At 68.5% G+C, this 56,911-nt stretch carries 45 protein-coding genes and 14 pseudogenes; 30 read left to right on the plus strand and 29 right to left on the minus strand.

Annotated elements, in window-relative coordinates:
* Nucleotides 1-5: 5 nt before the first annotated feature.
* Nucleotides 6-2,249, minus strand: a complete 2,244-nt coding sequence (locus ACFZDL_RS27430; RefSeq protein ID WP_353597307.1) for a tetratricopeptide repeat protein — start codon at nt 2,247-2,249, stop codon at nt 6-8.
* A gap of 92 nt (nt 2,250-2,341) precedes the next feature.
* On the opposite strand from ACFZDL_RS27430, the gene ACFZDL_RS27435 reads away from it, so the two are divergent.
* Entirely contained in the window at nt 2,342-3,508 is a 1,167-nt protein-coding gene (locus tag ACFZDL_RS27435) for an IS4 family transposase (protein ID WP_391192631.1), read from the plus strand.
* Nucleotides 3,509-4,050: 542 nt separating this feature from the next.
* A pseudogene (locus tag ACFZDL_RS27440) lies at nt 4,051-4,914 on the plus strand (IS5 family transposase).
* A 15-nt stretch (nt 4,915-4,929) separates the two neighbouring features.
* Here ACFZDL_RS27440 and ACFZDL_RS27445 read toward each other — a convergent pair.
* Complete coding sequence (locus ACFZDL_RS27445; protein WP_353596923.1) at nt 4,930-5,544, minus strand: hypothetical protein; 615 nt, start codon at nt 5,542-5,544, stop codon at nt 4,930-4,932.
* 141 nt (nt 5,545-5,685) lie between these two features.
* Nucleotides 5,686-6,060, minus strand: a complete 375-nt coding sequence (locus ACFZDL_RS27450; protein WP_353596924.1) for an ATP-binding protein — start codon at nt 6,058-6,060, stop codon at nt 5,686-5,688.
* Between the two features lie 664 nt (nt 6,061-6,724).
* Between ACFZDL_RS27450 and ACFZDL_RS27455 the strand changes: the two genes are divergently transcribed.
* Nucleotides 6,725-8,137, plus strand: a complete 1,413-nt coding sequence (locus ACFZDL_RS27455; protein ID WP_353596925.1) for an amidase — start codon at nt 6,725-6,727, stop codon at nt 8,135-8,137.
* A gap of 143 nt (nt 8,138-8,280) precedes the next feature.
* Here ACFZDL_RS27455 and ACFZDL_RS27460 read toward each other — a convergent pair whose 3' ends face one another.
* The 3 genes from ACFZDL_RS27460 to ACFZDL_RS27470 all read right to left on the minus strand — a co-directional run bounded on the left by ACFZDL_RS27460 (nt 8,281) and on the right by ACFZDL_RS27470 (nt 10,142).
* Nucleotides 8,281-8,523, minus strand: a complete 243-nt coding sequence (locus ACFZDL_RS27460) for a hypothetical protein (protein ID WP_353596926.1) — start codon at nt 8,521-8,523, stop codon at nt 8,281-8,283.
* Between the two features lie 17 nt (nt 8,524-8,540).
* The gene (locus ACFZDL_RS27465) at nt 8,541-8,681 is read right to left on the minus strand and encodes a hypothetical protein (protein WP_353596927.1); all 141 of its coding nucleotides are present in this window, start codon (nt 8,679-8,681) and stop codon (nt 8,541-8,543) included.
* Nucleotides 8,682-9,512: 831 nt separating this feature from the next.
* Nucleotides 9,513-10,142, minus strand: coding sequence for a TetR family transcriptional regulator (locus ACFZDL_RS27470; RefSeq protein ID WP_353596928.1), 630 nt, complete (start codon nt 10,140-10,142; stop codon nt 9,513-9,515).
* Between the two features lie 126 nt (nt 10,143-10,268).
* On the opposite strand from ACFZDL_RS27470, the gene ACFZDL_RS27475 reads away from it, so the two are divergent.
* Together ACFZDL_RS27475 and ACFZDL_RS27480 are read left to right on the plus strand one after the other, a co-directional pair.
* Entirely contained in the window at nt 10,269-11,261 is a 993-nt protein-coding gene (locus ACFZDL_RS27475) for an aldo/keto reductase (protein WP_353596929.1), read from the plus strand.
* A 165-nt stretch (nt 11,262-11,426) separates the two neighbouring features.
* Nucleotides 11,427-11,789, plus strand: coding sequence for an ATP-binding protein (locus ACFZDL_RS27480; protein ID WP_353596930.1), 363 nt, complete (start codon nt 11,427-11,429; stop codon nt 11,787-11,789).
* Here ACFZDL_RS27480 and ACFZDL_RS27485 read toward each other — a convergent pair.
* The 6 genes and pseudogenes from ACFZDL_RS27485 to ACFZDL_RS27510 all read right to left on the minus strand — a co-directional run bounded on the left by ACFZDL_RS27485 (nt 11,711) and on the right by ACFZDL_RS27510 (nt 18,519).
* On the minus strand, nt 11,711-12,676 hold the full coding sequence (locus ACFZDL_RS27485) for an acetylxylan esterase (protein ID WP_353596931.1): 966 nt from the start codon (nt 12,674-12,676) through the stop codon (nt 11,711-11,713). The genes ACFZDL_RS27480 and ACFZDL_RS27485 overlap by 79 nt on opposite strands.
* A 147-nt stretch (nt 12,677-12,823) precedes the next feature.
* Nucleotides 12,824-13,291 (minus strand): annotated as a pseudogene (locus ACFZDL_RS27490) (UbiA family prenyltransferase); the annotation flags it as partial.
* Nucleotides 13,292-13,568: 277 nt separating this feature from the next.
* Nucleotides 13,569-15,626 carry an alpha-L-fucosidase gene (locus ACFZDL_RS27495; protein WP_353596932.1) on the minus strand — a complete coding sequence of 686 codons (2,058 nt, stop codon included), beginning with the start codon at nt 15,624-15,626 and terminating at the stop codon, nt 13,569-13,571.
* 579 nt (nt 15,627-16,205) lie between these two features.
* Nucleotides 16,206-16,607, minus strand: a pseudogene (locus ACFZDL_RS27500) (transposase); the annotation flags it as partial.
* Nucleotides 16,608-16,628: 21 nt separating this feature from the next.
* Nucleotides 16,629-17,099 (minus strand): hypothetical protein, encoded by a 471-nt coding sequence (locus ACFZDL_RS27505; protein WP_353596933.1) that lies wholly within the window; start codon nt 17,097-17,099, stop codon nt 16,629-16,631.
* A gap of 457 nt (nt 17,100-17,556) precedes the next feature.
* Entirely contained in the window at nt 17,557-18,519 is a 963-nt protein-coding gene (locus tag ACFZDL_RS27510) for a DUF4158 domain-containing protein (protein WP_353596934.1), read from the minus strand.
* A 135-nt stretch (nt 18,520-18,654) separates the two neighbouring features.
* Here ACFZDL_RS27510 and ACFZDL_RS27515 point away from each other — a divergent pair.
* The 5 genes and pseudogenes from ACFZDL_RS27515 to ACFZDL_RS27535 form a co-directional block, all read left to right on the plus strand.
* Nucleotides 18,655-18,975, plus strand: a pseudogene (locus tag ACFZDL_RS27515) (restriction endonuclease); the annotation flags it as partial.
* Between the two features lie 43 nt (nt 18,976-19,018).
* Entirely contained in the window at nt 19,019-19,732 is a 714-nt protein-coding gene (locus ACFZDL_RS27520) for a restriction endonuclease (protein WP_353596935.1), read from the plus strand.
* 1,413 nt (nt 19,733-21,145) lie between these two features.
* Nucleotides 21,146-21,334 (plus strand): hypothetical protein, encoded by a 189-nt coding sequence (locus ACFZDL_RS27525; protein ID WP_353596936.1) that lies wholly within the window; start codon nt 21,146-21,148, stop codon nt 21,332-21,334.
* Nucleotides 21,331-21,501, plus strand: coding sequence for a hypothetical protein (locus ACFZDL_RS27530; protein WP_353596952.1), 171 nt, complete (start codon nt 21,331-21,333; stop codon nt 21,499-21,501). The genes ACFZDL_RS27525 and ACFZDL_RS27530 overlap by 4 nt, the downstream gene beginning before the upstream one ends.
* Nucleotides 21,462-21,692: an IS3 family transposase gene (locus tag ACFZDL_RS27535; protein WP_353596937.1), complete on the plus strand. Its 231-nt coding sequence runs from the start codon at nt 21,462-21,464 to the stop codon at nt 21,690-21,692. The genes ACFZDL_RS27530 and ACFZDL_RS27535 overlap by 40 nt, the downstream gene beginning before the upstream one ends.
* A gap of 229 nt (nt 21,693-21,921) precedes the next feature.
* Here the strand turns inward: ACFZDL_RS27535 and ACFZDL_RS27540 are convergent, their stop codons facing one another.
* Nucleotides 21,922-25,665: a tetratricopeptide repeat protein gene (locus ACFZDL_RS27540; RefSeq protein WP_353596938.1), complete on the minus strand. Its 3,744-nt coding sequence runs from the start codon at nt 25,663-25,665 to the stop codon at nt 21,922-21,924.
* 467 nt (nt 25,666-26,132) lie between these two features.
* Between ACFZDL_RS27540 and ACFZDL_RS27545 the strand changes: the two are divergent.
* Nucleotides 26,133-27,033 (plus strand): annotated as a pseudogene (locus ACFZDL_RS27545) (IS5 family transposase).
* Here ACFZDL_RS27545 and ACFZDL_RS27550 read toward each other — a convergent pair.
* Entirely contained in the window at nt 27,030-27,623 is a 594-nt protein-coding gene (locus ACFZDL_RS27550) for a dihydrofolate reductase family protein (protein ID WP_353596939.1), read from the minus strand. The pseudogene ACFZDL_RS27545 and the gene ACFZDL_RS27550 overlap by 4 nt on opposite strands.
* Before the next feature lie 60 nt (nt 27,624-27,683).
* On the opposite strand from ACFZDL_RS27550, the gene ACFZDL_RS27555 reads away from it, so the two are divergent.
* Together ACFZDL_RS27555 and ACFZDL_RS27560 are read left to right on the plus strand one after the other, a co-directional pair.
* Nucleotides 27,684-28,271, plus strand: coding sequence for a TetR family transcriptional regulator (locus ACFZDL_RS27555; protein ID WP_353596940.1), 588 nt, complete (start codon nt 27,684-27,686; stop codon nt 28,269-28,271).
* A 165-nt stretch (nt 28,272-28,436) separates the two neighbouring features.
* Nucleotides 28,437-28,748, plus strand: a pseudogene (locus tag ACFZDL_RS27560) (PIG-L family deacetylase); the annotation flags it as partial.
* Between the two features lie 271 nt (nt 28,749-29,019).
* Here ACFZDL_RS27560 and ACFZDL_RS27565 read toward each other — a convergent pair.
* Nucleotides 29,020-30,270: an FAD-dependent monooxygenase gene (locus ACFZDL_RS27565; RefSeq protein ID WP_353596941.1), complete on the minus strand. Its 1,251-nt coding sequence runs from the start codon at nt 30,268-30,270 to the stop codon at nt 29,020-29,022.
* Nucleotides 30,271-30,341: 71 nt separating this feature from the next.
* Here ACFZDL_RS27565 and ACFZDL_RS27570 point away from each other — a divergent pair, with 71 nt between their 5' ends.
* From ACFZDL_RS27570 to ACFZDL_RS27580, 3 genes are all read left to right on the plus strand, one after another.
* Nucleotides 30,342-30,911, plus strand: coding sequence for a TetR/AcrR family transcriptional regulator C-terminal domain-containing protein (locus tag ACFZDL_RS27570; protein WP_353596942.1), 570 nt, complete (start codon nt 30,342-30,344; stop codon nt 30,909-30,911).
* Between the two features lie 201 nt (nt 30,912-31,112).
* Entirely contained in the window at nt 31,113-31,592 is a 480-nt protein-coding gene (locus ACFZDL_RS27575; RefSeq protein ID WP_353596943.1) for a diadenosine tetraphosphate hydrolase, read from the plus strand.
* Nucleotides 31,593-32,511: 919 nt separating this feature from the next.
* Nucleotides 32,512-32,880: a VOC family protein gene (locus ACFZDL_RS27580; RefSeq protein WP_353596944.1), complete on the plus strand. Its 369-nt coding sequence runs from the start codon at nt 32,512-32,514 to the stop codon at nt 32,878-32,880.
* Between the two features lie 47 nt (nt 32,881-32,927).
* Here ACFZDL_RS27580 and ACFZDL_RS27585 read toward each other — a convergent pair whose 3' ends face one another.
* From ACFZDL_RS27585 to ACFZDL_RS27610, 6 genes and pseudogenes are all read right to left on the minus strand, one after another.
* Nucleotides 32,928-33,293, minus strand: coding sequence for a transposase family protein (locus ACFZDL_RS27585; RefSeq protein ID WP_353596945.1), 366 nt, complete (start codon nt 33,291-33,293; stop codon nt 32,928-32,930).
* Between the two features lie 5 nt (nt 33,294-33,298).
* Nucleotides 33,299-33,421: pseudogene (locus tag ACFZDL_RS27590) on the minus strand (IS5/IS1182 family transposase); the annotation flags it as partial.
* An 810-nt stretch (nt 33,422-34,231) separates the two neighbouring features.
* Nucleotides 34,232-35,494, minus strand: coding sequence for a DUF6596 domain-containing protein (locus ACFZDL_RS27595; protein ID WP_353596946.1), 1,263 nt, complete (start codon nt 35,492-35,494; stop codon nt 34,232-34,234).
* Nucleotides 35,491-35,853, minus strand: a complete 363-nt coding sequence (locus ACFZDL_RS27600; RefSeq protein ID WP_353596947.1) for a YciI family protein — start codon at nt 35,851-35,853, stop codon at nt 35,491-35,493. The genes ACFZDL_RS27595 and ACFZDL_RS27600 overlap by 4 nt, the downstream gene beginning before the upstream one ends.
* Before the next feature lie 213 nt (nt 35,854-36,066).
* Nucleotides 36,067-36,414: pseudogene (locus tag ACFZDL_RS27605) on the minus strand (Tn3 family transposase); the annotation flags it as partial.
* 267 nt (nt 36,415-36,681) lie between these two features.
* Nucleotides 36,682-37,593 carry an LLM class flavin-dependent oxidoreductase gene (locus ACFZDL_RS27610; protein ID WP_353596948.1) on the minus strand — a complete coding sequence of 304 codons (912 nt, stop codon included), beginning with the start codon at nt 37,591-37,593 and terminating at the stop codon, nt 36,682-36,684.
* A gap of 61 nt (nt 37,594-37,654) precedes the next feature.
* Here ACFZDL_RS27610 and ACFZDL_RS27615 point away from each other — a divergent pair, with 61 nt between their 5' ends.
* A complete protein-coding gene (locus ACFZDL_RS27615; RefSeq protein ID WP_353596949.1) occupies nt 37,655-38,116 on the plus strand; it encodes a MarR family winged helix-turn-helix transcriptional regulator in 462 nt (153 codons plus the stop codon).
* Nucleotides 38,117-38,123: 7 nt separating this feature from the next.
* Here the strand turns inward: ACFZDL_RS27615 and ACFZDL_RS27620 are convergent, their stop codons facing one another.
* Nucleotides 38,124-38,267 carry a hypothetical protein gene (locus ACFZDL_RS27620; protein ID WP_353596950.1) on the minus strand — a complete coding sequence of 48 codons (144 nt, stop codon included), beginning with the start codon at nt 38,265-38,267 and terminating at the stop codon, nt 38,124-38,126.
* Between the two features lie 26 nt (nt 38,268-38,293).
* On the opposite strand from ACFZDL_RS27620, the gene ACFZDL_RS27625 reads away from it, so the two are divergent.
* Together ACFZDL_RS27625 and ACFZDL_RS27630 are read left to right on the plus strand one after the other, a co-directional pair.
* Complete coding sequence (locus tag ACFZDL_RS27625) at nt 38,294-38,509, plus strand: hypothetical protein (RefSeq protein WP_353596951.1); 216 nt, start codon at nt 38,294-38,296, stop codon at nt 38,507-38,509.
* Between the two features lie 459 nt (nt 38,510-38,968).
* Nucleotides 38,969-41,011 carry a hypothetical protein gene (locus tag ACFZDL_RS27630; protein WP_391192651.1) on the plus strand — a complete coding sequence of 681 codons (2,043 nt, stop codon included), beginning with the start codon at nt 38,969-38,971 and terminating at the stop codon, nt 41,009-41,011.
* Nucleotides 41,012-41,364: 353 nt separating this feature from the next.
* On the opposite strand, the gene ACFZDL_RS27635 is transcribed toward ACFZDL_RS27630, so the two are convergent.
* Nucleotides 41,365-41,589, minus strand: coding sequence for a hypothetical protein (locus tag ACFZDL_RS27635; RefSeq protein WP_353597336.1), 225 nt, complete (start codon nt 41,587-41,589; stop codon nt 41,365-41,367).
* A gap of 102 nt (nt 41,590-41,691) precedes the next feature.
* Here ACFZDL_RS27635 and ACFZDL_RS27640 point away from each other — a divergent pair, with 102 nt between their 5' ends.
* The gene (locus ACFZDL_RS27640; RefSeq protein ID WP_353597335.1) at nt 41,692-41,949 is read left to right on the plus strand and encodes a type II toxin-antitoxin system Phd/YefM family antitoxin; all 258 of its coding nucleotides are present in this window, start codon (nt 41,692-41,694) and stop codon (nt 41,947-41,949) included.
* Between the two features lie 120 nt (nt 41,950-42,069).
* Here the strand turns inward: ACFZDL_RS27640 and ACFZDL_RS27645 are convergent.
* Together ACFZDL_RS27645 and ACFZDL_RS27650 are read right to left on the minus strand one after the other, a co-directional pair.
* Nucleotides 42,070-42,417 (minus strand): annotated as a pseudogene (locus ACFZDL_RS27645) (transposase); the annotation flags it as partial.
* A gap of 76 nt (nt 42,418-42,493) precedes the next feature.
* Nucleotides 42,494-43,132, minus strand: a complete 639-nt coding sequence (locus ACFZDL_RS27650) for a flavin reductase (protein ID WP_391192629.1) — start codon at nt 43,130-43,132, stop codon at nt 42,494-42,496.
* 237 nt (nt 43,133-43,369) lie between these two features.
* Here ACFZDL_RS27650 and ACFZDL_RS27655 point away from each other — a divergent pair, with 237 nt between their 5' ends.
* Nucleotides 43,370-43,561 (plus strand): hypothetical protein, encoded by a 192-nt coding sequence (locus ACFZDL_RS27655; protein WP_353596613.1) that lies wholly within the window; start codon nt 43,370-43,372, stop codon nt 43,559-43,561.
* Nucleotides 43,562-43,563: 2 nt separating this feature from the next.
* Here ACFZDL_RS27655 and ACFZDL_RS27660 read toward each other — a convergent pair whose 3' ends face one another.
* Nucleotides 43,564-43,809 (minus strand): hypothetical protein, encoded by a 246-nt coding sequence (locus tag ACFZDL_RS27660; RefSeq protein WP_353596612.1) that lies wholly within the window; start codon nt 43,807-43,809, stop codon nt 43,564-43,566.
* Between the two features lie 69 nt (nt 43,810-43,878).
* Between ACFZDL_RS27660 and ACFZDL_RS27665 the strand changes: the two are divergent.
* A pseudogene (locus ACFZDL_RS27665) lies at nt 43,879-44,040 on the plus strand (type I-E CRISPR-associated protein Cas5/CasD); the annotation flags it as partial.
* Nucleotides 44,041-44,273: 233 nt separating this feature from the next.
* Nucleotides 44,274-45,479: an IS110 family transposase gene (locus tag ACFZDL_RS27670; RefSeq protein WP_391192657.1), complete on the plus strand. Its 1,206-nt coding sequence runs from the start codon at nt 44,274-44,276 to the stop codon at nt 45,477-45,479.
* Here ACFZDL_RS27670 and ACFZDL_RS27675 read toward each other — a convergent pair.
* Nucleotides 45,472-45,618: a hypothetical protein gene (locus ACFZDL_RS27675; RefSeq protein ID WP_353596617.1), complete on the minus strand. Its 147-nt coding sequence runs from the start codon at nt 45,616-45,618 to the stop codon at nt 45,472-45,474. The genes ACFZDL_RS27670 and ACFZDL_RS27675 overlap by 8 nt on opposite strands.
* A 237-nt stretch (nt 45,619-45,855) precedes the next feature.
* Here ACFZDL_RS27675 and ACFZDL_RS27680 point away from each other — a divergent pair, with 237 nt between their 5' ends.
* The gene (locus tag ACFZDL_RS27680; RefSeq protein WP_353596611.1) at nt 45,856-46,785 is read left to right on the plus strand and encodes an NAD(P)H-binding protein; all 930 of its coding nucleotides are present in this window, start codon (nt 45,856-45,858) and stop codon (nt 46,783-46,785) included.
* 167 nt (nt 46,786-46,952) lie between these two features.
* Here ACFZDL_RS27680 and ACFZDL_RS27685 read toward each other — a convergent pair.
* A pseudogene (locus ACFZDL_RS27685) lies at nt 46,953-47,294 on the minus strand (hypothetical protein); the annotation flags it as partial.
* Nucleotides 47,295-47,310: 16 nt separating this feature from the next.
* On the opposite strand from ACFZDL_RS27685, the pseudogene ACFZDL_RS27690 reads away from it, so the two are divergent.
* The 3 genes and pseudogenes from ACFZDL_RS27690 to ACFZDL_RS27700 form a co-directional block, all read left to right on the plus strand.
* A pseudogene (locus ACFZDL_RS27690) lies at nt 47,311-47,892 on the plus strand (transposase); the annotation flags it as partial.
* Between the two features lie 217 nt (nt 47,893-48,109).
* Nucleotides 48,110-48,424, plus strand: coding sequence for a trypco2 family protein (locus tag ACFZDL_RS27695; RefSeq protein ID WP_353596610.1), 315 nt, complete (start codon nt 48,110-48,112; stop codon nt 48,422-48,424).
* Between the two features lie 8 nt (nt 48,425-48,432).
* The gene (locus tag ACFZDL_RS27700) at nt 48,433-52,611 is read left to right on the plus strand and encodes a trypsin-like peptidase domain-containing protein (RefSeq protein ID WP_353596609.1); all 4,179 of its coding nucleotides are present in this window, start codon (nt 48,433-48,435) and stop codon (nt 52,609-52,611) included.
* Here the strand turns inward: ACFZDL_RS27700 and ACFZDL_RS27705 are convergent.
* Nucleotides 52,568-52,858: pseudogene (locus tag ACFZDL_RS27705) on the minus strand (gamma-glutamyl-gamma-aminobutyrate hydrolase family protein); the annotation flags it as partial. The gene ACFZDL_RS27700 and the pseudogene ACFZDL_RS27705 overlap by 44 nt on opposite strands.
* A 300-nt stretch (nt 52,859-53,158) precedes the next feature.
* Here ACFZDL_RS27705 and murF point away from each other — a divergent pair.
* From murF to ACFZDL_RS27720, 3 genes and pseudogenes are all read left to right on the plus strand, one after another.
* Complete coding sequence (gene murF / locus ACFZDL_RS27710; protein WP_353596615.1) at nt 53,159-54,565, plus strand: UDP-N-acetylmuramoyl-tripeptide--D-alanyl-D-alanine ligase; 1,407 nt, start codon at nt 53,159-53,161, stop codon at nt 54,563-54,565.
* Between the two features lie 63 nt (nt 54,566-54,628).
* Nucleotides 54,629-55,251, plus strand: a pseudogene (locus ACFZDL_RS27715) (IS982 family transposase); the annotation flags it as partial.
* Nucleotides 55,252-55,390: 139 nt separating this feature from the next.
* On the plus strand, nt 55,391-56,671 hold the full coding sequence (locus ACFZDL_RS27720; RefSeq protein ID WP_353596608.1) for an IS701 family transposase: 1,281 nt from the start codon (nt 55,391-55,393) through the stop codon (nt 56,669-56,671).
* Nucleotides 56,672-56,911: the final 240 nt, after the last annotated feature.

Consider the following 56,911-nt stretch of genomic DNA (forward strand, 5'->3'; position numbering starts at 1 on the left):
CGCTCCTAGCTCAGAGACCGGGGAGTAGGGGTGCCGGTAGGTTCCAGTGATCCTCGCCTGGGTGGTGCGACTGTCCAGGCGCGGGCGATGCCGTCGTCCGGCTCCACGCCGTAGGTGCGAAGTCGCTTCGCCTCGGGATCGCGCCCTAGCCGTTGAAGCAGTTCGGCCATGATCCAGAGAGCCTTCTCGTTTCCGGACCTCAGCTCTTGCCGAAGCCAGCCGATCGCCTCGTCCGGACGATCTGCCTGCTCCAGGAGTTTGACGGCCTGGCGCATCGCGTAGGTGCTCTCGTCGGAGAACGACTGATAGTGGCGGATGGCTTCGTCGATCCGGCCCTCGTGGACCAGTGGGTCACCTATCCAGAATATGAACGGGTTGGGACCGCTCATCCTGCTCCCGATGTGAAGCTCGTCGTCGTCCCAGTAACCGACTGCGTCCGGCTCGTCGATGGCGTACGCGAGCCGGTCGCCGAGCTCCCGCAGCTCGGTTTCGTCGTCCACCCCGTAGTGGTGCTTCAACACGGCGTTCAACTCATCACGTCGGTCCTCCAGGAGGTAGGCAAGGGCTTCGAGTGCGGCCTCGGTGGCTGCCGTGTCGGTCTCGGCGTTGGAGTCGATGTGCCGGCGCAGCCAACGGATGCTCTCCTCCTCGTTGACGTCGTGCCAATAGGTCAGGCAGGCCACCCTGGCGTAGGCATCCTTGTCAGATCCGGATTCGGCGCACCTTCGGTACCAGTCGATGGCCTCGGGGATCCGGCCGCTGCGCTCCAGCATGCTGGCCAGCGACCATGCTGCCCTCTGGTGACCCTCCCGGACAGTCGCCATGTAACAGAGCGAGGCTTCGCGAAACAGGCCACGGGCCTGTGCTGCATCCCCGAGCCGCGCGAGACCGTCGGCATCGGCATGGCGCCGGAATACCTCCCAGAGAGGATGAGAGGGGACGACTAAGGCACGAGACCGGCGCCCCTCCTGCTCGATGATGTCGGAGAGGCGATGGTGCGGCTGACCGGGTCGAGTGGGCACCAACGCGCCGGGGACGCCACGGCATGGCGCGCTGGTGTAGTCAAGCGCCTCAGTGATCCACATGGGTCGGAGACTGCTACGGGTGCGCTCGTCGAGCAGCTCGTAGGCGGCCTCTTCCAAGAGAGTGCTCGCAATGTCCGGCCCGTGGCCGAGCCTGCGGATGTCGATCGCTGCGTCCAGCACGGCCCGGGCGATGGCGGGGGCCAGTTCGTACCGTCGGAGCAGCTCGGGCACGCCCGCCAGGAACTGCGTGACGCACCCGCCTGACGCCTGGGCGGCGAGCGCCAGCCTGGGGTCGTCAACCGCAGCCGCCTGATCTATTTCTGCCGTGGAGAATGCCTCGGGCACTCGGAGGACGTGGACGTTGTCGAGCAGCCTACGGGCCTCGTGATGCGGATCGTCCCGCGCCGAAGGCGTCCTGGTCAGCAGGTCGAAATGTTCGCGCCAGAAGGTGCCGAGCACCAGCACCGGACCGCGCTTGGGATCATGCAAGAGTTCGCTCAGGGCCACCGCGACCTGCTCGCCGCGCGCGGAATCAAGGTAGTGCTGGGTCTCGTTCAGCCACACGACGGTCCGCGGCTCGATCGTTTTCTCGGTCAAACCGTCCAACAGGGCCTGCGGACGCGTCGGCATACCGGGGTGCCACAGCAGCCAGCTCTCCGGCAGTTTCTGGATCGCTTCCCACAAGGCCCGGGTCTTGCCCGTCGACGAATCGCCGACCAGCACGGCCATCGCGCTCCTCGACCCGGCCGAGGCGACGATCTCCGCTAATTCTGCGTCGTGGTCACGCTGCACGTACGGGGGCAAGGGTGAAGTTCGCTCGTCGCCGATGCCGATCGCCGCATGAACACCCAATGCGAAGGGATCATCGCCGAGCGGCTGTCCGAGCTGAGACGGTGTCGCCGAATTCTTCGGCGCCGCACGCGCGGCTTTCCAATGACGCAACCACGCACTCTCGTCGAGCAGTTCGGACTGCGGTACACCGTTCCGGTGGGCGAGATCGATTAGGTGTCGGATGACTGGGCCAAGCTCCTCCCGGGACTGCGGCACACTCTCCCCGCGCTTCCAGTCGCTGATCCGCTTTCCGCTGATCCGTTTGTCGGTGGTCGGCCGTGCTGTGGCGTCCCGGCGGCGCATCGCGTTCTCGGCGACGCTGTCGAGGGTCGGTTCCCCCGCGAGACCGAGCAGCCTGGTGAATCGCGTCGCGAACTCTTCCCGTGCACCCACGTGACAGAGCCTAGACGCAATGCCGTTGTTTTAGGCCTTGGGCATGGGTTCTTGGGTAGTGGTACCAGGGGGTGGTTCGGGTGTCTGCGCGTGTGTCTGAGTTATCGGGTCTGGGACTGTTGACCTGGGTCTATCCGCCGGGGTTGGTGGATCGGGTAGTCGCGGCTTGCGGGTGCGCGGAGCAACGCAGACGGCTGCTTCCCGCGCGGCTGGTGGTGTACTTCGTGCTGGGGCTGGCGTTGTTCTCTCCGGCTCCGTATCTGGAAGTGATGCGGCACCTGGTGGAGGGTCTGCGGGGCCAGGGGCTGCTGGGCGACTGGCATGTGCCGGCGAAGTCCTCGCTGTTCCGCGCCCGGCAGCGGCTGGGCTGTGAGCCGTTGCGGGTGCTGTTCGCCACGACCGCTGGGCCGATGGCCACCGAGGCGACACCCGGCGCGTTCTGGCGGGGCTTGCGGCTGCTGGCGGTGGACGGGACCTGCTGGGACGTCGCGGACAGCGAAGCCAACGAGGCCGCGTTCGGACGTCCGGGCAACGGCCGCGGGCCGGGCAGGAGCGCGTTCCCGCAGGTGCGGATGGCTGCGTTGGTGGAGGTGGGCAGCCATGCGGTGCTGGACGCGGAACTCGCCGGCTGCCGCACCGGGGAAGTCACCCTGGTCGGCCGCCTGCCACGGTCACTCGGCCCGGGCCAGCTCGTCCTGGCCGACCGTGAGTTCCTTGGTGTCCCGTTGTGGCAGGCCTTCACCGCCACCGGCGCCGATCTGCTGTGGCGAGTGCCCGCCAACCGCGTCCTGCCGGTCCTCAAGCAGTTCCGGGACGGGTCATGGCTGTCACAGATCCGGGCGAGCAGCGGCTGTGTCCGGCATGAGCCGGTCACCGTCCGGGTTCTGGCCTACCAGCTCAAGGGCCAGGTCGGGGAGGGCGCGGCCGGTGGTTATCGCCTGGTCACCACCCTGTTGGACGCCCGACGGTATCCGGCCCGGCATCTGGCCGCGCTCTACCGCGAACGCTGGGAGGTCGAATCTGTCTTCGCCGAGATCAAGACCCATCAGCGCGGCGCCCGCGTCGTGCTCAGCAGTAAAACCCCCGATGGTGTCCGTCAGCAGATCTGGGCGCATCTGCTGGTTCACCACGCCCTGCGTGAACTCATGCTGAGAACGGCTGCCACCCGTGGTCTGGACCCTGACCGGGTCTCCTTCACCGAGACCCTGCGCTCTGCCCGGCGCAGCGTGACCGTTACGCCGGGCAGTTTTTCCCCCTGACCTGCTGGTCAGGGCCTTGGTGATGCTTGAGCAGGACCTTTTGGAACGACTCCTGCCCGCCAGACGACTGCGCAGCCAGCCCCGAGCCGTGAAACGCAAGATGTCCAATTACCAGCTCAAGCGAGCTGAACACTGTCTCTGGCCGCAACCGACCCGCACCGGCACCCAAGCCATCCTCATCACAAGACCCCAACCTGCAGGCCCGTAATGCAACGGCATTGAGCCTAGACGGTGTCCTCTTCCGGACCGGACACATCCGGAGAACACGTCAACTGTGGCCTGAACTGGCCCGATGTCAATGGCGGCCCGACACGGAATGGTGCTCAGGACACTGACAGCGAACCCTCGGAGACATGGACCTTCATCTCCTCACCGAAGCGATCCAGCTGATCGCGGCACTCATCGCACTGGCCCGCGCTGTCCGTCCTTCGAGTTCCCGGCGTGAACGGCCGGACGACGAGTAGCCCCAGCGTGCTGTGTCCTCGACCGTGGGGCTACCCACCTAACCGTGTCTCTCTGACGGGCTGGTCAGTTGATCGGATGTGTCTGTCCGATTAGTGATCACCGATGCGATGTGGGACCGGATCGAGCCGTTGATGCCGGCCGATCCGGTCCGCGGGCGGCGGTGGGCCGATCACCGTCGCACTCTTGAGGCCATCGCGTGGAAGTACCGCACCAACGCGCCCTGGCGGGACCTTCCCGACGAGCTCGGCTCATTCCAGACCGCTCACAAGCGGCTGATCAGATGGGCCGTCGACGGCACCTGGGAGAGGATCCTGGCCGGACTCCTGGCGGCGGCGGACGCTGACGACGACATCGACTGGACTGTGTCGGTGGACTCCACGGTCGTCCGGGCGCACCAGCACGCTGCCGGAGCACTCAAAAAGGGGCTGCTCACCGCGGCGAGCCCGCGGATCACGCGCTCGGACGCTCCCGCGGCGGGCTGAGCACCAAGGTCCACCTGGCCGCAGACGGCCGTGCACGGCCCCTCGCCTTCACCATCACCGCAGGTCAAGCAGGTGAGTGATGCACCCGCTTTCGAGACGGTGATGTCCCGCATCCGCGTGCCCCGGACCGGCCCGGGCAGGCCCCGGACCCGGCCCCTGGCCGTTCTGGCCGACCGCGCGTATTCCTCACGCGCCATCCGCAGCCACCTGCAGCGCCGGGGCATCCCTGCGGTCATCCCGCAGCCGTCCGACCAAGTCTGCCACCGCCTGCGGCGAGGCCGACCCGGTGGCTGTCCGCCCGGCTTCGACAGCGAGGCATACAAACAGCGCCACACTGTCGAGCGGTGCGTCAACCGCCTCAAGCAGTGGCGCGGCTTGGCCACACGAACCGACAAGCTCGCGATCGCCTACCAGGCCGCACTCCACCTCGCGGGCATCCTAATCTGGACCCGACGCTGACCAAAGCGATACAACCTAGATCGCTGCGGCAGTGACGTTGCCGTCCGGCAGCCGCACCTCAATGATGTGGCCGAGCAGGTCGGCGTACGAGGTGAAGACCGGGGCCAGTGATTCCCGCAGGGGGCGGCCTGTGATGTCGTCGTCGATCAGGTCTTCCCTCGCGAATTCGAAGATCCGGCGGTCATTCGGGTTTTCGAGGTCGATGGCCAGGCAGGACCGGTCGGTGCTGAACCACTGGCCGATCAGATAGACGTGCGCCTGATTGAAGAGGAGTTCCCGGGTCTCCTGGTTAATATATCCGGGGCTGATCGCGTAGTACTCCTCGCCCGGCGTCTCGCGCGGTGAGCCGTTGAACCGGAAGGCGTCGATCCGAAGACGTGAGTGGGGCTCGATGGCGGCGAGGGTCGATCGCGACACGCGGAACCAGGTCGGCAGCGTGACCTGATCGGTCGCTTCGTAGTGGTCCAACAGGGCGTCTTCCTCCCGGGTAAACCGTAGCGAGGGAAACCGGCTGACGAACTGCCGCAGCGCTGCCTTGTCTTCGTGGGGCAACTCGGAGTCCTCAATCCAGGAGGTGGCAGCGGCGGCGTCACCAGTGATGCGGTGCTGTTCCTCGTCGAGATCGATCACCCTGATTTCCTGTCAGATGGATGACGCGGACGGTTTGCCGAACGGTTGCACCTGCTGTACCTGACTCAGCGGTCGGCCGCGTCGTCGTCGGGCCCCGAAGTATCGACTCCACCACTTCAACGGCAAGGTCCAGGTCAGGGATTACTTCCGTATCGATCGATCGCTTTCTCGGCCACGCTGGCGGATGGTCGGCGTGTCGGCAGCCGGTGCGGTAGCAGGTCGTGGAGTGTCGCTGCCGCGTTCGGCTTCGGTGGCCTGGAACCGGTGGGACTCGGTGCCGGTCTGGATCAGGGTGCAGCGGAAGGTGATGGGGCCGGCGATGGCCGCGCAGGGCCTGGGCTCGGTGGAGATCGTGTCCCACTCGTTGAACGGGGAGTTCGTGGCAACCGCTGTCGCTTTGCGTTCCTCGTGTTCGGTGAAGATCTGGAACAGCAGTTTGGCGCCCTTCTTGTCCAGGTCGAGGTCGCCGAACTCGTCCAGGCACAGAAGGCCGACCTTGCTGTAGCGGGCGATCACGGAGGACAGTCGCTTGGCGGTGGCGGTGGCGGTGGCGGTGGCGGCCGCGGCCAGGGCTGGCGGGTCAGGCCGTGCCGTCGCGCTGCTGTGGCGCGGCCTGTATGCCGCCGGGGGGCCGGGTGGCTGCCTGAGTACTGCCCGCTCGCGGTGACCTGTTCGGGCTGAGCAGGTGCGATCGCGTTGTCGTGCAGCTTCGCCGCGGCCACGATCACGGTGACGTTCAGGCCGGTCACGTCGGTGGCGGTACCTGTTTCCCGGCCCGGGCGCCGCTTGCCCGGTCCGTGACCGTCCTCATGGCCCGCCGCCTCGTTCGGTCTCTACGATCACCCCGCACCACCTGTCGCCCCCTCGAACGCGGGACGGCTGGCGCCTCCGCGTCCGTGTGCAGCCGGATACGGCCCCGCGCCGGCGTCTGCACCCGTTGCTCGGAACCGGCCCCCGCCGGCTGGCGGTTGGCCGGGTCGTGCGGCGAAGGTGATGGGCTTGCTTCACCCGTCCCGTAGTAATGCGCTTGCATCGATTCCTGCCATAGGTTGTGATGCAAGCGTATCGAAACGAATGGCGGCCGACGCCCTGACGGAACGCAGAGCGTCACGGCGCGGCGAGAGGAAGGGGGCAGGGGCGTGCGCTCCTCAAAAGAGCGGAGCGACGGCCCGGCGATGCGATGGACACTGAACTGTGGAAGCTGAACGCGACCGAGCTGGGCGCGGCCGTCGCCCGGGGCGAGGTCTCGGCCACCGAGGTGGTGGAGAGTCATTTGGCGCGTATCGCGGCGGTGAACCCGGCCGTGAACGCCGTCACGCAGCTCATGGCGGACAGCGCCCTTGAAGCCGCGCACGCGACCGACCGGCGCCGCGCCGCGGGGAAACGGCTCGGCCCGCTGGCCGGAGTGCCCTTCACCGTCAAGGAGAACATCCACGTGGCGGGGTGGGCGACCACCCACGGCGTACCGAAGCTGCGCGATCATGTGGCCGAGGCCGACGCGCCGCCGGTGCGCCGGCTCCGCGCCGCGGGAGCGATCCCGGTCGGTCACGCCAACATGCCCGACCTGGCGATCTCCTCGGACCCTGCGAGCCAGCTCTACGGCAGGACGTACAACCCCTGGGATCGGTCGAAGACCCCAGGCGGGAGCAGCAGCGGCGACGGGGTCGCGGTGGCGGTCGGCATGGCGGCGCTCGGCCTCGGCAACGACTCGGGCGGCTCGGTGCGCATGCCGGCGGCCTTCAACGGAGTGGCAGGACTGGCGCCGAGCCATGGCCGCTTCGCCGCCGACCACCGCGTCCGGGGCCAGGAGCCGATGCTGGCCTCCCAGCTGATCCCTGCCGACGGCCCGCTCGCGCGCTCGGTCGCCGACCTGCGCGCGGCCTACGAGGCACTGGCGGGCGCGGACGTGGAGGACCCGCGGGCGGTCCCGGTGCCCACGTACGGGCCCGCCCCCACCGGCCCCCTCAAGGTCGGTGTCGTGGCCGACCCGGCCGGGACCGGTGTGCACCCCCAGATCCGTGCCGCCGTCGACAAGGCGGCCACCGCACTGGAGCAGGCGGGTTACGCGGTGGAGGAGGTACAGGTCCCCCGGCTGACCGAGACCCTGGAGTGCTACGGCAAGCTCATCATGACCGAGTTCGCCGTCAAGTGGGCCCGTACCAGGCAGTTGCTCACCGAGGAGGGCGCCCGGCACATCGATCTGTTCATGGAGCGCACCCCGCACACTGATCTCGCCGAGTTCCTCCGGCAGACCGGCATCCGGCTCAGCATCCAGCGCGACTGGGCCAAGCTCCTGGACACCTGTCCGCTGCTCCTCGGGCCCACCTGCACCCAGCCCGTCCCCGGCGCCGACCTGCTGCCTGCGGACACCGACGCCGACAGCCACGCCCAGATGATGCTGGCGGGCGCCCTGTGCACCGTGACCTCCCTGGTCGGCGTGCCCGCCGTCAGCGTACCCACCGGGTTCGCGGACGGGATGCCGCAGGGCGTCCAGCTCATCGGTCAGGCATACCGGGAGGACCGGTGCCTGGAGGCCGCCGAGGTGATCGAGCGCCACTTCGGCGTGCACACGCCCATCGACCCCCGTCCGTGAAACCACGCGCGCACCGGTGTCCGCCCCGGACCCGTCGCCAGGGCGGACACCACTACGCCGGCCCAGGTGAGGAACCCGACCCGGATCATCACGCCGTTTCCCCGGGACCAGGCAGGAGGTGGCCACCCGCCGGCACCTCCGCGTCACCAAGGCGTTTCGCTGGAGGGACGGAACGTACCCGCGAGGGAGCAGCCGGCGGCGGCCGCGCCGCACGGTGCGGTCGAGACGAACGCGGTGGCGGGGGAGGTGAGGTGGACCAGCGTTCCGGCGAGTGCCGAGCTGCCGGCGTTGCCCGCGCCGAAGGAGGTGATCATCCAGGCGTGGGCCTCGGTGAGCGTTCCTCGCGGTGCCGGCCGGGCGACGAGGGCGGATGCGGAGGCCGGCACGGCGGGCAGGGCGAGCCTCAGGCCGGCGCGAGCGCGGCCATCCCGGGGACGGCGGGGGTGAGGACCAGGGGCAGATAGCCGGCCGTCAGCAGGACCAGCAGGAGGAGCAGACGGCGGTCTTTCCCGTCGTGCCACCGGCACGGCGGCGTAAAGGACACCGCCGAGCAGCGCTCCGACCGCGTTGAGCGCGATCAGCCGGCTCGCCGCGCCCAGGCTGCCCTCCGTGTCCGCGTAGCCGGTCGCGGGCCACAGTGAATGTGCCGATCGCTGCCCTGGCGTAGCAGTGCGGGGCGAGAAGCCGCACCAGGCGCCGGTTGTACAGCGGGCCCGCCCAGCGCCGGCGGCCCGTACGTGCGGGCCGCCGGCGGCGGGCCGGGGAGGCCGTGGCGGACGTGACGGTCCCGGCCAGGCCGATCACAGCGGCAGCGGTCAGGCCGCCCGGGGGGCCGAGCAGCGCGGTGGCGCCGAACACCAGCAACGGGCCGCACACGAAGACGAGTTCCCTTAAGTGGCGGCGTCCAGCGCGAACGCGGCGACGGCGGCGGTGGCCGGGGAGCCGGCCGGGTCCAGCAGCGTGAGTGCCGCGAGCGCGGCACCGCAGACGGTGGCGCCGATCAGCAGGACGGGAGGCTGGCGGGTGCGGTCGATGAGCCGCCCCAGGAACGGTCCGCCTGTGAGTTGCCGGTACTTCGCTGGGGAGTTGAGAGGGTTCTGGCCTGTGACTCCGGAACTTCGACTGGATGAGGGTGGGTTGGTCTGATGGCGCCGTTGAGCTGGTGAGACTTCGTAGCGCTGTGCTTTGGCTGAGGTTCCTGTTCCTTCGCGCGGCCTGCAGCCCTGTGGCGAAACCGCTCATCTCTGCGAGTACGAACCTCGGGACTCTCCCGCGCGATCAGGACGGGCAGGACCGGGTGGCCGGAGGCTTGGCATCCTGAACCCCGATCCCGGTCGCCTACCCCCGTTGCGTGCAGGTCCTCGCCCGGTGAGGCTCAGACTGCTCGGGGGAAGAGCTGCTGAACTGCGGTCACCACGGCGGCGCGGCGGGCCGCCGTGGTGGGCTCTGCGGCGTGTTCGGCTGCGGCGTCGGTGAGTGCGGGTTGGTCGGCCCAGGTGGTGGCGATCTGGTTGACCAGGGCGAGGATGTCGACCGGGTCCCAGGCAGGATCAAGGTGCCCGGAATGCTGGGCCTGGCGGAGCTGGTCGAGCTTGCGGGTGATGGCCGCCCGAGTGGGATCGGGTTCGGTGGCTGCGGTGGCAGCCAGTTCGAGGCGACCCCAGGCGATCAGGCGGTGATGGTCCGGGCGGGCGGTGTAGTAGTCGAACAGGCGGCCCGCGTAGCCGGGGAGGTCGGACGGGTCTATCTGGGTGGCTTCGGCGATGACGGAGAGCTCCCGCGCGGCCACGCCGGCGTAGAGCGCTTCCTTGCTGCGGAAATAGGCGTAGACCCGCTCCTTGCTGGTCCGGGCCAGTTTGGCGATGCGGTCCACGCGGGCTCCGGCGATGCCGTGGCGGGCGAACTCCTCCATGCCTGCGGCGAGGATCCGTTCACGCGTGGTGTCGCTGCTGTCGGAAGCGGCTGCGGGCGCCGAGGTCTGGCCGGAGTCGGGGGAGTGGGACATAGTCCCAGGATAAGACACCGAACGGTTCGGTTTGGCGTTGCAGGGCTCCTGCCCGTACGGTTAAAACCGAACAGTTCGGTTCGACCCGTTCGGGGTGGGGCCGGCACGCACTGAGGAAGTGAACTCATGCAGCACCGCAACCTGGGCTCGCAGGGCCTGCGTGTCTCGGCGCTCGGCCTCGGCGTCATGGGCATGTCCATGGCCTACGGCGCATCGAACGACGACGAGGGCACCGCAACGATCCACCGCGCCCACGAACTCGGGATCGACTTCTTCGACACCGCCGAGTTGTACGGCGCCGGTACCGGCAGCAACGAAATCCTGCTGGGCAAAGCGGTCCGGGCCTTCCGTGACGAGGTGGTCCTGGCCACCAAGTTCGGCTTCGACATGACCTCCCAGCCGATCGGTGCCGGCTTCAACAGCCGCCCCGAGAACATCCGCAAGGTCGCCGAGAACAGCCTGCGCTACCTGCAGAGCGACTACATCGACCTCTTTTACCAGCACATCTCTGACCCTGACGTCCCCGCCGAGGAGGTCGCGGGCGCAGTTGGCGAATTGATCGCCGAGGGCAAGGTCAAGTACTTCGGCCTGAGCAACGTCGGACCCCAGTACATCCGCCGCGCCCATGCCGTCACCCCGGTCTCCGCCCTCCAGTACGAGTACTCCCTCTTCGAGCGCGAGGTCGAGGAGAAGATCCTCCCCGTTCTGCGGGAACTCGGCATCGGCCTGGTGCCCTACTCCCCGCTCGGCCGAGGCTTCCTGACCGGCGCGGTCAAGCCCGCGAGCGAGTACCCCGCGGACGACATGCGCAGCTGGGACGAGCGCTGGCAGGGCGACAACTACACCTACAACCTCCGCGCCACCGAACGGCTCAAGGAACTGGCCGCGGCCAAGGGCATCACCACCGCCCAACTCGCACTGGCCTGGCTCCTCGCCCAGGGCCAGGACGTCGTACCCATCCCCGGCACCCGCAGTGCAGTACGTCTCGAGGAGAACGCCGGCGCGGACGGGGTCCGGCTCACAGACGCCGACCTGACCCGCATCACCGAGATCCTCCCCCACGGCTCGGCAGGCAGCCGCTACCCGGCCGCACGACTGTCCAGCTTCACCACCGACTGATCCTGTCCGAGTGACCGAGCGGATGTCACCTCGGCCGTGGCCGTCTCAGGCGGCCTGGCCGAGGCCAGCGGCGGTCGGGAGTGTGGATCAGGCTCTGGTCCGTAGTCGGTGGTAGCCGTGAGTGACGGTGGCTATGGGAGCAGGATGCGGTGGCGGAGGAGCGGGATGACGAACGCCCTGAACCATCTGCGCAGCCTCGGCCCGGTACGGGACCGGCGAATCGGCCTCACATTCCACGGGCTGCCGGACGGGGTCGTGATCGAGGTCGACGACGCGAGCGACCACCGCCCCACCCCCGCGGACCCGGCGGCCACCGACCTCCCCGAAGGCGGCCGCGGCCTGCTCATCGTGGACGCGCTGACCGCCCACCACTGGGGTGTGGCCCCCCGCCCGGACGGCCCCGGCACCGGCTTCCGCGGGGCGGGCGGGCCGCCCGCCCCGCGGAAGCCTCACACCCGTCCCCCCAGCCACCGCAGCTTCGCCGCCTCCTGGACCGACCCGCCACCCTCGTGGCCGTTGAAGTCGTAGACCTCGATGTCCTTGTCCTCGTGCGGCCAGGCGTTGAAGGCGGCGAAGACCGTGGACGGGGGGCAGGTCGCGTCCTCCAGGGCGGCGGAGAAGAGGGCGGGGGCGCGGCCGCGGGCGGCGAAGTGGACGCCGTCGAAGTAGGAGAGGGTGCGCAGGACGTGGTCGGTGCGGCCGCGGTGGGTCCTGAGGTAGTCGCCGATCTCCCGGTACGGGTGGCTGTCGGTCATGGTGACCGCGCGGGGGAAGTCGCACAGGAAGGGCACGTCGGGGGCGACCGCGGCGAGGTCGGGGACGAGGCCGCCGACCGCTATGGCGATGCCGCCGCCCTGGCTGCCGCCGATCGCGGCGGTGCGGGCCGGGTCGGTCAGCGGGTGGGAGCGGGCCGCCTCCACCGCGCGGACCGCGTCGGTGAACACCCGCCGGTAGTAGTAGTCCTGCGGGTCGTCGATGCCGCGGGTCATGAAGCCGGGGTACGCGGGCCCGCTGCCGACCGGGTCCGGGGTGTCGCCCGCGTCCCAGCCGCTGCCCTGGCCCCGGGTGTCCATCAGGAAGTGCGCGCGGCCGGAGGACGGCCACAGCAGGTTCTGGTGCGGCAGGCCGCGCCCGCCGCCGTATCCGAGGAACTCCACCACCAGCGGCAGCGGTTCGCTCGCCCCGGCGGGCAGCCGGAGCCAGCCCCTGACCGGGTGGCCGCCGAACCCAGCGAACGTCACGTCGTACACCTCGACCGTGGTCAGCCCGGTCTCCACCGGCTCGAACCGCGCGCCCAGCTCGTAACCGCGGGCCTCCTGCAGGGTCTTGCCCCAGAAGTCGTCGAAGTCCGCTGGCTCCGGGGCGCCGCTGCGGTACTCCCGCAGTTCGGGCAAGGGCATGTCGAACAGGGCCATGAGGTACCGCCTCGGGTCGTCACATCGGGTGTCTGCAGAGCAGTAGACAATCGAAGCGCTTCGAATGGAAGCCCCTTTTTTCCCTGCCCCGGCTCCCGCCCCCGGTCCCGGCTCCTCGCCCCCGGACCGGGCCGGGTCGGATACGGCCTACGCCCCCAGTCCCCGCGCGATCAGGTCGAACAGTGCGAAGACGAAGAGGGTTATGCCGATGACCCCGTTGACCGTGAAGAACGCCCGGTTCAGACGCGACAGGTCGTGCGGCTTGACGATCGAGTGCTCGTAGAGGAACGCCCCGATCACCACCGCCAGTCCCACCCACCACAAGGCGCCGGCGTCGGTGGCGGCGCCGTACCACACGAGCAGGCCGGTGGTCACAGCGTGGCAGCCGCAGGCCCCGTGGAGCGCGGCGGGGATGCCGAAGCGGGCCGGGACGGACTTGACGCCGTGGGCGCGGTCGGCGGCGACGTCCTGGCAGCCGAAGATGAGGTCGAAGCCGCCGATCCAGATGCCGACCGCGAGGCCGAGCAGGACCGCGTCCCACGACCAGGAGTCGGTGACCGCGAGCCACGCGCCGATCGGGCCCATCGACTGGGCGAGCCCCAGGATGGCGTGCGGGTGTGGAAGCCGTGCACCTTCTCCGTCGGCGTCCCGCAGGCTGGGCACGGTATCGGGCCGCCCCGCGTCCGCGCGGACACCAGGATCACCTCACCGCCGTCCGTCACGTCCCTCTACCACCAGCGCGGACAATCCCGAAAACACGGTCCCGACATACCGTCACTCACGGCTACCACCGACTACGGGCCAGAGCCGTTGATTAGACACTCCCCTTCCCACCCGGTCGTGTGCCGCAGCCCCGACCGGGTGGGTAGGTGGGCCACCGGGGTGGTGCCGGTCAGGCGACCGGGCTGAACGTCCACAGCAGGTTGGTGCTCTGCTGCCACGTCCACTGCTTGGTCACGGATCCTGAGGCGACTCTTCCGCCGCTGTCGAGGACGAGCCCCGTGCTGCGGTTGGCGATCGAGTACTGGCCCTGGCCGCGGTGGGTGATCCGCCACTGCTGCGTGTCGCTGCCGTCCCAGGCCTTCTGCCGGGCCGGGTCACCGTTGGTAGTGGAGCCCCAGCCGTCGGCGACCATGCCGTTGGTGCGGTTGACGAGCTTGTAGTAGCCGTCGTCGAGTTCGGTTGCCTGCCACTGGAGATTGGAGTTGCTTATCGGCTGCCACTGCTTCAGGTTCGAGCCGCTGGCGACATTGCCGCCGCTGTCCAGCGCCAGGCGGCTGGTGACATTGGTCAGGCGGAAGTACTTGTCGGGCCTGAACGTCACCTTCAGTGATCTGATCGCGTCATTGTTGCCGGTCGCCACGAGGTCGGGTGTGTTCGCTGTGAACGTCCAGGCGGTGCCGGTGAAGTTGTCGCCGGAGTAGCCCGTCACCTGGTAGCCGTCTGGTACCAGGAGGGAGGAGGCCATGGCCGGCCCCAGGCCGGCGGCGGACAGCTGGGAGGAGGTGTAGCTCCCCAGCGGCAGAACGGCGCTGCTGCCTTGGTAGTTGACGTTCTGGAACACCGCCGCGGAAACCCTGATGGGCATGCCCTGGACCTCGACGCACACCACGGAGACGTTGGCGTCCGGCGTGGTGGCCGGCACGGTGACGTTGATGGTGCCGCCGCTGACGGTGTACGAAAGCGAGGCCGAGGGGTTGTTCAGCAGATAGACGCGGCGGATCGTGTTGTCGGGCGCCGGGATCCGCAGCTGGCCGTTCGTGGGCCAGGTGAAGACATGGGCGAAGAGCTTGCCGTTCTTCTTGGTGACCTTCCCCCAGGAGGGTTCGGTGGCGAACGGGCTGCCGCTGGTGCCGTGGATGCTGTCGCTGTACGTCGACATCCATGAGGCCAGGCCGTTGAGGACGGTCTCCGTTCCTGCGGTGACCAAGCCCTCGCCCGTGGGGCCGATGTTCAACAGATAGTTGCCGTCCCGGGAGACCACCGTGACGAGTTCCCGGACGATGTCCTTCAAGGGCCTGTAGCTGGTCTCACGCCCCGCGTTGTAACCCCAGGAGCCGTTCATGGTGGCGCACTTCTCCCACTGCCGGTCCATCGGCGCGCTGGGTATCCCGAACTCCGCGACCGCGTAGTCGCCGAGACCGAGGTCCCGCTTGACCCGTTCGTTGATGATCAGACCGGGCTTGCGGGCAATCAGCCAGTTGTAGAGGTCGACGCCGTCCGATTTCAGCCACCAGTCCTGCAGAGTGGGACTGGAAGGCTCGCCGGACCAGTCGCCGTCGAACCACAGCAGTGCCGGGTCGTAGCGGTCCAGCAGTTCCTGAAGCTGCGCCTTCATGTCGGCGATGTAGGCGGTGCGTGCGGCCTGCGAGGACATCGTGGTGAAACCGCCCTGGTAGCGGTCGGTCTGTGACGGATGGTTCCAGTCGAGGATCGAGTAGTACAGGCAGAACTTGATCCCGCGGCTCTCGCACTCCCTCTTGAGGTCCCCGAGCAGGTCGGTCTGGAAGCCGCTGTAGTCGTGCAGGTTGTACAGCTTGGTGCCGGTGGTGTCGGTGAAGCTCGCCACGTCGGAGTCCCACATCGCGAAGCCCTCGTGATGCTTGGCGGTGATCACGAGGTACTTCATGCCGGCGTTCTTGGCCAGTTCGGCGACGGCGGCGGCGTTGAACTGGCTCGGGTCGAACTTCTGGCTGACCTGGGTCTGGTAACTCGCCTTGCTCCACCGCTCCTGGTCCATCGCCCACTCGCCGTGGCCGAGATACGAGTAGGACCCGAAGTGGATGAACATCCCGAACCGGGCCTGGTACCACCAGTCCATCTTCGAGGGGACGGAATACGCCTCCGCGGTAGAGGGCCACAGCGCCTGCGGCAGCCCGAAGGCCGCCACTCCCCCGGCGAGGGCGGCGGCCTTCATCAGAGAGCGTCTGCTGAAGGAAGCAGAGGACATGGTGCGGCTCCATGTGTTGGGGGAGGGAGGGCAGGGCGCTAGGAGCGGAACACCGGCGTGGCGGTCGTGTTCCGCTTCACCCTCTAGAGGACATCGGATGGATTTATAGGGGAACAGTGAGGGCTGTGTCTACAGTTGAGGCGATACCAGTCCAAGCCGAGAGGGAAAGGGGATGTTTCAGGCGGTATGTTAGACCCTGAAAGATCACCCCTTCGGCGAGCGGAGGACTATACATCGGATCTGTAGCGCCGCTATGCACCTACCTATTGTTCTTGGTTGTGGCCTGCTGCTCCACGGCGGGAAGCCGGCGGGCATGGCCCGCCACTTGGCTGGCCGCAGCAGCCGGGCCGCGTCGATGATGTCGGCCCGCAGAACGCGGCCGGGTGCGCATGGCTGTGCCGTCTGGTGCCCGCCGCGCAGGTACGCGGCCCTTCTGGTGCCGTCTTTCCGATCGCCGTCCCGGAGCCGCTTGACGTTGCCGTGGGGTCGGCGGAGGGCCACGCCGCCGAGCTGCACCGCGCCAGCATCGGGCACGTGCTCGGCTACGAGACCGAGGTCCCGCATCCGGCGCGTGGGTCGGTCCCGGTGCCCCTCGACGGTGACCGCCACCGGCATGTAGACAGGCCGGTTGGCGACCTGTCCGTCCCTGACCTTCACGTTCACACAGTCGATGAAGTCGACCGGGTAAACCGCGTCCAGCGGACAGTTCTGCCATTTGGTCATGCCGGCCATCACGCTGTCGGTGATCGTGGAGATCGTGGACTTGGAGATCTCCGCGCCGTACACCTCGGCCAGATGCGCGGAGATCTCCCCATGCGTGAGCCCTTTTGCCGACAGCGACAGCACCATCTCGTCCACTCCGCCCAGCCGCCGCCGGCGCTTCTTGACCAGCTGCGGCTCGAAGGACCCGGCCCTGTCCCGTGGCACCTCGATCTCCATCGGCCCCGACTCGGTGATCACCGTCTTCGGGTCGTTGCCCGAGGGCGGCCCGAAGCGGCGCCACTACTCCACCCAGTACGCGGTACGTGCCACGATCCCCATCAGCGTGCGCTCCGGCATCCGGGCCTTGACCTCCTGCTCCAGCCGCTTCGCCGAGGGCCGCTGCCCTTCGGAACGGTGCGGCTTCAGCGACGGGATGCCGGTCTCCGGGTCGATGACCAGGCCCTCGTTGTCCGGGTACCCGGCATCGGCCGCCGCAGCGGCGCCGCGCGGCTTGTCCTCCAGCTGCCGGCGGAAGGACACCGCGTTGAAGGAAACGGCCTCGCCCTCCTCGCACAGCCCGACCTCCACCAGGTAGTCGGCCAGCTGTTCCTGGATGTCCTCCCACGCGAGCAGCTGCTCGGACCAGTCGGCGTACTCCTCCGAGCCGACCACCGCGACGTCCCCGGTGCGCAGTTCCTCGGCGAGGTGGGTGAAGACCATCGCCTCGAAGTGCTTGCGCACGAACCGGCTCGGCCGGGTCTTGTCGAGCACTCGCCGCGGGCGCTCTCGTGGCGCATCGCGTGGGCGAGCGCGGCCAGCACCCGCCCGTCCTCGGACGTGGTGGTGAACTCCAGCTTCTCCGCCAGGTCGAACATCACCGACCGGTCCCGGCCGAGCTGCCCGTACAGCAGCACCTCCCAGAAGTTGCCGTGATGCGCGGAGACCTTCTCGATCTGCTCGTACTGCCCCGCGAACCCGCCGAAGCCCTCCACTGCCTTGGTGACCGCCCCCAGGCCGCCGGCCTGCACCAACTGGGCCCTCGCCAGGGCGAGCACGGCCGGGGAGACCTCCCCGCCCAGGCGCCGGGCGACCTCCTCCACCGGCGCCGCCTCGTCCAGCCCGTCCAGGGCCTTCACGGCGTCGGCGGTCATCGCGGCGGCCTTCGTCAGCGCTTCCTGGGCTGGGCCGCCGTCGTCGAGGTTCTTGAGCACGGTGCGGTAGTTCCCGATCAGGGCTCGACGATCTCCCGCTCGGCGAGCCGGATCTCCTCCAGCTCCTCCTTGGCCTTCTTGATCTTCATGGCGATGCGCTTGCAGAACATGGTCGCCAGGTCGTCCCGTACCCACATCCGGGCCTTGTGGGCGAGGCAGGCCAGCAGCGCGATCCGCTTGACGGCCGCGTAGTCCCGCAGTTCGGAGGCGTCCGCCGCATCCGCTTCCCCGGCGAAGTCGGTGACCTTCGGCGCGGCGACGCCGTCCACCCACACCGCGGTGTCGCCGAGCTCGTCCAGCCATTCCAGGTGCGTGAACAGGCGCTTGAAGTGCGACCAGCTCGGACCCTGGGCCGTCTGCTTCAGCCGGTTGAACTGCGTGGTGCCGTCGCTGTCGCGCTCGTCCAGCAGCCGCAGCATCCCCGCCTGCTCCGCAAGGCTCATCCGGTCGTGGATGCCGCAGCAGATCGAGGTGTTCACCTCGGTGCGGATCGTGGAGGCCATCGTGTCGAAGGTGGAGAACGCCGGCAGTTCCAGCCCGGCCGCCACCACCTTCTCCAGCGCGATATTGATCAGGTCGGCGGGGCGGTTCTTCGACGCGGCCTCCTTGCGGATCGCCGCCTCAGCGATCTGCCGGGCCTGGGCCTGCCGGTACTTCGGCCCCACCCGCAGCCGCACCTCCGCACGCTGCCGCTCGGCGGTGCGGCCCGTCTCGTACAGCGGGAGCGTGTCCTCCGGCAGCTCGACCGTGCGGCGGACGAAGTCGACCACCATCGCCGGATACTCATCCGGCTTCGGGAACCGGCCCATCCGCTGGTACGACTTCAGCGCCAGCAACAGCGCGAGCTGATGGCCGTCGGAGTCCATCCGCTCAGCGGCCCACGCTGCCTCCGCCCGCGTCGGCGCGAAGAAGAGATGCAGCTCATGCGCGGTGATCAGCCGCTTGAACCGCGGGTACGCGGTCCGCTCGATCGAGGTCACAAGTCCCGCCCCAGGCCCGAGATCAGTCGGTATCAGCACCAACGACCTTCGGCCGAATGGGTGACGGCGGCGACCTCACAGGACCCCAAGATCGAGAACTGGCGGCTTTTGGGCTTACCTCGGCGCTACCCCCTAGCCGCCGACGTCATCGGTGATCACCCGCAGCGCGGGCGGATCGTTGTGCAGGCCAAGCACACCCGTGTCGGCGGGAAGGTGGGGTCATCGGTGATGTACGAGGTTAAGGGGACGGCTGGACCGGCCCATAAAGCCGATCACGCTGTCGTCGTCACCAACGGGGCCTTCACCCGCAACGCCATGGCGTGGGGTGACCGGCACGGCGTGCACTGGGTCGACCGGGAGAAACTGCAGCGCTGGGCCGAGAATGGCGCCGCGCTGCATGAACTTCTCGGAGTATTCGCGCGCTTGCGCCCGAGCTGGTTCAAGCGCGCTGCCTGAGCAGCAGGGTTCTGGATCATCATCCATTACGTCTGGAGGTGTGGTGTTCGACGAAGACGGGTCGCTCGACCCGACGCTGAAGTTCCTGCTTTACGCGGTCCTCACGCTGGCCGCGGGCAGGATGCTGTGGGAATGGCTCACCGAGGACGTGACCCGGTGGATCACCGTTGACCTGTGGGGCCTGATAGCCGACCACCCGTGGTGGACCAGCCTCATCGCCGTCAGCGGACTGCTCGTGCTCTTCCTGCTCGGCAAGCTCCTGTCATTCCTGCTTGACGCCGGTATCTACGTCGGCCCGGACGACACGTTCGCCGATACAAACGACAATTCAGTCGACCCGGACGTGCTGACGTTCAAGATGAAACAGCTGTCCGCGATGAGCGCGACAGGCTTCGAGCAGGCGTGTGCCGATCTTCTGGCGCGTGACGGATTCCGGAGTCCGCGGCGGGTCAGCGGCGCTGGGGACCTCGGCGTGGACGTCACCGCCCGTGATGACGAAGACCGTCTCCTGATCCTGCAGTGCAAGCAGTACCAGAACCCAGTCGGATCAGGGCACGTGCAGAAGTTCAACGGGACAGCCCGGCTGCACCACGGAGCCGACCTGCCCATCATGATCGCGCTCAACAGCTTCACCCAGCCGGCAGTCGACTTCGCCCAGCACCACCAGCTCATCCTCATGGGCCGCCCGGAACTGAAGAAATGGGCCCATGGTCAGCACCTCTACGACGTCCTCGGCATTCAGAGCATGACACCGTGAGGCCAGTTCGACTGCCATCCGGCAGCCGCACCCGCGATAGCGGTGCACACACCGCTTCTTTGTATGGCATACACCGCCCGGTCCGTGGACCGCCTCACGCCGTGTGTAGGGCGGGCCCCTTCGCGGGAACAACTCGATGCCCATTCAGCGTGGTCCGAAGCTCGGCCGCCAACAATGCGCCTATGTGTGCTTCTTCAACGCCCAGACAGGGATAGCAACACGATGCGCCCCTGCAACGCGACACGGACCAGGTCGTCGGCCACCGCGGAAGCAAACAAACCTGCTCACCGGCCTTGGGGCCAACCCGACCGCCTCCGGCGTGGTCACCGGTGTCGGCGGTGTCGGGAGCCTGGTCGGCGCGCGCTGTTCGCCCCGAAGATCGCGCGCCAGTTCGGCGTTGGACGGAAGGTCATCATCTGGTTCGCGGTCAGCCCGCTCGCCCAGGTTCTCCCTCCTCCTCGCCGGTCTCGGACGCAGGAGACAGGTCGCCCTGGCCCCGACGCTTGCCGTAGGTACGTGCGCCGGGCCGGCTGCCGCCGCCGCGGCAGCCTGCTCTCCAGCGGTCTTACTCGGCCTGCTCGGACTGCGCCTCGCCCTGGGCCGGTGCAGCCGTGTGGGGGCGTTGTAGAAGACGGATGCGCCCTGCTTGCTGCGCTGGGCCTGGTTCTTGGCGACGAGCCCTTCGAGGGTGGTGCGCACGACGGTGGTCTTGATGCCGCGCTCGGGATGGGCCTGGCCAAGGGCGGTGGCGACTTCCGACGCGGAGCGCGGTTCACCCTGTTTCTGCGTTGTCAGCTCGGTGGTGGCCGTTGTGCTATCCGACATGAGGTTGACCTTTCTCTGTTCCCTGGCTGGGTGTGCCAGGTCTTTGGCGCAGGCATAGAGCGCCACGTGCGTGTGTTCTCAGGCTGGTGCCTGAAGGTAGGTCGGCGGTCACTGCTGTGAAACAGCCAGCACACTGGATAGTACGGATGAGTGAAGTGTGTTGTTTCTCTTGAGCGATGTCTATTGCTCGAGCTGAGCTTCAAGGCTGGCGCACATGCTGCTGCTCGGGGCGTAGTGCAGAGCGGATTGAAGGGCACTCGTGGGGGAGCTGCCACAGGACGTCGTCGGTGTCCCGTTGGTGGCACCAGGCGGTCACAATGAGGGGCGCCAGCCGGCCGAGCAACTCTGCGGTCTGGTGGTGGGAGTGCCCGCACAGACGGGCGAGGGCGTCCATGTCGGCGTGGTGGTGGACACGTGCGGTGAAGCTTCTCCGTGTGACTGGAGACCGGCACATGAGGTTCCAGCGAAAGTAGTGTCAGGTGGGCAGCCAATATTCCAAGCGGTATTCGGAGGAGTACAAGCGGGACGCGATCACTCTCGCCCGTTCCCCCGGCAAGGCGATCAGGGAGGTCGTGAGGGATCTGGGGGGTGAGCTCGGAGAGCCTGCGCGGCTGGGTCAAACGCGACCGGATCGACTGCGGCGAGGACAACACGGGCGAGCTGACCAGCGTGGAAGGTGAGGAACACAAGCTGCTGCGCAGGCAGAACATCGAGCAGCAGAAGACGATCGAGATCCTGAAAGCGGCGGCCTTCTTCGCCCAGGACAGCGACCCGTGAGCGAGGTCTACCGGTTCATCGCCGCAGAGAAGGCCGCGTATCCGGTGGCTCTGCTGTGCCGTATCCTGGACGTGGCCCGTTCCTCGTTCTACGCCTGGTCGGAGGCGGAACAGCCCGGTAGACCCGGATGCGTGCCGACGACGCGCTCGTTCACGAGATCACCGTGATCCACCTGGCCTCCAAAAGAGCCTCCGGTGTCCCACGAGTGTCCGCTGAGCTGCGGCGGCTGGGACGGGCAGTCAACCGCAAGCGGCTGGAGCGGCTCATGCGCGAGCGCGGGATCGCCAGTGTGACGCGCCGAAGACACCGCTCGCTGACCCGGCCCGACAAGCGAGCAGGGCCGGCCCCGGAACGGTGACCGGAGTGTCGGGGCAGGCCGCAACGCTCTGAGCCCAAGCCTGCTGCTCGGCCAGGTCGACCGACAGGACCCACTGGAAAGTCTTTCTCCGGAAGAAGGCCGAGGCTGCGGGTGCCAGGTCGACGAGTGCAGCGCCCTGGTACTCACACAGCCCAGGACAGGATCACCAGCGTGCCCTGAGCTTGAGGCGTGGTCAACCTCGGCCAGCTGAACGGGAGCCACGGTCCGGTCAACCGGCCTGCTGCCGTGCCTCGTCGATCCGCTCACGGAAGGGCAATAGCCGCTCCGCGAGGGCGGGCATAGCATCCGCCAATTCCTCCAGATCCCTCACTGCCTCGACCAGCAAGTCAGTCGATGGCTCCCCAGTTAGGAAATCGTCCAGGCATTGGACCGCTTGTTCCCAACGCGACAGCGCACACATGACAACTAACAGATTGGCCTTTCCCCAGGCAGCCTCCTGACCGGCTTCCTCTGACACACGTCTGAAAACCTCAGCGGCCCGTGCCAGCCATTCTTCCTGACCAGGCTCACCCAAAGCATGCAGCACCAACGCCTTCTCATACTGCGCCCAGCCCTCATCCGGATCGAGGTAGATGGCACGGTTGAGGTCCGTGAGCGCGTTGCAATACTGGCCCATAGCGCGGTAGATCTGGCCGCGCCCCACAAGGAAGAGTGGGTCGAAGCCGCGCTCGATGGCGTGGTTGAAGTCGGTGAGGGCGTCTTCGTAGCGTCCCATGCGACGGTAGGTTTCGCCGCGCTCGGCGATGACCCAGTCCGTGTCTGGCTTGAGTTGGATGGCGCGGGTGAAGTCGGTGAGGGCTTCTTCGAAGCGTTCCATGTGCCGGTAGGTCTGGCCGCGGCTGACGATGGCGAAGTCGTAGTTGGGGTTGAGGCCGATGGCGCGGGTGAAGTCGGTGAGGGCTTCTTCGAAGTGTCCCATGAGCCGGTGAGTTTCGCCGCGGTCGGCGATGGCCCAGCTGTAGTTGGGGTCGAGTTCGATGGCGCGGTTCAGGTCGGTGAGGGCGTCTTCGTAGTGTCCCATGAGTCGGTAGGTTTGGCCGCGGTTGGCGATGGCCCAGCTGTAGTTGGGGTCGAGTTCGATGGCGTGGTTGAAGTCGGTGAGGGCGTCTTCGTAGCGTCCCATGCGACGGTAGGTTTCGCCGCGCTCGGCGATGACCCAGTCCGTGTCTGGCGTGAGTTGGATGGCGCGGGTGAAGTCGGTGAGGGCTTCTTCGAAGCGTTCCATGTGCCGGTAGGTCTGGCCGCGGCTGACGATGGCGAAGTCGTAGTTGGGGTTGAGGCCGATGGCGCGGGTGAAGTCGGTGAGGGCTTCTTCGAAGTGTCCCATGAGCCGGTGAGTTTCGCCGCGGCTGGCGATGGCCCAGCTGTAGTTGGGGTCGAGTTCGATGGCGCGGTTCAGGTCGGTGAGGGCGTCCTCGTACCGGCCCATGAGTCGGTAGGTTTGGCCGCGGTTGGCGATGGCCCAGCTGTAGTTGGGGTCGAGTTCGATGGCGCGGGTGAAGTCGCTGAGGGCCTCCTCGTACCGGCCCATCAGCAGGTATGTCTCGCCGCGGCTGGTGATGGCGAAGTCGTAGTTGGGGTTGAGGCCGATGGCCCGGGTGAAGTCGGTGAGGGCTTCCTCGTACCGGCCCATGAGCTGGCTGGTTTGGCCGCGGTTGGCGATGGCCCAGCTGTAGTTGGGGTCGAGTTCGATGGCGCGGTTCAGGTCGGTGAGGGCGTCCTCGTACCGGCCCATGAGCCGGTATGTGTGCCCACGATCAGCGATGACCCATTCGAGGTTTGGGTTGAGTTGGATGGCGTGGTTCAGGTCGGTGAGGGCGTCCTCATAGCGTTCCATGTGCCGGTATGTCTCGCTGCGGCTGGCGATGGCCCAGCTGTAGTTGGGGTCGAGTTCGATGGCGCGGGTGAAGTCGCTGAGGGCCTCCTCGTACCGGCCCATCAGCAGGTATGTTTCGCCACGATCAGCTATGGCCCAGTCGAGGTTTGGGTTGAGTTGGATGGCGTGGTTCAGGTCGGTGAGGGCGTCGTCAAAGCGGCCCATGGCGCGGTAGGTCTGACCGCGGCTGGCGATCGCGACAGCGTCAGCAGGATCGAGGCCGATTGCATGGTTGAGGTCCGTGAGAGCGTCGTCGTGGCGCCCCATAATCCGGTAGGTCTCACCACGGCCGAAGTAGGCACGTGCGAAACCAGGCACCAAAGCGAAGGCTTCCTCGTAGTCGCTGACGGCTTGTTCATAGTGTCCCGCGTTGCGACGGTCCCGGCCACGCAGGGTGAAGGCCAGAGCTCGGCCAGGGACGTCGAGGGTGTCCTGATGAAGTAGGAGCGTCAAAGCGGCGATCCCGGGGCCGGAAGTGTCCTCCAGCGCAGTGAGGATCTGTTGCCCCCAGTGGGTGAGAGTGCTGGTGCTGGTGTCGTGACCCGCTTGAGTGAGCATCTGTGCCCAGCGGCGGAGGGCGGCGGTGCCATAGTTATAGGCATCCAGGAGTTCACGAAGTGCATCAGCCAGGGCTTGCTCAGGCGTGGCGCACAAGCGGTGGTAAGTCTCTTGCAACTTGTGCTCGCGCCAGCGACGGTCCTCCCACCACTGCTTGACGTCTTGGACGGGGGCGCCGTTCTGAAGCTCGTGACGCCAGGTTCGGAAGGTGTCGGCCAGGTGGGTGTGCTGTTGGTGCCAGCGGGCGGGGGATCTGGTGCGTTGAAGGCGGAGCATGGTGGTGCGGACAACCTGGTGGTAATGGCAGCGGCCACTGCGGTCGGTGACAAAGGACAAGCCCCGCAGCCAATCGAACAGGTCGACGGCTTCCGGTTCGACAGCAGCACGGTAGATGTCCTCGTTCAACTCCTGTGGCAAAGCGCAAGCTTGTGCGGCAGCCCGCCGAGCAGGGTCTGCTTCCCACTTCAGGAATCGCTCTACGGCCGTGCCGCTGGCATCACCGATCTCCTCCACCTTGGTAGGCCGGGACTCGGCCAGCAGGGACAGCAGGACCGGCAGACGGCCGGAAAGCTGGAGGATGACTTCGACCACTCGCTCGTCCGTGACCTGTCTGGACGTCAGGAATTGACGAGCTTCAGTCTCGGTGAAGACGTCCAGCGGCAGGGTTGCTATCAGACTCATATGCTCGCCCCAGCACCGAGAGTCCAGATGTCCTTGCCCGGCGAGAACCACGATGATGTTTGTCGGCAGTTCCCCGTACTGGTCGCTGAGGGCAAGATCCCGAAGCCATACATCAAGCGCGGGGCCGGTGCGCTCGTAGGCGTCGAAGAAGAGCACCACCCACTCCTGCCGGCCTGCAGCTTCGGCCAACTCCTCTAGGAAGACCGGCGTGAGCACCTGCACTGGCGACATCACCAGTCGCACGTCGTCGTGGCTGCGTAGACGGGCGCTGAGCGCTGCTCGCCACCGGTCCATCGACGCGGCCACACGATTGGGATCCATCGCTCCCGTGACCAGCCCGAGCCCCGGCACCATGCCCGCCCCCACCAGACCGATCTGAGAGACGAACATGCTCGATGCGGAGGGAGGAACTGGCACGGGTACCTCTTGGCTGCCGCTCGCGCAGCTGGGCTCGGAGACGTCGGGTATGACGGCTTCGGCCTCGTGCCTCCGCTGCCGGTACAGCCCGAGCTGCTTGTCGAAACCTTTCAGTGTCGCTCCCTGCGACGTGAGCTGTGCGCTGATGGATTCCATCGCCTCAACGACGCTGACGCACCCCTCATCCACCCATGCGGTGACTGCCCCCGCCTTCCGCGCGAGAGCCGCCCACTGCCGCACCAGCGTCGACTTGCCGACCCCGGACGGGCCAGAGACGTGAAACAGCAGCTCAGGTCCACTCTCCGGATCAGCCACCAGATTGCTCCGGAACGCGGCTATCTCCCCGTGACGCCCCACAAACCCCGCGCGGCGCTTCTCCCCGATCAGCTCCAGCCGTGAAAGACGACCCCGCCCAGCCACCAGATGCCCCCTCGCTGTGCAACGTGATGCTCCCCACCATCCTGCCGAATTTGACTCACCTATGCAGCTGGCAGAGTGCAGCCAGACGACGAGGCGGGAAGCCGACGGCGAGGGCGTTGACTACTCGAGGTCGTGCCTTACGAGCCGACTGCCGGATGCGTGAGGCCCCGGCCGGGATTTCTTGTCCTAGGCGCGGCGGGGAGACCGCGACGAAGCAGGACACCACCCGTTGCATTCGCGGGCCCGCCTTACGTGAGGAGTTGGAGATCCAGGTGGGGGGAGGACCGGGGCCCAGCGCGGCGGTCGTGGAAGCCGCGCCTGCCCATCGAATCCGCCCCGGGGCGGCGCTGGCCACCAACCGGTGCCAGTGCGGAGATGCTCAGCCGGAAAGAGGCGAGCACGGAGAGCGCCAGGGCGGGGCCCCAGAGCGACGAGAGCCATGCCCTCCTCAACTGCACAGCTCGATAATGCGGCGGTCGTTTCGTTTGGATCATCGGGTTGTTGGTCCGGGCGTGCCGCTGACTGACGCGCAGTGGGCGCAGATCGAGCCGTTACTTCCCGACCGGACGCCGAAGCGAGGTGGCCGCTGGCGGGATCACCGGTGATCAACGCGATCGCCTTCAAGTTCCAGACCGGAACGCAGTGGGTGCACCTGCCGGAGAAGTACGGCAACTGGCGAGGCGTCTACAACCGGCTGCGGATGTGGGCCGTCGACGGCACCTGGGAGCGGGTGTTCACCGCGCTGATCGCCCAGGCCGACGCGGACGAGGACCTCAATTGGGCCGTGTCGGTGGACTCCACGATCGTGCGCGCGCACCAGCACGCCGCCGGGGCCCGCAAAAAGGGGCTTCGGCCGGCGAGCCGGACGACCACGCCATCGGCCGGTCCCGCGGCGGATTCACCACGAAGATCCACCTCGCCGCCGATGGCAGCTGCCGGCCCCTGGCCTTTCACCTCACCGCCGGACAGGCCGGCGACGCACCAGCATTCGCGCAGGTAATGGCACGTCTGCGTGTTCCGCGCCGACGCGGACGGCCCCGCACCAGGCCAGACGTGGTTCTGGCGGGCAAGGCGTACTTCTCACGCGCGATTCGTGCCCACCTTCACAAGCGCGGGATCCGCGCGGTGATCCCCGTCCCGGCGGACCAGCAGGCCCACCGGCAGCGGCGCGGCAGCCAAGGCGGCAGGCCACCGGCGTTCGACCGCGTGGCCTACAAGCAGCGCAACACCGTCGAGCGGTGCATCAACCGCCTCAAGCAGTGGCGCGGCATCGCCACCCGCTACGAGAAGACAGCGACCATCTATCTGGCTGGACTCCATATCGCGGGAATCTTCCTCTGGTCCGCCCGCAGAACCGAAACCGCCTAGCGGCGGGTGAGGCGGGTGAGAGTGACCCCGTTGGAGAAGGCAGTGCGCTCGGCGACGTTGAAGACGGTGGGGTCGAAGGCGCCGTCGACTACCGGGACTCCGGTACCGGCAACGACCGGATACGTCTTGATCAGCAGCTCGTCAATCTCGGGCAGCAGGGTGCCCGCGAGCTGGCCGCCCCCGCAGAGCCAGATGTCCAGGGCGGCGCCCGCCTCGCCCTTGAGGTCGCGGACGAGGGCCAGCGGATCGCTCGGCACGACGGTGACGGCTGGGTCGGTGTCCGGCTTGAGAGTGCTGGACACCACGTACTGGCGCAGGTGCGCGTACGGGCTGGTGATCCCGTTGTCGAGGGCTGGGCGGTAGGTACCGAGACCCATGACGACGGTGTCGAAACGCCGGTTGGGTGCATCGTCGACGCCGAGGGCCGCGCGATAAGCGGTCGGGATGGTCTCCGGGTACAGGGCGTTCATCCAAGTCGAGTAGGCGGCGGCCTGCTGCTCGTCGCCCTGCGGAAAGAAGTCGAACTCGCCGCCGGGACCGGCGATGCGGCCGTCGAGCGAGGCGCCGATGTAGTACACGAGCTTTCGCAAAATGGTCCCCCACACGTAGTACTCTGATTGAAGTGATCTGAACGTAGTACTACATCTGGAGTGGTGTCAACGGTGAGACGGAATGACCAGCGACGCGCGGCCCTCGTCGACGCGGCGATCGAGGTGCTGGCCCGGGAAGGCGCGCGCGGGCTGACTTTCCGGGCCGTGGACGCAGAGGCGGCCGTTCCCGCCGGCACGGCGTCCAACTACTTCGCCAGCCGCGACGATCTGTTCACACAGGCCGGCGCCCGGGTTTACGAGCAACTCCAGCCGGACGAGGCCACGATCGCCCGCCAGCAGGAGGCCGACCGCGACCGGGAAACCTACGCAGAACTGATGCGCGAACTCGTCGGCCGCATCGCCTCCTTCCGCACCGGTTACCTCGCGCTGCTGGAACTCCGCCTTGAGGCCACCCGCCGCCCCGAACTACGCAAGGTCCTCACTGAGCGAGTCCGAGGAGACGTCGACGCCAACGTCGCCTACCACGAGGCTTCCGGCCTCCCGGGCGACGCCACGGCCGTCAAGCTGCTCATGCTGACGCTGAACTGGCTGATCGTCGAGCAGCTCACCCTGCCGGACGTCTTCACGGAGGAAGAGCGTGAACAACTGGTGACGGCCGCAGTGGAGCGCATCGTGGCGGCGGAGTAGAGGGCGCGGCCCCAGAAATGACGCCGCTCGGCTGCAGCGGAAGCGGAGTGGACCGGCCTCGGCATGTGCCCACCCTTGCTTCCCTCCGCTGATCCGAAAGAAACGGCCCAGACTAGTCCGGCGCCGGCCCGGTCGCGCTACCGCGTTCGGCAGGAAGGCCCCACCGTGACCTCCTCCTCTTCTGCGTACCGGCCGTCCCTGCTGGGAGTCTTCGGCCACCCGGACGACGAGTCCCTCCTGGCCTGCGGCATCCTGGCCCAGCACGCCGCCGCGGGCGCCGCTATCGCCGTAGTCACCGCCACCTGGGCCCCTGCCAGCCCCCGGGCCGGTGAACTCGCCGACGCCCTGGACATCCTGGGGGCCGGGAAACCGCGGACGCTGGGCTTTGCCGATGCCCGTATACCCGACTCCGCGCCCGGCCGGCCCCGACTCTGCGACACTCCGCTGGACGAGGTGATGGCGCTTCTTGAAAAACATTTCGGCGAGCGACACACCGCTGTCGGCCGGGTCCGCCAGCTCGTGATGTGCGGGACGTGCCACCCGGCCAAGGACGCCTGTGGCGGCGCTACCTGCTGGGCCCCGCTTACACGCGGACGAGGAGGATGGCGGCGGAGGGCATGAGCGAACGCCGGAGGCTGGCCGACCGACCGTTGATCAGCTTGTGGGCAGGAGCCTTCGTCCTGCCGCAATTCGCCTCGCCGGTCGGGCGTGGTCGTGGCGGCCGTCGGTGCGAACTGCGCGGTCGTTTTCAGACGGCGCTGGTCAGTGCCGGGTTCTCGGGGAGCTGCCAGTTGCCGCCGCGGTCCTGCGTCGAAAGGCGCGCGGCGAGGTCGGGGACGTGCAGGAAGCAGGCCAGCGCGGTGGTGGCCTGGAAGACATCGATCGCACGCTGGGTCATCGGCAGGCCCAGGCGCAGCAGGCGCGGGTTGACTTCGCCCTGGATCTCATTGACGAAGGGCCGCAGCACGCGGTCGTAGTTCGCCAGCGCGGTCGGCAGGTCGTCCGGGTGCCGGTTGATCTCTCCGGCCAGGACGTGGGCGCCGACCAGGCCGCCGGAGATGCCCATGCCGCTGTAGGGGGAGGCGCAGTGCGCGGCGTCACCGGCTAGGACCACGCGGCCCTTCGACCAGGTGTCGGTGCGGACCTGGACGACCTCCTGGGAGTAGAAGAACGGGCTGGTCTTCATCCCCTCGATGAAGCGCTCGGTCTGCCATCCGGCATCGCGGAACCTGCTCGCCCAGAACTCCTGCTGGCGCTCGACGGGCGCCCGGTGGATTGCCGAGGCTTCCTCTGATTCTTCCCGTATGACGAAGTACACCTGGGTCTCGGTCGGGTTGTGGCTGCGGCGCATGATCTGACGGCCGCCCGGGACCATGTAGGTGTCCCGGATATTGCTGTCGGACGCGATGCGCGGAATGAACCAGTAGGCCATGTGGATGCCCACCCGCCAGTACGGGTCGAGATCCTCCGGGAGAATCGCTCGCCGGATGCGCGACCCCTGCCCGTCCGCGCCGACCAGGAGGTCGAATTCGCCGGAGGACCCGTCGGAGAAGTGCCCGACGACCTTGTGGACGTCCTGCTCGAAGCCGTCCACGCACACGCCGAAGACGTACTCGGTGTCGCCCTTGGCGGCGTCATGCAGGATGCGTACCAAGTCCCCGCGCATGATCTCGTACTCGGACGTGAGGGTCTGCCGGCCCTTCCCCGAGGTGTTGGCCATGATCGTCGCCTTGGGCTTGCCGCGTGCGTCGATGAAGGCGACGCCCGCCTCGTCCACAAGCTTGCCGCGGACGGCGTCGAGAAGCCCCATTCGCTTGACGGCCTCGATGCCCTGACCTCGCAGATCGACCTGGCCTCCGGCGGCCCGCAGCGCCGGAGCGCGTTCGACAACGGTCACCTGGTGGCCGCCCCGGGTGAGCCAGAGGGCCAGGGCCTGCCCCGCGATCCCACCACCGGCGACGAGGACCCTCAGAGGCTGCTTGTCCGATCCTCTCGCCATGCCCATCCCTCCCAAATCTATCAGTGAAAGATTCCTTTCCCAGGGTCATCTATCAGCGATAGATTGTCAACGTGACCAAGATAAACCGCGAGGCCGTCATCGCTGAGGCACTCGACCTGCTCGACGAGGTCGGGCTGGACGCCGTCAGCACGAGAAGGCTGGCGAGGCGACTGAACGTCGAGCAGCCGTCGCTCTACTGGTACTTCCGCACCAAGAAGGACCTCCTCGCTGCCATGGCAGAGGCGGCGATGACACCCCATACGACCGCGCCCCTGCCGACGCCCGACGACGACTGGCGCGACTGGTTCGCGGACAACACACGCAGCTTCAGGCGCACCCTGCTGATGCGCCGGGACGGCGCACGGCTCCACGCCGGCAGCACCCCCACCGGCGACCTCGATAGGATCCGCCGCAAGATGGACTTCCTCGTGGCCTCCGGCGTCCCTGAGCGGGATGCGCAGATGGCGATGCTGGCCGCAAGCCGCTTCACAGTCGGCAGCGTCCTGGAAGAGCAGGCAGAAACCGACTCCGGTGACAGCGCGGATCTACCGGCCGACGTGCCGGTGATCGATCACGAGTCGGCATTCGAGGCAGGCCTCGCCCTCATCCTGAATGGCCTGGCGCACCGTGTCGGGGTATAGGGAGTCGACTGGTTCCGCGGGTCGGGCGCCAGATGGGTGGGGAGATCCACTGAGCAGGTGTGGGGCCACCCCCGAGTAGAGGGTGGCCGTTTTCAAAAACGACCGGGCTTGCTCCGTGCCTCACTTGGTTGGAGCTTGAAGTGAGTGGGGAGGGCAGGGAGCGAAGAGCAGGTCTTGATCTCCTGCGGGTAGGCTCGGGTCATGACCGGTGAGTGGCGGACGGACCGGATCGGGGCTGCTCTGCGGGGCGAGAATCCGACTGTGCTGAGGCGACTTGAGTCTGGTTTCGCGGTGATCGGGGACGTTCAGTTCCTGCCCGGGTACTCAGTTCTCCTCGCGGACGAGCCGGGTGTTCAACGGCTGTCTGACCTGCCGAGGGCCAAGCGGCTGTCGTTTCTGTCCGACATGGACCAGCTCGGGGAAGCGGTTGAACGGGCCTGCCAGCGGCTGGACCCCGGTTTTCGCCGGGTCAACTTGGAGATTCTGGGCAACACGGACCCGGTCTTGCATGCCCATGTCTGGCCGCGGTTCGAGTGGGAGCCGGCCGAGCTGGTGGGCAAGCCGGTGTGGCTGTATCCGCGTGACAGGTGGAGTGACGAGCGGTTCAGGCTCGGCTCGCAGCATGACGTGCTGCGGGATGCGATCGGCAGCGAACTGGACGAGTTGCGTTCGATGGGCTGACGGTGTGGGCCCGTCGACCGTCAGGTCGGCGGGCCCGGTGAGCGGTGACGGTCAGCAGACGGTCATGGCGTCCTTCGCAGCGGAACGATGTCGGGGATGGCCGTGGGGACGGAGAGGCGGGCGGCTTCCGAGGTCGCCAGAAGGGCGACGATGGTGACCGGCTGCTGGCAGTGCGGACAGTTCCCGGTCGCTGAGGCAATCGGCACTGCCTTGGGGGTGTGGTCCTTGGCGGAGGTTACCCCGGCTGCGATGGTCGCGGCGGTGTTCCGCTGGGCCTGCCGGTCGGGCAGGGCATAGGCGCCGTCGTGGGTGTCCTGGCTGTTGTGCCCCGGTTCCCGCCGGGCAAGGGCGTTGTCTGTGCGCTGCCCTGCCGGAACGGTGATCCGGGCAGTCCCTCGGTCCTGGCCGGTTTCAGGGCGGTGTCATCCATGACCGGGCCGAAGGGGAAGGTGTGGAAGTCGGTGCCCGGTCACCGGGGTGGCCCGATCCGGTATGCCCGGTGTCGGACGTGGCCCCGGATGCCGAGCGCGGCGGTGTGTGCGGTTGGTGAGGGCGGGCGTGTCGACGCTTGTCCGGTCACCGCTCGGATTGCCCTCGACGAGACCCGCGTCGCCGGCCGGCGCAAGCCCGGGCGCCTGGTCGGCACCCCGCAGTGCGCGCGACCACCGGGGGAGGTGAAGGGAAGAGGCAGCGTGGGCCGCGGTGGCCGCCTCGTGGGCCTACCGAGCGCCGGTCCGTCATTGAAGCTCCGCCATCTTGAAGTTGCTGGTCAGCGGGGTGGTGTGACTCCGTTTCGGGGTGCTCGTGCTGGTCGTGGGCGGCAGTGTGGTGTGGATCGTCTGGCAGGGCGGTTTTACCGATGAGTTCACCGTCCTCGAACGGTCTACCCAGCGACACGACCGTTCTCGACAGGAGTGCTATGTCCACCATCCAGCCAGTGATCTTGACTGCCGACCACGACGTCCTGCTCGGCTTCTATACGAAATTGTTCGGCGCCGAGGAGATCTTCCGGGTGCCGGAGGAAGGCCCGGTCTTCTACCTCGGTTTGCGTATCGGCGACACCGACCTCGGGCTGGTGGCCAAGGCGACCCCGGGGGACCGGGAGGCGTCGCGGATCTTGCTCAGCATCGGTGTCGACGACGTCGATGAGACGCTCGGCCGGGTAACGGCGCTGGGCGGCTCGGTCCGCGGCGGCCCCAACGACATGCCGTGGGGACAGCGCGTGGCCCACATCCAGGACCCCGACGGCAACCCGGTGAACCTCACCCAGCCGATCCCGGCTCAGTGACGCTGTTCCGGGTGCTTGTGCTGGTCGTGAGCTGCCTGCGGTAGAGATTATTTGCCGGTAGTGGCCTCGATGTTCGCCAGGACGAGCAGGGTGCGAAGCAGGTGGGTGGCGCGGGCAGGGCCGGTGCGGCATTTGGTGAGGATCCGCCAGTTCTTCAGGTGGGCGAAGCCGCGTTCGACGGGGGCGCGTCCAGCGGCGAGCACTTGGTTGGCCTCCTTCTCGGCGGGTGTGAGCTTGCGGGCGCGGGTGGCCTTGAAGCCGGTGACGACCGCGGGATCGTCCCCGCCGTCGGCCAGGGCGAGGAGGCCCAGGCCGGCCAGGGCGCCGAGGCCGGCAGCAGGCAGGTGGGCCAGGATGTGGTCGCGGCAGGCGGGATGTCGTGGGTGCGGCCGGGCCGGGCAGCCGATATCCACACCAGGTGGCCCCGCTCGTCGGTCAGGGCAATCACGTGCAGGCCGTGGCGGCGATGCCTGCCGGAGTAGTTCGGGTGGTTTGCGCGGCCGGTGCGGCGCTGGGCGGGGATGCGGGTGCGGTCGATCAGGACGACCTCCCACCTCGCCTGGCGGCCTTCTTCAAGGCGCGGTCCAGCCGCAGGGCCTTCGCGGCAAGCAGCCCGAGCAGCTCATCGCGCCGGCTCCGCACGCCGCGCGGCGATCCGCTTCAACACCTCGGAATCCATCATGCGCCGGAGTGCAGGAGCGGCCTCGTCGGCGACGGTCGAGAATCTGCAGAACCGTCCTGCAGACGGTCTACACCCCAGACTGCCGCCCACGACCAGCACGAGCACCCCGAAACGGGGTCACACCACCCCGCTGACCAGCCACTTCAAGATGGCGGAGCTTCATTGCCCCCCCAACCGTAGGCTCAGGGATCGGACCAGCGCAGGAGTTCCTCAGGGTCTTGCTCGCACAGAGAACTCTTGGAGGTGATGGGCGTGCTGGGCTCTTGGTGGGTTGTGGCAGCGGCAGGGTCCGTGGGCGAGAGCTGCCGCGGAGGGCGGGCTGCGGCGGGGGAGCGGCGAAGAGGGCTGGTGACAACGGCCGCATGCTCGGTGGCAGCCGCGCAGGTGCGGCCGGTGCCGGCCAGCCGCCACCGGCCCCCGCTGCGGGCGCGGCAAAGGAGCAGGACCATGGGGCCGCTGCAGCCGCGGTGCCGGGGATGCCACAGGCAGGCGCGTTCGCCGCACTGGCACGTCCGCAAGTGATGTGCGAAGGCTTCGGCGCGTGCGTGTTGGGCAAGGTGGGCCGCCACGCACGCGAGAGTGTCCGGAGGACCAGTGCCGGCGGGGACCGGGCCGCCGTGGTCGCACAGCGGGGTCCGCCCGTGTCCACCCCTGCGTCGTCACGGGGCGTCACAGGCGGGACTCCAGGCGGTGGGCGCGGGCGCGGAGGTGGCGGCGTTCGGGGGTGCTGGTGGTGCGGCGGGCGGCTTCGCGGTAGGAGGCCGCCGCAGCCTCGTGTTCGCCGAGGAGTTCAAGGAGGTGGGCACGGGTGGCGAGCAGCCGGTGGTGGCGGGCCATGCGGTTGTCGGCCTCCAGTGCCCTGACCAGGTCGAGTCCCGCGGCCGGGCCGTGGACCATGGCGACGGCGACCGCGCGGTTGAGGGAGACCATCGGGTTCGGCCCGAACCGTTCCAGGATCTCGTACAGCGCGAGGATCTGTGGCCAGTCGGTGGCGTCGGTGTCCTCGGCCTCGTCGTGCACGGCCGCGATGGCGGCCTGCAGTTGGTACGGGCCGATCCGGCCGCGCGGCAGGGTCCAGCTGATCAGGTCGACTCCCTCGGCGATGGCACGGCGGTCCCACCGGGTGCGGTTCTGTTCCGCCAGCGGCACTACCTCGCCGGAGGGGCCGGTGCGGGCGGGGCGGCGCGCGTCGGTGAGCAGCATCAGCGCGAGGAGGCCCGCGGTCTCGGTGTCGTCGGGGACCAGGCGGTGCAGCATCCGGGTGAGCCGGATCGCTTCGGCGGACAGTTCCGGCGCGGTCAGGCCGGTGTCGTCGGTACCGCCGGTGGTGGTGTATCCCTCGTTGAAGATCAGGTAGAGCACGTGTCGCACCTCGGCCAGCCGCTCGGTGAGATCAGCACTCTCAGGCACGGCCAGGGGGGTGCCGGACGCCTTGACGGTCTGTTTGGCGCGGCTGACGCGCTGGGCCATGGTCGCCTCAGGTACCAGGAAGGCGGCTGCGATCTGCGCGGTGGTCAGGCCGCCGACCGCGCGCAGGGTCAGCGCGATCCGGCTGGCCGGCGACAGCGCGGGGTGGCAGCACAGGAACAGCAGGGCCAGCGAGTCGTCCCGGTCCGCGTCGGGCACGGTGTCGGCGGCGTGGCCGAGCAGTTCGGCCTGGGGGGTAGCCAGGGCGAGGCTGTCCTCGCGGCGCCGGCGGGCGCTGTCGCTGCGGATTTGGTCGACCAGCTTGCGGGAGGCAACGGTGACCAGCCAGCCCCGGGGATTGTCCGGGACGCCGGCCTCGGGCCACTGCAGGGCGGCGGCCAGCAGGGCTTCCTGGACCGCGTCCTCGCACGCGTCGAAGACGCCGTAGCGGCGTACGAGCGCGCCGAGGACCTGCGGCGCCAGCTCGCGCAGCAGGTCCTCGGCGGCGTGGCGATCGTCGGTCACACGTCCGCCGCGGACTCGTGCAGGACCGGCCACAGCTCGACCGGCTCCACGTCGGCGAACGGCATGTCCGCGGCGATCGCCTGCGCCCGCTCCAGACTGTCGCAGTCCAGCAGGTAGAAGCTGGCGATGTACTCCTTGGTCTCCAGGTACGGGCCGTCGGTGACCGCCGGGACACCGGCCTGGCGGCGCACGAGCTGAGCGTTGGCCGCGTCCGCCAGGCCGTAGGCGCCGAGGAGTTCACCGCTCTCGCGGTACTTCCTGTTGAACGCCTCCTGCTTGGCGATCGCCTCCGGCCACGCCTCGGCCGGGAAGGAGTCCCACTTGGCCTGGTTGCCGTAGATCATCGCGACGTACTTCATCTCGGGTGTCCTCCCCATTTCGCACGCCCCGTTGGCGCGCTGTCACCCCTCAGTCGGAGCGGGAAACGGGTCCTCGACATCCGACGACAGCTTTCTTCGAAATCTTTTTCCGCACCGCCGTCGAGCAGCCCAAACACCGAAGCGACGCAAGTGATCAACCTACAACCCGGCTCCACGGCGGCGTTGACCCGGCGCCCTGGTGAAGAGTCGGGCTCAGTCGCGGCCGCCGTCGTCCTCGCCCAGCTCGGGCGCGTCCGGGCCGCGCAGCGGGCGCAGGGCGCCGGCGGCCGGGGCAGAAGCGGTGAAGCCGTAGCGGCCGAGCAGGTTCAGGTTGCGGTGCTTGAGCGGGGTGAGCCGGGCAATGTCCTCGTCGGGGATCTCGTTGGCTCTCGGCGCGGAGCTGGGCGACGGCGGCGTCGAGGTACCGGGCCGTCCAGAGCACGATGGCGTTGAGGACCAGGCCGAGCGCACCGACTGGTCCTCCATCCCGTCGTGGTACGCCTGGTGGATGGTGCCGCGCTTGCCGTGGCACACGTCCCGGGCGGGCTTGTGGCGAAATTCCGGCCCTGGGGATCCATGGAACCGTGGCTGGCGCTGAGAGTGATTTTGGTCGGCTGGCACATGGTCGTGGTGCCCCGTCGGGTTTCTCCGGAAGATCGTTGGTCGTGGGGGCCCGGTGGCTACCGTCCGCCGGATGCCGGTGGAGTTTTTCACTGATGAGCAGGCTGTTATCTGTATCTCTCAAGGTCGATAGGTGTACTGGCCTGGGCATTCGCATGGCTTGCAGTGTCGGCCAAGGAGGTTGTCGGTGTTGCTTGCCAAGGCCGGTCAGGCGCCCTTCTCGCGGACAGGGGTGACAATCTCGTCGACAAGCCAGCGGGCGGCCTTGTCCGGATAGGGGCGGGGCAGGGCGAGTACGACGTGCTGGATGCCGGCGGCGGCGAGTGCGCGGACGTGGGCGCGGGTTGTGGCGGGGTCGGCGTAGTCGACGATGATCTGCGCGGAGCGGGTGATCTCGGCGGGGTCGCGGCCGATCGTCGCGCAGTGTGCGTTAAGGACGCGGGCGCGCTCGGTGATCCAGTCGGTGCCGTTGTGGGGCGGGCCGGGGACGTTCCAGATGTCGGCGTGCTCGGCGATGATGCGCAGGGTGCGGTCGCCCCAGCCGCCGAGCAGCAGCGGCGGGCCGCCGGGCCGGACCGGGCCGGGGCCGTTGCGGGTGCCGCGCAGGGTGGTGAAGAGGCCGTCGTGATCGAAGACCTCCTCGGTCCACATGCGGCGCAGAATGGTGATCGTCTCGGTGAGGCGGGCCAGGCCCTCGCCGGGACTCGGGAGCGGGAGGCCGTAGGCGGCGTACTCGGCGACGGCCGGGTTGGGGCCGTCGGGCTGCCGGGTTCCGCCGACGCCCAGGCCCATGACCAGGCGCCCTTTGGAGATCACGTCCACGGTGGTGGCGATCTTTCCGAGGTGGGCGGGGGCGCGCAGCATGTTGCTGGTGACGAGCAGGCCGAGACGGAGTCGGGTGGTGCGAGCGGCCAGTGCGGCCAGCAGCGTCCAGCCCTCCAGGACTGCGCCGCCGGGCGGCCCGGCCAGCGGCATCAGGTGGTCCCACAGCCAGGCGTCGTCGAGTTCGGGCAGTTCGTCGGCCTCCTCCCAGACGCGGAGGATGTCGCCGTAGGCCAGGTGCATGGGCGTCGTCTTGACGCCGAAGCGGAGAGCGCGATGGGGTGCGTCAGTGGGCATGACCATCACCATAGATGATCGTCAGCATTGCTGACTATCAGGTCGTGGTTAAGATTTCGGGATGGCGGAGAATGACGACGACGGGGCCGCGGTCGAGGAGCTGCTCGGCACGCGGCTGGGCTACCTGCTCAAGCACGCGCAGCTGCAGCTGGCCAAGCATGCCGGGCCCGCACTGGCCCCGTTCGGGCTGGACGCGCGGGAGTTGGCGGTGCTCGCGGTGCTGGCAGCGGGCCGCCCGCTGTCGCAACTGGAGGCCGCGCGGCGGCTGGGCGTGGATCGCACGACGATGGTCGCGCTTGTCGACGCGCTGGAGGGCAAAGGGTTGGTGGAGCGGCGCCGCAGTGAGGAGGACCGCCGCCGCAACGTCGTCGAGTTGACGGAGCGGGGCGGACGGGCGCGGGCCGATGCGGAGGACGCCCGCGAGGCGGCGGAACGCGAGTTTCTCGCCCCGCTCGGCGAGAAGGACGCGGCGCGTCTGGTGAAGGCGCTGCAGGTGTTGATCAGAACTCCGGACGGGCCCTGAAAGGCCCTCATTCAACCGGAATGCCTCGGCGGAGATCGCGGAGCTGGCCGAGTGCCACGGCGAGTTGGTTGCGGAGTCGTTCGTTCTCCTCGTGCAGTTTGCGGTTGGCGTCCCGCAGAGCTCTGACCACCGTCTCGTGCGACTTCTGCACGCCCGAATACGAAGGACGCCGGACGAATGACCACCAACTCGAACACCTCGCGCCGCAAAGACCGGTCCGAGGAGACGCGGCTGTACCTCCTGCTGCTCGCCCTGGCGGTGATCCTGCTCACCGTGGCGGGCCTGGTCTACGTCACGTACCCACACCCGGCACTCGCCGATCCCCTGGGAGTCGGCGGAACGGCTGCCGCGGTCCTGGTGACCGGACTCGGATTTGCCGTCACGAGGCGGTGAAGCGCCGGCAGCCGCCGCACGCGGGCCGCCAGCTGGCGCGCGGCGAGCCCGGCCGGACTCGCCGCGCACGTGACCGCTGACGTTGGTGGTGGGGTTCGGCCGGGTGTCCGGAAGTGTCCGGTCAGGGCGTTGACCTGGGCTGGGACGGTCTCAGACGGATCCGGACGGTCCCGGACGCCTTGATCCGTTGTGCCGGGGGCCGGTGGCCCGTGAGGCTTCTCGTACCGCTCCGCAGCCGTTCGACGGCGCCCGGCGCGAGGCCTTCCTTCAGCAGTCCAGGACTGCGAAGTGAAGCCGGAACTCGAAGCTTCGGCGGGTTCGGCCGCCGGGCGCCTCACCTGCCCTTGTCTCAGGAGGAATCCCGTGAACTTCCCCTTGCGTAAGACCGGTTCCCACCGGAGGAGGACGGCTGGCTGGTGGCTGGCTCGTGCGCCCCGCCGCTGGCCGGCGTCCTTGCGGATGGCTCTGGTGGCCGTCATCGCCGCGGTCGGCTTCGCCTTGATCGGGCCGGCGGCGACGGCGTCGGCCGCGCCGCCCCCGCCGACTGCAACCTCGGACTCCTCCGATGAGCCCAGCCGCTGGAACAAGTGGCAGTGGAAGATGTACGAGGCCTGGGTCTCGGAGGCGCTGGACCCGCACGACCCGTACTACAAGTGGAAGCTGGCCCGGCAGATCGCCGCCAAGCGCGTCTTTCAGTGGATGGAGAAGGGCAAGACCAGCTTCTCGCTCAAGGACGGCGTACCGAATCTCGTGGAGGACGTGCAGGAGTTCAACCGGCGGTCGCAGGACACCCCCGACGGGCTGCGGCGGCAGGTCACCGGGGCCGGGGACAAGATCCACGATCTGAACCAGAAGGTCGACAAGGCCCAGATTCCCGCCGAGCGGGAGAAGCTCGAGAAGGACCGGGACGTAGCCCGCAGGCAGGCCAAGTACGTGAACAAGAAGTACTGGAAGGTCAAGCAGACCCGGCCGGATGGGGAAAGCGTCAAGGCGGAGATCCAGGGCCTCGACACGAAGATCAGCGACCTCAGGAACAAGATCAGCACCCTTGAGGAAGAGACGAAGAAGTCACGTCCGGACCGCCGGGAGAAGCTGCGGCAGCTGAAGACGGCCCGCGCGAACCTGGCCCAGGCCGAGGCCGACCGCCGCCGGCTCCAGGGACCGCCGGAGGACGACGGCGACAGTGGCGGGACGCGTACGACACCGCGCGACCCGAAGAAGCCCCCGACGGGACCAGCCGCCTCCGACCCGAAGGCCACCTCGACCACGCCGAAGCGAACCACGGAGGCCAAGGGGACCAAGGGCACAACCCCCGCCGGCCCCACGGCTACGCCGAAGGGGACCAAGGGCACGAACGCCACCAGCCCGACGACCCCGACCACGCCGAAGACAACCAGCAGCACAACCGCCACCAGGCCCACGGCGCCGTGGAAGGGGTGGAGTGGTCCCAAGACGCCGAAGACCGGGTACCGGGGCAGCACGGGCACCGGCCAGATGGCTGACGCCATTTCCGGGGTCATCGCGGACGGCATCAGCCAGGACTACGCAGCCCATCTGGACCGCAAGAACCAGGAGCTGCTGGAGCAGGCACGCAAGGACCCGGCTCTGGCGAAGCGGATCATCGACGACTACAACGAGATCAAGGACAACAACGAGCTCGAGGTCCTCTTCCGCGGCTTCGACACCTCCAAGGGATTCACGCAGGACGCCACCCGCCAGGTCGCTCCCGAGCTGATCAAGTCCCAAAAGGCGCTCGACACCGCGAAAGCGGTCGCGGCCAAGTCCAACGCCGACCCGCTCTACCAGCAGGCCCGTACCGAGTGCGGCGGGTACGACACCTGCGTCACCGAGCGCACCGACAAGCTGCGCAAGCAGAACGCGAAGGCGATCGCGGAGTCGACGAAGAAGGCCCAGGAGTCCAACGCCGACCCGCTCTACCAGCAGGCCCGCACCGAGTGCGGCGGGTACGACACCTGCGTCACCGAGCGCACCGACAAGCTGCGCAAGCAGAACGCGAAGGCCATCGCCGACTCGACGAAGAAGGCGAACGAGTCCAACGCCGACCCGCTCTATCAGCAGGCCCGCACCGAATGCGGCGGATACGACACTTGCGTCACCGACCGGGTCGCCAAGCTCCGCGCCCAGAAGAAGGCAACCACCACCAAGAGCGACCAGCGCCGCACCACGGACGTCCACAAGACCACGACCGCCAAGACCCGTCAGACGGACCAGCACCAAACCCGCAACGCGAGGGCGATCGCGGAGTCGACGAAGAAGGCCCAGGAGTCCAACGCCGACCCGCTCTACCAGCAGGCCCGTACCGAGTGCGGCGGGTACGACACCTGCGTGACCGACCGGGTCGCCAAGCTCCGCGCCCAGAAGAAGGCAACCACCGCCAAGACCACGACGCGCACCGAGCAGCCCAAGCCGTCCCAGAAGACGAAGAAGACGCAGACCTCGGACTACCGGGGCAAGGGGGGCGTCAGGGCCACGGCGGCCTGAGCCTGCGGATCGACGCTGCGCATGGACATCCAGGTTCCAGGCCCGAGTCCGTTGCTGGTGACCAGTCGATGGCGGGCTGAGCAGTACGGAGCTGCCCAGGCGGCCCCGCCCTCCCAAGAAGGCGTCGTACGCGCCTGGGCCGTACCAGGGTCAGGCCTCACAGCTGGGGTGATGTGGAAGTGCTGCTGTCCGTCGGGCGTGATGGTGGCTGGCCAGTCGGAGGTTCTGGGCCGGCCCAGGCGCTGCCAGGGGACGGGCCGGGTTGCGCATGGGGCTTCTTGAACAGCAGGGCCGGTCGCGATGTCAGGCAGGGGAGAGATGCTTCCCTACTGCGGGGGCGGGGATGGGCGCTCTCAGGATGCCGGGCCCTCGACCTTGCCGTGCGCCGTCCAGGTCTTGCGTACCCGTCGGCGGCCGTCGGTCTCCTCGATGAGCTGGATCGCGACAGTTGGGCTGGTTCCGTAGAGGCCGACCCATTCGGTGCACACGTCCTGGGCGGTGCCGGTGACTGCCCACTCGCCTTCGACAACGAGGCCGTTCATCTCGAACTGCAGCCGGCAGAGGTGCTTGGTCCCCACCTGCTGTTCCTCGCCTCGGCGTGCCGGCCCCATCCTGCACCTGGCGGCTTCTGGAGTCTGAGCTGCGCCTATCCAAGGAGGCTGAAGTGGACACTTCTGTGCATGAGTGACACGTTGTCGATCACGGAGGCGCGCGCCCGGTTCGGGTCGATGGTCCGCCGCGCCTCCCATGCCCGTGAGCGCATCACCATCACCGACCATGGCCAGCCCGCGGCGGTCCTGATCAACCCGCAGGAGCTGGCGGACCTCGAGGACGCGCTGGCGCTGGCGCAGTACCGGGCGCGGCAGGCGTCCGGCGAGGCCACCGGCGTGCCGCACGAGCAGGTGCGTGCCCAGCTCGGCCTCGGACACGCTTCTTGACGTACGCGATCATCTGGGACGAGGGCGCGGTGAACGCGGCCGCCGATTCCTCAAAGACGTCCCAGACGGCCTGCGGCAGCTGATGGACGCTGTCGACCTGCTTGCCGAGATGCCTCGGCCGGCGGCCAGGAACCGGAACGCGACGTCGTCGGCCAGGCGGTGCTCGATTGCCCGGGAGGAGCGGACACCGGTGGTGTAGCCGTAGATCAGCAGCCGCATCATCAGCCGCGGGTCGTAGGGAGGGCAGCCGCGCTTTTCGGTGTAGTCGGCCAGGACCGGCCCGAGGTCGAGCACCTCGTCGACCAGGTCGGCGACGAACCGGGCCAGGTGGTCCTCGTCGGGCAGCCAGTCGTCCAGCGACGGCGGCAGGAGCAGGACCTGATACGGATCGAACGCCCCAAACGTCTTGAGGACCGCCGCCGCAGGGCCCTGCGGCCGCTTCTTCCCGACCGGCCCGACCTCGAACAGCCCATCCCCATCACGCATACCGTGATCATCCCGCATGAATGGTCACGAGACGTGAGCGAGGGCGCCGGATGCCTGGTCAGGCGGTCGCCGACCGGAGCTGGTGCGGCATGTTCCAGCCCTCAGCGAGTCTCGACGGGTGAACGTTGCGGCCCCCGCCGAAGAACTCGCAGAACTTCATGATCAGCGGGTCCCAGCCGAGCGGGTCCACGTAGTGCGTCCCCGGGATGACCAAGTTTTCCTCGACATGGGCGCGAAGGACCTCGACCTCGAAGGCGGTGGCATGCGGTTCGGGACCGCCGAAAGGATGGGCCGCGACGACCCTGCATTCCAGCTGGACCGGGCATTCCGCAACCCTGGGGGCCCGGACCAGGTCCGATGCCTGCTCCGTCAGCTGCGCGGTCGAGAACTTATCCGGCTCGTATCGGTAGCCCTGCTTCTCCTTGTAGTCGGGCATGGCCGACTTTCCAGTGGTGAGCGCGATCCGGTCGACGGCATCGACCATCGCCGACGAGGGCAGATTGAGCACGCATTCGCCTTCCCGCAGCAGGTTCGCGGTGGTCTGGGCGTTGTTGCCGAGACCGAGCATGCAGGACTGGTCCAGCCACCACGCTGAGGACATCGGCGCGAGGTTCGCTGTGCCGTCCTCGTTGAGTGAGCTGATCAGCACCACGGGCGTTCCGAAGTACAGGACCTTGAGCCCGGGGACGACATGCATGCGCTGTGCCTTTCGCAGAGTGTCAGACGGACAGGTCCGCGATCAGGAACACGAACCGTCGCTGACTCTCTCGCGAGCGAGACGCCAACGCTGGCGGTAATACGACATCAAGTTTCGGGCGAGCAGAGCAGCCGCCCGATGACAGGCCCGGCGTTGATTACTGGGACACGCTCCTAGCGGTCAATGCTAGGAGCCACCGGCCTGCCCACGGCCTCCGCCGCGCAGATGAAACGGGACATGCTCGACCACCGCCTGTTCGTCCGCACCCCCGGCGACTTGCAAAAACCTGTTCTGGGCAGCCTGGCTGGCCTCGCCGCCGAAGCGACCGTGTGGGCCATGCTTCTGCAGATCGTCAGCCGCGGCGACAACCTCCTTCTTGCGGACCGGCTCCGGGACTGGCCCGAGGACCTCCGCCGCCGACTGCCCTGAGATCAGCCCGCCCACCCGATGTCACGGACCTCGATCGCATCTGCGTGCGGCATGAACTGCATCCAGCACAGCCGGCCGAACGCCTCCCGGATCTCCTCCACGGAGCCCGGGTCGCGGACGTCGGGCCCAGCCTGTGGATCCATCCGCGCGAATTCCACGAGCGCCATCACCTCCTTCCGAGCCTGGTCGTCCGGCAGCTGCGCCATGATCTCCACCGCGAGCTCCTCCACCACCACGCCGTACCGCATTCCGCACATCCCCGTGTGATCGACTCGGGTAGTAGCGCAGGAAGGAACAGCCGTGGGGCTGGAGGAAGGCACGCGTGTGCGACCGCGCTCAAAGCACCCGTCTGGCCGCTCTACCTGGGACGACGCTCCTGCCCACCCGACGGCCCGCTGCTCATCGGCGACGGAGTGGTCCGTAACCCGCTGCACCACCTGATCCACCTGCCCCTGGCCCAGGCATCGTCCCCCCGTTACCGTCTTCGTTGGCTCCGCAATGGGGCCTCCGGCCTTCGGGTCCGGCATGACTTCCCCCCCCTTGTTGTTCATGATCCGGGGGATGGTGTCACCGGGTCCGGAGGCATCGACGGACCGCTGATGAGGGGCTTGAGTACCGGTTTCACCCGAGCCGGAAGAGCTCTCCGTAACGTGGATGTGGCAGCTCGGTGCCGTGGCAAGGTCGGACGAAAGCGTGATGGAGGGGCCTGCATGTGATCGACACCGGCGACATCGACGTCTTCCTCGGCCTGGACGTCGGCAAGGGCGAACACCACGCCACCGCCGTCACCCCGGCGGGGAAGACAGCCTTCGACAAGCGACTGCCCAACACCGAGCCCAAGCTCCGCGAGCTGTTCGCGAAACTCCAGGCCAAGCACGGAATGGTGCTCGTCGTGGTCGACCAGCCGGCCTCGATCGGCGCCCTGCCACTGGCGGTCGCCCGCGACATGGGCTGTCCCGTCGCCTACCTGCCCGGCCTGACGATGCGGCGGATCGCCGACCTCTACCCGGGTGAGGCGAAGACGGACGCGAGAGACGCGTTCATCATCGCCGACGCCGCCCGGGCGATGCCGCACACGCTGCGGGCGATCGACGGCGAGGACGAGACGATCGCCGAGTTGGAGATGATCGTCGGGTTCGACGACGACCTGGCGGGTGAGGCGACCCGGGTCGCGAACCGGCTCCACGGCCTGCTGACCCAGATTCATCCATCGCTGGAACGGGTGCTGGGACCGCGGTTGCAGCACCCGGCCGTCCTCACACTGCTGGAACGGTTCGGGTCACCGGCCCAGATCCGCAAGGCCGGACGCCGGCGGCTGATCACCATGCTGCGGCCGAAGGCGCCGAGGATGGCCGAGCGGCTGGTCGAGGAGATCTTCGCCGCCCTGGACGAGCAGACCGTGACGGTCCCGGGGACTGAGGCGGCCGCGTTGATCGTCCCAAGCCTGGCCGGCTCGCTGACGGCCGTGCTTGACCAGCGGAAACTCTTGGCCGGGCGGATCGAGGAACTGCTGGAGGCCCACCCTCTTTCCCAAGTCCTGACGTCGATGCCAGGAGTCGGCGTCAGGACGGGAGCCCGCATCCTGATCGAGGTCGGCGACGGCAGCACCTTCCCGTCCGCCGGCCACCTCGCCGCCTACGCCGGACTCGCCCCGGCGACCCGGAACTCAGGTTCCTCGATCCGCAGCGAGCAGCCCTCCAGGAGAGGAAACAAGCAGCTCAAACGGGCTTTCTTCCTCTCCGCGTTCGCCGCCTTGGGCGACCCCGCTTCCCGGGCCTACTACGACAAGAAAATCGCCCAGGGCAAGCACCACACCCAAGCCCTGCTCTGCCTCGCCCGACGCAGGGCCGACGTCCTGTTCGCAATGCTCCGCGACGGAACCTTCTACGAACCACAGCCGTCTGCATCGGTCACCTGACCTGCGGGTCTGCGAGGAGAACGACTCGATCGGACTCGACATCGAAGCCGAGCACCGGATCGCCATAGTCGCCTTCCGGGTCCATCAGCACCGGCTTGCCCAGCCGCCGCCCGATCTCCCGAAGGAAGCCGCAGAACACATCTGTGACTGTGCACGATAGGTGGCCCGGATGGACACATGCGATGCACAGTTCGGGGCCCAGCGTCACCGGGTGGCCGGCGAGTGGCCCAGCGCCCCTCGCACAGGTGCCCGTAGTAGCCGTCGTCGATGTAGTGCGCCCGGTCCAGGCGCTCCAGCGCGTGCCGGAAGGAGTCCAGGTTTCCCCCGGACGCCGACCCGGTTTGCTCCCTGGCCGTACGGGCCGCAGACTGCCCCCATGGACTCCAGTCCGGAAGCAGGCATGCGGCCCATCCTGGTGACGGGTGCTGCGGGCAGCGTCGGTGCCGTCGGCAGAACCGTGGTCCAAGGGCTGCGGCGCCGGGGCTTCCGGGTGCGTGCTCTGGTGCGCCAGGATGACGACCGTGCCCAGGCGCTGCGCGCCACGGGTGCCGAAGTCGTGGTCGGAGATCTGACACATGCCTGTGACGTCGCCGACGCCCTCGACGGCTGTGGCCGGATGTATTTCGGCATGGCCGTGTCGGCCCAGTATCTGCTGGCCGCCGTGACCACAGCGGCCGTCGCGCGCGCCTACGGACGCCTGGAGGCGGTCGTCAACATGTCGCAGCTGACCGTCTCCGAGATGGACGCCACCAGCGGCTCCGACTCGCATCAGCATCGTCAGCAGTGGCTGGTCGAGCAGGTTCTCGGCTGGTCAGGCCTGCCCGTGGTCCAGGTCAGGCCCACCGTCTTCATGGAGAACCCGCTCTTCCAGACCGTGTTTGCCTCGATCGCCAAGGACGGCATGATCAGATGGCCCTTCGGCGAGGCGAGAACCTCCCCGATCGCGGCCGGTGACGTTGCCGCGGTCGTCGAGGAGATTCTGGCCGATCCGGCCGGGCGCATCGGCCGGACCTATGAGCTGACCGGTCCCCGATCACAGGACGTTGCCGCTCTGGCTGCGGACATTTCCGACGCTCTGCACCGCACGGTCGGCTACACCGACGTCCCGTTGCAGGAATGGCTCGACAATGATCTCGCGGCGCTGGGACTGCCGGCCCATGTGCTCCAGCACATCTCCACCATGGCTCGCCTGCACGTGGCCGGGCGCTATGACCGCCAGGCAGACGGCATGGAGGAGATCACCGGGCGGTCCGCCGAAGGAGTATCCGGGTTCGTCCGCAAGAACCCCGAGCTGTTCACTCGCTGATCCGAGGACGAGGCGGCGCTCACCGTGCGCAGCACGACCATCACCGTACTCACAGGAGCGGTGTACGACGCCGACGGAGAGCCTTGGCGAGGGCTACCCTGCCCGCCAACTCGAATGCACAGCGCGACAAGTCCAGTGCTCATTGGACAGATGTAGTGCTCAGTCACAACATCAAGTCGATCCTGGCCCTGCAACTCGCGCAGGTCGACGTCGAAGTCGACTTCATCGTCGGCATGAAAACGGAAGATCGCCAACACGTCGGCAATCGGCCAGACCCGCAGGTCCGGGCACTCGGCATCCGCCGGCCGGGACAGCACGGCCTCCGCCCGGGGCACCGGAAGCACCGTCTCTCCCTCGGAGTACTGGCACTTCCAGCCCTTCTCCGCGACAAGATCGAAGACCGCCTGCCAGTCCTCCACCGAGGCATCCGGGACACGCACGTCCGGCAGCGACCCCATCAAGTCCGGGTCGAAGAAGCGCTTCACGTCATCCCACAGCAGATCAGCCACCCCGCCACGCTGCCCGGTCCACCGACCCGACGCACCCCCGTTTCCCTTGACCAAAGACATAGGGGCACGTTACCGGATGCCACCGGTGACGGTGGCGGAACTGGCAGTGGCCGCCGGACGGGAAGCCTTCCAGGAGGTGACTTGGCGGGAAGGCTCCCGTGGCCCGATGACCTCGCGCTTCCTGACGGTGCGGGTCCGGCCGGCCGGGGTGCGCTCGCGTCGGCTGGCCCAGGGCGCCGCGGTGGCCGGGCACGGCCGGTGGGACGGCGTTCTGCCCGAGGTGCGGCTGCTGGCCGAATGGCCCGACGGCGAGGACGAACCGACCCGGTTCTGGCTGTCCGACCTGCCCGACGATACCCCGATCCCGGAGCTGGTCCGCCTGGCGAAGATCCGCTGGCGCATCGAGCACGATTACCGCGAACTCAAGCACGGTCTGGGCCTGGACCACTTCGAAGGCCGCTCCTGGAGAGGCTGGCACCACCACGCCACCCTGGTCACCGCCGCCCACGCCTTCCTCACCGAACAGCGGCTCGCCCCAAAAGCCGACACACCCAACTCACCCTCTACCAGACCCTCGACGCCCTCCAGGACCTGCTGAACTGCTGGACCGGCATCTGCACCACCTGCCACCAACCCCTGCCCAGCAGGACCACACCAAGATCAAGACAGACCTAACGGAGTCCTACTAGCCGACGCCTCGTCTCCCGTCTCTTCTCTCTCCCGATCGGCCCGTCGGAACTCCCCCCGGCGGGCCGATCGCCCATTCCCCCCTTGTAGGATTTCGTCCTCCGGGACGAGCGACGAGGGGGCACTCCGTGGCGGAGATCGAACTGTCAGAGATGATCCGCGAGTTGCGCGCGCAGCTGACCGCCGCCGCGGCCGACGGCGCGCACGAGGCGCTGAAGTTCGACTTCGGCCCGATCGAGATCGAGGTCACGGTGGCCGTCACGAAGGAGGGCGGGGCCAACGGCAAGGTCCGCTTCTGGGTCGTCGAGGCGGGCGGAAACGGCAAGTACTCGACCAGCGAGACCCAGCGCATCTCCCTCACCCTCCAGCCGACGATGACGGGTCCCGGCGGTACGGCTACCACCGCCCGGATCTCCGGCGCCGAGGTGGACGGGGAGCGCTGAGGCAGGCCGTGCCCGGGCTGGAGGTCGGCCGGGTGGCCGAAGTGATCGTCACGGCCTCGGCGGGCCCCGGCAAGCGGGGTTCCGGCTACCTGGTCGGGCCGGGGGTGGTGTTGACGGCCGCTCATGTGGTGGCCGGCGCGGCCGGGGTGCGGGTGCGGTTCGACGCGGACCGCCCGGGTGAGCGGACCCACGACGCCGAGGTGGTCTTCCGGCACCCGGGCCCCGACATCGCCGTCCTCTCGGTGCCCGGAGCAGCCGCCCAGGAGACGGCCGTGGCGCGGTTCGGCCGGGTCGGCGAGCACGACGCGGTGCTGTCCTGCGGCGCGGTTGGCTTCCCCGCCTTCAAGCTGCGGGACGAGGAGGGAGGAGGCGCCTACCGCGACACCGAGCATGTGCGGGGAAAGTGTTCCGTGCTCTCCAACCGGCGCGAGGGCACTCTGGACGTGCGCGCGCCCGCCCCGAAGGGCGACTGGGGCGGCATGTCGGGGGCCGTGGTGTTCAGTGGCGGCCGGATCGTGGGGGTCGTGGTCGCCCACCACGTCCAGGATGGGGGCGGGCGGCTCGCGGTGAGCCGGGCGGACCGCTGGGCCGAGAAGCTGACCGCTGCCGAACTCGCCCGATTGGAGGACTTGTTGGGCTGCTCCCTGGCCGTGGAGCGGCTCCCCGATGTCGTTCCGCCGTCCGGCCTCGGCCGGATCAAGGCCGGGTACGAGGCGCTGCTGCGGGACATCGCGCCGCCTCGGCTGGCGGGGCGCCGCGACGAACTCCGGGAGCTGATGGAGTTCTGCGCGGGCCCGGAACCGTACCGCTGGATCCAGGGACGCCCCTGGGCGGGCAAGACGGCGCTGGTGTCGTCGTTCGCGCTGAACCCGCCGCGCGGGGTGGTGCCGGTCTCGTTCTTCATCACCTCGCGGCTCGCCGGCCAGGCGGACAGCACCGCCTACACCGAGGCCCTGGTCCACCAGCTCGCCGCCCTCGTCGGCCGCGAGCCCTCCGCCCACGCCTCGCCCGCCCTCCGCGACGGCGAGCGCCGAGCGCTGCTCACCGAGGCCGCCGAGCGGGTGGCCGAGGACGGCGCCACGCTGCTGCTCGTCGTGGACGGCCTCGACGAGGACCACTCCGCCCGCACCCCGGGCACCCCCGGCCCCAGCATCGCCTCCCTCCTCCCGGAACGCCCGCCCCCGGGCGTCCGCGTGCTCGTCACCAGCCGCCCCAACCCCGACCTGCCCCTGGACGTCGGCCCCGGCCACCCGCTGCGGCGGTGTGCGATCAAGACCCTGAGCAGCACGGGGATCGTGATGGACCTGGAGCACGAGGCCCGGTTCGAACTGTCCCGCGCGCTGGCGGGTGACGACCTGGAGAAGGAGATCGTCGGCCTGCTGGCTGCTGCGCGCGGCAGCCTGCGGCCCGAGGATCTGCGCGAGCTGACCAGGCGGCAGCTGTACGAGGTGCGGCAGCGGGTGAACGGGGTCTTCGGACGGATCCTGCGGCTCCGGGGTGATTCGGCGAGGGAACTCGACGAGCGGGGGTATCTGTTCGCGCACGAGACGCTGTTCGCGGCGGCGGTGGAGATGCTGGGGCTGGATGTCGGGCCCTATCGGGAGCGGATCCACGGCTGGGCGGACGGGTACCGGGAGCGGGGGTGGCCCGAGGAGACGCCGCCGTATCTGTTGCGGCAGTACGGGCGGATGGTGACCGGACTGGGGGATGTGGAACGGGCGGCCCGTCTGGCCACGGACGCGCGGCGGCAGGACCGGATGCGCAGGGTGGGCGGCAGCGACGGCGCGGCCCTCGCCGAGATCGACGCGGTGCGCACCATGATCGAGCGGCAGGCGCCCGACGACCTTGGTCATCTGGCGGCGCTGGGCGCGGCCGAGGACCTGGTGTCCAGCCGCAACGCCTCCCTTCCCTGGAACCTCCCGGTCGTCATGGCACGGCTGGGGCGGATCCAGCGCGCGGAGGGGCTGGCGAGAAGCGTCTTCTCGGCCGCTGGGCGGGCGCGGGCGCTGGTGGGGGTGGCCCAGGCGATGGCCGAGGCGGGCGACGCGCGTGCGGCCGAGTTGGCGGGGGAGGCCCGAGAACTCGCGTATATCGTCCGGGACATGCCCCCTGATGAGGTCGACGAGATTAGAGCGGAGGTCATCCGGGCGGCTGCGGTGGTGCTGGCGACCCTCGGACGAGGAGCTGAAGCGCTCGAAGTCGCAGAGACCCTACGGGAGACGGAATGGGACATCGAGTACGGGGACGGCCCGGAGGATATTGTGTCCGCGACACCCTCCTACCGCATGACGGCCGAAGCGGCGACCGCCTGTGTGGAGGTCGCGGCGGCCGTGCGTCCGTACGACGCGCGCCTGGCCGATGACATTCTGGAGAGGGTTTGGGCGGCGGGCGAATCGCTGGAGGTCTACCAGGGACGTATCAGTGTGCTGGGTACCGTGGCGGCGGCCTACGCCACCGTTCACCCCTCACATGCCGCTGCGCTTCTCGATCAGGTGGAGGAATCGGCTCTCGACGCTGCGGGGCCCGCCCTTTGGATGGTGGCGTCCGCCATCTGCCGTACGCGACCGGAAGCCGCCGCCCGACTGGCCCTGAAGGCGAGTTCGGATGTCAAGTCTCTCCTCGGTACCGAGGACGAGGAGGTAGGCCGCTCAGGGGTCGGCTGGGTGGTACGCGCTCTGGTCGACTGCGGGCTCACCCAGGAGGCGCAGGACTTGGCGGATGCCTACCGTGTTGCTGATATGCGGGCCTGCTCCATCATCGCCGCAGGCTGGGCGCGAGCAGGGGAAGTCGAACGGGCGTCGCGGGTTCTGCGGGCCGTCCATGGGGAGAGTGAGGTGCCTTCCCATGTCCGCGTCACGGCCGCTGGTGAGTTGGCCTCGGCCGGAGCGTTCGACGAGGCCGAGCGGGTCGCCGCGACGATCGGCTCTCCCCGGTTGGCTGCGGAGGCGTTGGGCGCGGTGGCGGGGCACATTCTGGGCAGCGATACCGACCGGGCGGCGAGCCTGCTGGAAACAGCGCTGGAGACCGCCCGCCGACCCCTCACCGACGATCGCTGGCTTGAACGACAGCTGCGGGCACTTGCCCACGCCCTGGCTATGGTCGGCGACTTCCGCCACGCCGAGCGGTTGGCCCGCTGGCTCGCCGACCCAGCTGAACACATCGAGGTGCTGGCGACCATGGCGATGGTGCTCAGCTCCTCCGACCTCGGAGCTGCCAGGCGGCTGGCCGAGGCTGCGGCCGACGAACTGGAGTACGAGGGAGGTCGGCTGACGGCTGACGGTGAACACGCCGGCCCGACCACTCACCACGCCGCACGGGCCGTCAGCTATGCACTGGCCCGTGTCGGCCTCATGGAGCGACGGTCGGCTCTGCTCGCGCGTGTCCGCCTCGGAGGCACCGCCGAGGCGTCGCCGACGCTGGTGGCCGCACTGTGGGAGCTCAGCCCGGAGCTGGCCGAGGACATCGCGCGCGTGCTGGAGCGGCAGCTGACCGAGTCCGCAGACCGCGACACGCACCTCCGTGACTGTGTGGAGCTTCTCCTCGCGGTCGGGCGAAGGGCTCCGCAGCGGGCCAGGTCGCTACGGGAGGCATTGCGACGGGAGATCGCCGACTGCGATCCTGTGTCCCGGTTTTTCTACGCCGATTCGCATATGGCGGCCACCCTGCTCGTGGCCTGGACGGATCCTGAACGGCCACTGCGGGCGACGGAGGTCATCGGTCCACCGGCCCGTGAGACCGGCGGACCACACGATGGGGATGCACGCGCCCTTGTGCACGCGGCCTGTGGCGAGTACGACCAGGCCGAGGCGCTGGTGGAGGGTCTGCACTACGAGGGGGAAGAACCCGAGGCCCGGGCGGCCATGGCCGCCACGATCGCCGGGTTGCCCTGGCGACCGTGGCTCGACCGGGGCGCGTGGGGCCTGACGCGAGGCTGCATCGAGCTGGTCATGCCCAGGCCCCCGGCGGACGCCGACCGCATCGACCGCGCCCGCGAGCAACTGCGCAAGGTCCTGCTGACCGAGCACTGGGACGAGGCCCTGCCCGTCCTCGCCGAGCTGGACACCGGCGCCATCCGCCCCGTCCGCGACGTCGTCTTCGCGCACCTGGGCATCGAGGTGGACGAGGCCGCCGACGCGGAAACCCTCAGCCCCGCGCCGCAGCCGCCGCCTCGACCAGCGCCCGCATGACCCGCAGGTCGTCGCCTGCTTCCGGGTGCCACTGCACGCCGAGCGCGAACCCCGAATCCCTCGGCACCTCCACCGCCTCCACCGTCCCGTCCGCCGTCGCGTGCGCCGAGACCACCAGGCCCTCGCCCAGCCGGTCCACGGCCTGGTGGTGGCAGGTCGGCACGGACACCGCATCCGGCGTGATCCGCGCCAGCAGGGTGCCCGGGACAGGCTTGACCGCGTGATGTTCGAAGACGCCGCCGTCGCCGTTCAGCACCGGGCGACGGCTTGGGCAGGTGCGCTGCGGGTGCGGGCCGAGCCACCAGGATGTGGCTCGGCCCGGAGCGGCACCAGCGGTGCCAGGTCAGTTCATGGATCGCTCGCTCGCTGGCTGCCGCCGGACGACGGCGTCGGCCGGGTTCCAGAGACTGCATCGCCGTAGTGCTCCTTCCTCGGTGTCCTGGCCTGTCTCGAATGCGCCGGCCCTTGAGGGCACTACGGTCGGGTGGAGTGAACCGGTGGGCGCTTGGCCGCGCCGGGCGGGCCCTGCTGATTCGGAGTGCGTTTCATGATCCCCCTTTCGCTCGAAGCTGTCGCGGCCGCTGTCGGCGGCCGGTTGTGCGACGTGCCGGATGCGTCCGTGCTGGTGACCGCGCCCGCAGTGGTCGACTCGCGCACGGTCGAGCCCGGTGGTCTGTTCGCTGCGCTGCCCGGTGAGCACACCGATGGGCACGCCTTCGCGGCGGACGCGGTGAAAGCCGGGGCGGTGGCGGTCCTGGCTGCCCGCCCCGTTGGTGTCCCGGCGGTGGTCGTCGATGACGTGCTGGACGCGCTCGCCGCACTGGCCCGCACCGTGCTGGCCGCTGTGCCGGAGGCGACGGTGATCGGGCTGACCGGCTCGGCGGGCAAGACCAGCACGAAGGATCTGCTCGCGCAGGTCCTTCCCGAGCTCGGGCCGACGATCGCGACGGTGAAGTCGTTCAACGGCGAGATCGGCATGCCGCTGGCGGTGACCCACCTGGATCAGGGCGTTCGCTACATCGTGCTGGAGATAGGCGCCCGTGGCATCGGGCACATCACCCACCTGACCCGTATCGCCCCGCCTTCGGTCGGTCTGGTCCTCAACGTGGGAACCGCCCATGTCGGCGAGTTCGGCGGCCAGGAGCAGATCGCCCAGGCCAAGGGCGAACTCGTCGAAGCACTCCCAGCGAACGGGCTCGCGGTCCTCAACGCTGACGATCCGCTGGTTGCCGCCATGGCCTCGCGTACCTCTGCCCGCGTGCTGACCTTCGGGGTCGAGAACGACGCCGACGTACGGGCCGTGGATGTCACCCTCGATATCTCCGGCCGGGCCTCGTTCACCCTCACGGCCGCCGGCACCAGGGCGCGGGTCAGCCTGTCTCTTCACGGGGTGCACCACGTGTCGAACGCGCTGGCCGCGGCAGCCGTCGCAGTCGGGCTGGGCGCCGGCGTGGAGAAGACGGCGGCTGCGCTGTCCCGCGCGGTCCTGATGGCGTCGGGACGCATGGAGGTCACCGACCGGCCCGACGGGGTGCGGATCATCAACGACGCGTTCAACGCGAACCCCGATTCGATGAAGGCAGCCTTCATGGCCCTTGAGGCCATGGCGGACGGGCGCCGGACCATCGCGGTCCTGGGACAGATGAAGGAACTCGGTGCCGACGGCGGCGAGGAGCACCGGCAAGTCGGCCGTCTCGTCGCCGCCGCCGGCATTCACGTGCTGATCGCGGTCGGCGATGACGACGCGCGGGCGATGGCGGATGCTGCCCAGCAGAGCAACCCCCAGCTGAAGGTGGTGGGCGCCCACGACCGGGACCACGCCTTGACCCTGGTCAACGACATGATCCAGCCGGGGGACATCGTCCTGGTAAAGGGCTCCCACAGTGTCGGGCTGGAGCACACGGCGGTGTGCTTGACCCAGCCTGACGCCGTGGCCAGCAGCCGCGACCGCTAGATGAAATGAGTCCGATGTCCGTGCTGGACGCAACCATGGCGAAGGGCGCCCGTTGGCTCGTGTGTGACGACAAACCTGGACGCCCTTCTGGCGGCACTGTACGTGTTCATCGACGACCATGTGGCCCCCGTCGCCGGATCGGGCGACCCCCGAAACTGACGGACGCCGAACTGCTGTGCCTCGCGGTCGCCCAAGTCCTGCTGGGCTTCCCCTCGGCCCGGTACTGGATCCGCTTCGCACACGCCCGGCTGGGGTACCTCTTTCGCTACCTGCCCCAGCAGTCCGCCTACAACAAGCGGCTCAACGCCGCCGGACCACTGATCAGCCAGGTGATCGAGGCCCTGGCAACGCAGGTGCCCACCTGGCACGATGCCCTGAGGCTGATCGACTCCACCCCGCTGCCCTGTGCGGCCTCGCGTGAGACCGTCAAACGCTCCGGGCTGGCCGGGCACGCCGGATACGGCTACTGCCGCAGCCACTCCCGCTTCTTCTGGGGATTGCGGCTCTACCTGCTGACCACCGCCGAGGGCATGCCCGTGTCCTGGTGCCTGGCCAGCCCCAGGCTCGGCGAGCGGGAGGTGATGACCGCCCTGCTGGAACGCGACCACCACCTCGTCCGGGCCGGGCAGGTGATCCTGGCGGACAAGGGCTTCGCCGGGCGGGAGTTCGAGGCGTTCCTCACCGAGCCCTGGGCGTGCATGGACCACCGGCGCCAAGATCAAACGATCCCTGATCGCCTACGACCACTGAAGACATCGGACTCATTCATCTAGTAGGACTCCGTTAGGTCTTCCTGCCGGGTCTGTTCAGGAGCATGTTGGGTGTGTGGACGCACATGAAGTGAACCGAGTCCGGGCGACGTTGGCGTTATACGTCGCTGATGTGTTCGCCTCGGTGCCGCGGAAGGACCAGCGGGCCAAGGGCGACTGCTACCTGCGGGGACTGATGCTGGACGGTCGCCGCAAGTCGATCCAGGCGATGGCCTCGCGGCTGCCGGACGGCAACGAGCAGAACCTGCAGCAGTTCGTGAACCAGTCGACCTGCAATCCCATGCCGGTGCAGCGGCGGATCGCCGAGCGGATACTGCCGCTCATCACCCCGACTGCCTGGGTGATCGTCGACGTGTCAGTACCCAAGGACGGGAGGATGTCGGTCGCGGTGGCTCCGCAGTACTGCGGAGCCTTGGGCAAGCGGGCCAACTGCCAGGTCGCGGTCACCGTCCACGCCGCGACCGACACCGCCTCCTGCCCTCTGCAGTGGCGCCTGTTCCTGCCCCAGGAATGGGCCCCGGACACCGACCGCCGGGCCATCACCCGCATCCCGCCCGAGGTCACGCACCGCGAGAAGTGGCGCCTGGCCCCGGAGATGCTCGACACCCTCGCCTCCTGGGGCATGACACCGCCGGCCGTGGTGGCCGACGCCGCCTACGGCACCAACGCCTACCTGCGGACCGCGCTGTCCGAGCGTGGACTGTCCTACGTCCTGGCCGTTCGCTCGGATGTGAGTGCCCACCCCTTCGACGCGAAGCCCGTGGCCCCGGCCCGCAACGGGCCCACCGGCTGTTGGCCCCAGCCGCGTTACCGGCAGGCCGCACCGTCGGTGGCAGCCCTGGCAGCCGGCCTCGGACAGGAGGCATTCACCCCTCTCACCTGGCGGAACGGCTCGCGAGGGGAGTTACGCTCCCGCTTTGCCGCGGTGCGTGTCCGCCCGGCCGGCAAGGCCGTGGAGCGCCCGGTCAAAGCCGCTGCCTCGGCCGAAGTGGGCTGGTGGGACGGAGTCCTGCCCGACTGCTGGCTGCTGATCGAATGGCCCGCCGACGCCGACGCACCGACTGACTACTGGCTGTCCAACCTGCCTGCCGACACCCCCGTTGCCGAGCTGGTCCGTCTGGCCAAGGTCCGCTGGCGCATCGAGCACGATTACCGCGAACTCAAACACGGCCTGGGCCTGGACCACTTCGAAGGCCGGTCCTGGCCCGGCTGGCACCACCACGCCACCCTCGTGACGGCCGCCCACGCCTTCCTCGCCGAACAGCGCCTGGCCCCAAAAGTGCCCGCACCGGTCTCACCCTCTACCAAGTCCTCGACGCCCTCCAGGACGTCTTGAGGTGCTGGACCGGTGTCTGCACCACCTGTGACCAAGCCCTGCCCGCCAGGACACACACGACACCAAGATCGAGACAGACCTAACGGAGTCCTACTAGCATGTGAGCGAGCTTGCGCGTGTGGTGCTGCTGGCACTCCGGCGGCGGCTTTAAAAAAGCCCGCCGGATGTGATCTACGCCTCAGCCAGAAAGAGGCATAACTAGACACGCCAGGAGGGGCCGGACCCCGCAGAAGCGGATTA

The organism is Streptomyces sp. NPDC007917 (assembly GCF_042959105.1).
Lineage (GTDB): Bacteria > Actinomycetota > Actinomycetes > Streptomycetales > Streptomycetaceae > Streptomyces.

Coding starts and splice junctions, on each gene's coding strand:
- ACFZDL_RS27495 (WP_353596932.1), bottom strand. CDS start 15,626: ATGTCCTCTGCTTCCTTCAGCAGACGCTCTCTGATGAAGGCCGCCGCC.
- ACFZDL_RS27580 (WP_353596944.1), top strand. CDS start 32,512: ATGTCCACCATCCAGCCAGTGATCTTGACTGCCGACCACGACGTCCTG.
- ACFZDL_RS27615 (WP_353596949.1), top strand. CDS start 37,655: ATGGCGGAGAATGACGACGACGGGGCCGCGGTCGAGGAGCTGCTCGGC.
- murF (WP_353596615.1), top strand. CDS start 53,159: ATGATCCCCCTTTCGCTCGAAGCTGTCGCGGCCGCTGTCGGCGGCCGG.
- ACFZDL_RS27535 (WP_353596937.1), top strand. CDS start 21,462: ATGCGTGCCGACGACGCGCTCGTTCACGAGATCACCGTGATCCACCTG.
- ACFZDL_RS27610 (WP_353596948.1), bottom strand. CDS start 37,593: ATGCCCACTGACGCACCCCATCGCGCTCTCCGCTTCGGCGTCAAGACG.
- ACFZDL_RS27650 (WP_391192629.1), bottom strand. CDS start 43,132: ATGCATGTCGTCCCCGGGCTCAAGGTCCTGTACTTCGGAACGCCCGTG.
- ACFZDL_RS27625 (WP_353596951.1), top strand. CDS start 38,294: ATGACCACCAACTCGAACACCTCGCGCCGCAAAGACCGGTCCGAGGAG.
- ACFZDL_RS27630 (WP_391192651.1), top strand. CDS start 38,969: ATGGCTCTGGTGGCCGTCATCGCCGCGGTCGGCTTCGCCTTGATCGGG.
- ACFZDL_RS27600 (WP_353596947.1), bottom strand. CDS start 35,853: ATGAAGTACGTCGCGATGATCTACGGCAACCAGGCCAAGTGGGACTCC.
- ACFZDL_RS27575 (WP_353596943.1), top strand. CDS start 31,113: ATGACCGGTGAGTGGCGGACGGACCGGATCGGGGCTGCTCTGCGGGGC.
- ACFZDL_RS27475 (WP_353596929.1), top strand. CDS start 10,269: ATGCAGCACCGCAACCTGGGCTCGCAGGGCCTGCGTGTCTCGGCGCTC.
- ACFZDL_RS27680 (WP_353596611.1), top strand. CDS start 45,856: ATGGACTCCAGTCCGGAAGCAGGCATGCGGCCCATCCTGGTGACGGGT.
- ACFZDL_RS27655 (WP_353596613.1), top strand. CDS start 43,370: ATGCTCGACCACCGCCTGTTCGTCCGCACCCCCGGCGACTTGCAAAAA.
- ACFZDL_RS27455 (WP_353596925.1), top strand. CDS start 6,725: ATGGACACTGAACTGTGGAAGCTGAACGCGACCGAGCTGGGCGCGGCC.
- ACFZDL_RS27470 (WP_353596928.1), bottom strand. CDS start 10,142: ATGTCCCACTCCCCCGACTCCGGCCAGACCTCGGCGCCCGCAGCCGCT.
- ACFZDL_RS27480 (WP_353596930.1), top strand. CDS start 11,427: ATGACGAACGCCCTGAACCATCTGCGCAGCCTCGGCCCGGTACGGGAC.
- ACFZDL_RS27485 (WP_353596931.1), bottom strand. CDS start 12,676: ATGGCCCTGTTCGACATGCCCTTGCCCGAACTGCGGGAGTACCGCAGC.
- ACFZDL_RS27640 (WP_353597335.1), top strand. CDS start 41,692: ATGAGTGACACGTTGTCGATCACGGAGGCGCGCGCCCGGTTCGGGTCG.
- ACFZDL_RS27565 (WP_353596941.1), bottom strand. CDS start 30,270: ATGGCGAGAGGATCGGACAAGCAGCCTCTGAGGGTCCTCGTCGCCGGT.
- ACFZDL_RS27660 (WP_353596612.1), bottom strand. CDS start 43,809: ATGCGGTACGGCGTGGTGGTGGAGGAGCTCGCGGTGGAGATCATGGCG.